Origin of the sequence: Actinoplanes sp. TBRC 11911, from assembly GCF_012933445.1 — a bacterium.
Taxonomy (GTDB): Bacteria; Actinomycetota; Actinomycetes; order Mycobacteriales; family Micromonosporaceae; genus Actinoplanes.
On record NZ_JABBNC010000056.1, the window covers coordinates 1 to 44,745 of the forward strand.

Genomic DNA, 44,745 nt, shown 5'->3' on the forward strand with positions numbered 1-44,745 from the left:
TCACAAAAATCCACGATGTGACCGCGGTGTCCAGGCCGCGAACGGATCACCACCGCGCCACCGCGCCGCACCGTGACCAGATCACTTACCGCCCACCACCACGGTTAGGACTTACCCGGCTAGGCGGCGTCGTGGAAGACCAGGCCCAGCGTGTGGCGGCGGCCCGAGCGGACGGTGCTCACGCCGTGCCGCATCGGGGCGTTCGACCAGCCGCGCTTCGACGCTACCGGCCGGTCCCGGGTGGTGAACACCAGGCCGTGGCCCTGCGGCAAGGTGGTCGCCGAACCGCGGGACTGCGCGCGGGGCCGCTGCTCGACCATCAGGAACTCGCCGCCGGTGAAGTCGGTGCCGGGGGCGTCCAGGCCGACGACGACCTGCAGCGGGAAGAGCATGTCGCCGAACACGTCGCGGTGCAGCGCGTTCCAGTCGCCGGGGCCGTAGCGCAGCAGGATCTGCGCGGACTTGGACTGGCCCGCTGCGTGGCACATCCGCAGCCACTCGGCGAGGCTGTCCGGCCACGGTGCCGGCGCCCCGAGCTTGGCGGCCCAGTCGCGCGCCACGGGCAGCAGACGAGGATAGAACGCCTCCCGCAGCTCCCGCACCACCTCCGGCAGGTCGTGCGTGAAGTACCGGTACTGGCCGGATCCGAACCGGTGCCGGGCCATGTCCACGGTGGTGCGGAACCGGGCGGCGTCGTCGTACCACCCGCTGATCTGCCGGCATTGCGCTGCGGTGAGGATCGGGCCGGTCAGAGCGTTCCCGTACGCGTCGAGGTCTCCCGTCACGGCAACCCAGTCCACGTCGGCGAGTTGTTCCAGGGTGTCGGTCATCGTGAGCCGCCCATCGGTGCGACGAGCGACGGCTGCAGCGCGCCCTCGTGGGTGAGCAACCACACCTTGCGCTCGACACCCCCGGCGTAGCCCCGCATCGAGCCGTCCGCGCCGATGACGCGGTGGCAGGGCCGCACCAGCAGCAACGGGTTCGCCCCGACCGCGGCACCGACGGCCTGGATCCGCTCCCGCGGCAGGCCGAGCTTCGCGGCGATCGCGCCGTACGTGGTGGTGCTCCCGAACGGGATCTCCTCCACCGCGCGCCACACGCGCCGCTGAAAGTCCGTGCCACCCTCAGTGAACGGGATGTCGAACCGGGTGAGCTCGCCGGCGAAGTACGCCTCCACCTGGCGGGCGATCTCGCTGAACGCGGCCGGGCGTACGGCCGGGGCCTTCCTCTGGCCGGGCATGGACAGCGACGTCAAGGTGATCCCGTCCGCCGTCTCCTCCCCCACCAGCAGCAGGTCTCCCACCGGGCTGGCGATTGTGGTCCAGGCGGTCATCGTTGCCTCCTCTTGGTCAGCCTCTGTACGCCTTCCACACTGCTGCCCGGGAGGCGCGATTGCTGGCGGGTTTCGGACATCGCGCTGGCGCCCCACCACCGTGGAGCGGCATCGGCGACAATGGATCTTCCAGGCGGGCCGGCGACGCCGGGATGACCATCCGCCCGGAATGACGCAGGGCGGGTCCGTCGGTGCGAGGCTGCCCTGGTGGCCGGGGGGTCGGGCGGGTGGAGACGCGGCGCGGGACTGCTCGCGTCGCTGCTGCTCGCCGGTTCGGTCGCGCTGTTCCCCGGGACGGGGGCGTCCGGGTTCGGGACGATCGCGACCGGCGGCCAGAACCGGGAGCACGAGCGGATCACCCGGGCCGCGGTCGCCTGCCCCGAAGGCGACGACGACACCTGCTTCCAGGCGCGATCGATCAGCCAGCTCGCGGGTGACGGGAAGCAGTTCGGCGCGGTCGGGTCGCCCGATCTCACCGAGTCGCTCAACCCGGCCGCGCACTGCGACGACGCCGACTTCCTCAACGACGGCGACGTGCAGACCGCCGCCGGCTACCCGCGGACCCGCGACCAGGCCACGACCCGCCTGCACGAATGCATCGACCACCTGCGCGACCGATTCCGCGAGGCGGTCACCGACGCCGACGGCCTTCTGGACGCCAACGGGGACATCGCCGGCGCGGAGGTCGACCTGGGCAACGACTGCGTGCCCGGCGCGGCCGCCGAGCGACGCGCCAAGTGCGCGACCCTCGAAGCGTTCGGCCGGGCCCTGCACGGCGCGCAGGACTTCTACTCGCACAGCAACTGGGCGGACGCCGCGGACCCTAGCCGCCCGGCCGGGCCGGAGAACCCGCCGGGTCTGAACCTGCCCGCGCCCAGCGCGCTGTTCGACCTGCGCGGCACCGGCACGCCGGCCATCCCGGACGGCCTCACCACCGGGTGCTTCGTGGTGCCCGACCAGCCGGCCGGCGTCGCGAAATGCCGGAACCGGGTGACCCACGCGGCGCTCAACAAGGACACCGGGCTGGTCGATCCGGCCACCGGCGCCACGTCGGATCCCACGACGCCCCGCGGGCAGGTGGGCGACAACTTCGCGAAGGCGGTGACCGGCGCGATCGTCGAGACCCGCCGGCAATGGGACGACCTCCGGGACGCCTTACGGACGACGTACGGGAGGAACGCGGGTGACAAAATGGCCTGCGCCCTCACCCACGACGACCCGGTGAACGACTGCCGGCGGCGCAACGCGACGATGCTCGCCGTCGTCGCCGCCGGCATCCTGCTGCTCGGCGGCGCCGCGGTGGCACGATGGCTCATTGTCCGTCGACGGCCTCGAGCTGACCGGACTTGATCGCCGACGCGAACCGCTCGTAGTCCTGCTCGTTCTGGTCCGCGTAACGGTCGGCGAAATCGGTGATCGACTTGTCGAACGTGTCGCTGCCGCCCAGGTACGCGGCGATCGCCACCGGGTCCCCGGACCGGGCGTGCGCCCGCGCCAGCGTCCAGCCGCAGATCCGCCCGTAGACGGGCAGTCCGACCGGCGTCATCAGCTCCACCTCGGCCGAGCCTTTCATGTCGCGAAGCTGCCGCCAGTAGAAGTGCCGGGTGACGTCACGGCCCTTGGTCCATCCCAGGTAGATGTCGCTGGCCGCCTGCATCATCCGCTGGCCCTGCACCACCCGCTCGCCCTGCAGGCGGTAGCGGCTGCGCGGCAGCGACGTCTCCAGAACCGAGTTCGTCGCCTCCTTGATCTGCAGGAAGAGCGGGTCGCCGGCGTCGCGGCCCTGCAGCAGCACGATGAAGGCCCGGGTGCCGACGCTGCCCACGCCCACGACCTTGCGGGCCATGTCGACGACCTCGAACCGTTCCAGCAGTTTGCGCCGGTCGTCCTGCAGTGTGGAGCGGTAGGCGCGGAACTGGTCGCGGACCAGCTGCTGGATCTCGTCGGGCGTCATGTCCTGGGTCATCGGCAGATCCCGGGCCGGGACGACGATCGGCGGCTGGCTGATGATCCGGTAGCGGCCGTCGACGTTCTCCGCGAGCTTGGACAGCGCCTGCAGGCTGTCTCGGGTGTGTGCCTTGCGACGGTTCTGTTCGGCGCGTTTGAGCGCCTTCTTGACGAGCTTCTGGTGCTGCTTGCCACCGTCGCGGTCCTCCGCGGTGGCCTCCCGGATCGCCTTGATCAGCTGATCCTCGTCGAGGTGCGCGTACCAGACGTCCATCGTGCGCATCCCGGCGAACATGGTCATCGCGTCGCGGTACGCGGTCACCGAGGCAAGCGTCGAGGCCCGCTGGTCGGCCTTGTCGAACCCGTTGTTGCGGGCCGCGATCATGAAGCTGGCCGCCATCCGTTTCACGTCGTACTCGAACGGCCCGGGCAGGGTCTCGTCGAAGTCGTTGAGGTCGAACAGCAGCTTGCGTTCCGGCGAGGCGAACGCGCCGAAGTTCGACAGGTGGGCGTCGCCGCAGAGCTGGACGTCGAGGCCGGCCACGGGAGTGTCCTTCAGGTCCATCGCCATCACCCGCGCCGCCCCGCGGTAGAAGGTGAACGGCGAGACCATCATCCGGCCGTGCCGCACCGGCACCAGGTCCGGCTCGCGGGTCACGTTCTGCTCGGTGAGCGTGGTCACCGGGTCGGGCCGGTCGCCGGCCGGGCGCCAGTTGGTGTGACTCGACCGTGGTGTGCGGTCCCGGGCGTCGCGGCCCTGGGCCTGGCGGTCCGCCATGCTCGGCCGGGTGATCTTCATAGTTGTCATGGCAAGGCTCTTCCCGTTCTCGTCGGACCCCGTCACCATCCGGCGTTTTCCCTGGACGAGCATCATGCGTACGGGGTGATCCCCGGTTGCCGGCCGGAACGTTGACTGGCCCGATGGGTGGGCTCACTGCGCTCGCGGCGCTCGTGGTGGCGTACACGATGATCGCCTCGAAGCTGGATCGCTGGTGGATCACCGCTCCGATGGTGTTCGTCGCCGCCGGCGCGATCCTGGGGCCGGGCGGCCTGGCCGTCCTGCCGTTCGCGCTGGGCGACGAGACCGTTCTCACGATCACCGAGCTGACCCTGGCGCTGCTGCTGTTCGCGGACGCCTCAACCGTCCGGCTCGACGACGTCGAGGGTGACTCGGGGCTGCCCCGGCGGCTGCTGTTCGCCGGGCTGCCGATGACGATCGCGATCGGCGCGCTGCTCGCCTACCTGGTGTTTCCGGGCGCCGGCTGGGCGGCCGCGGCGCTGATCGCGACGATCCTGGCGCCCACCGACGCGGCGCTCGGGCTGGCGGTCGTCACGAACAAGGCGGTGCCGGTGCGGATCCGGCGGGCGCTCAACGTCGAGAGCGGTCTCAACGACGGGATCGCGACGCCGTTCGTCACCCTCTTCGTCGCGGCGGTCGCGGCCGAGGAGGCTCTCGGCGGTACGGCGTGGGGGTGGGAAGCGGTCAAGCAGATCGGACTGGCGATCGTCGCCGCGATCGTGGTCGGCCATCTCGGCGGGCGGCTGTTGTCGGCCGCGGCCGCGCGGGGCTGGACCGCCCAGGTGTCCGAGCAGATCGCCATTCTCGCCCTGGCGTTACTCGCGTACGAGGGTTCGGTGGCGATCGGCGGTAACGGGTTCATCGCGGCTTTCCTCGGTGGCCTGCTGTTCGGCGCCGCCACCCGGGGCCGGTTGCGGGCGCCCGTGCAGTTCACCGAGACGCTCGGGCTGGCCACGTCGTTCCTGGTGTGGGCGCTGTTCGGCGCGCTCTTCGTGGGGACGCTGGCCTTCTCGGTGCGGCCGATCCTGTACGCGATCCTGAGCCTCACCGTGATCCGGCTGGTTCCGGTGGCGATCGCGCTGCTCGGCACCCGTCTGCGGCCGGCGACCGTGGCGTTCATGGGCTGGTTCGGCCCACGCGGGCTGGCCTCGGTCGTGTTCCTGCTGATCGCGCTGGAGGAGATCGAGCACGCCGAGAACGGCGGGCTGCTGGTCGCCGCGGTGACCTGGACCATCCTGCTGTCCGTGGTGGCGCACGGGGTGTCGGCGTCCGGGCTGGCCGCCGCGTACGGGAAATCGATCGCGCGGGCGGGTGACGTCGCCGAGAAGCTGCCGGCCGGGGAACCGCCGATCCGGGTACGTGACCTGGCCGGCCGCCTGCATCACTCGTCGAGCAGCCACTCCTCGGCGAGCAAGCCGTAGAGCAGGTCGTCGGTCCATTCGCCCTTGATGAACGTCTGCTGGCGCAGGTGGCCCTCGCGGGTGAAGCCGACGCGTTCCATCAGCGCCGCCGACGCTGTGTTGCGGGCGTCGCACTCCCCGGTCACCTTGTGCAGCCCCTGCACGCGGAACAGCCGGTCCAGCACGGCACGCACGGCCTCGGCCCCAAAACCTTGCTTCTGGTACGGCGTGGCCAGGGTGAATCCGATTTCCGCCTGCAGCAGGTTGTCATGCAGGTGCACGGCCACGTCACCGATCAGCGTGCGGTCGGCGACGCGCTCGACCGCGTACTGGAACCAGCCCGCCTTGTCCGGATCGGAGGCCATGAAGTTGGCGACCGCGGTCTGCGCGCGCAGCAGCGGGAACGGCGCGTCCCACGACTGGTAGCGCGCCACCGCGGGGTCCGACCGGTACTCGGCCAGCACCGGCGCGTCCGCCTTGCGAAAACGCCGCAGGATCAGCCGTTCGGTCGTGATGAGCATCCGCCGAGGATATGCACCGGCGCACACGGATTCGAGCGCAGCCGGCACAGTAGGATGAAAGTATGACCGTCAAGATGAGCATCAGCGTCCCGGACGACGTCGCCGATTATCTGCAGAGCCAGGCGAACGCCTCGGCGGCGGTCACCGAGGCGGTCCGGCGGGTGCTGCCCGAGGCGCGACGAGAGCGGCAGCGGACCGCCGCCCAGGCGTACGGGGATTTCTTGCGCGGACGCACCCCGGAGGAGATCGCCGAGCAGCGGGAGCTCATCGAGAGCAGCAACGACATCGCGCTGCGTGACACGCAGTGGTGAGACGCGGTCAGATCTGGACGTTACTGCGCGGCTCCGCCCAGCATCGCGTCCTGGTGATCAGCAACGACGAATACAACGCCGTCGACGAGCTGGCGATCTGGGCGCTCACCGTCGTCCGGGACACGCCGCACCCCAACCATCTCGCGGTGCCGCTGACCGATGAGGACCCGCTGGGCGGCGCATTCGTCCGCATCCATGGCGTCGTGCAGATCCTCGACCGCACCGGCCTGCGCGACAACCACGGCTTCGTCTCGCACCCGACGATGCGCCGGGTGGAGGACGAGATCCGCGAGTTTCTGGAGCTGCCCTGACTCTCAAGCCTCGGTGACGTCGGCGACGATGACCGTCACGTTGTCGGGGGCGCCGTTCTCCAACGTATGCCGGACCAGCTCGGCGGCCGCGGTCTTGCGGTCCGGGTTGATGCGCAGGGTCTCGGCGATCACGCTGTCTTCCACGTAGTCGGACAGGCCGTCGCTGCACAGCAGGAAGCGGTCGCCGGCCTGGACCGGGATCAGCCGGCCGGCCGGGCGGTACGGGCCGCCCTGCACCGCCTGGGTGACCAGGGCGCGCTGCGGGTGCCGGCGGGCGTCGTCGGGGGTCAGCACGCCCTGGTCGACCAGCGCCTGCACGTAGGTGTCGTCGCGGGTGAGCTGGGTGAGCTCGCCGTCGCGGACCCGGTAGCAGCGGGAGTCGCCCACGTTGAGCGCGGCCACCCGGTTGCCGGAGAGCAGGATCGCCGTCACGGTCGTGCCCATGCCGTCGCGCGCGTCGTCGTCGGCGATCGCGGCCTCGATCCGTTCGTTCGCCGTCGCCAGCGCCGCGATCAGATCCTGCAACGGCTCGCCGGTGTCCGGCATGTCGTCGACGACGCTCAGCGCCCGCACCAGGATGTCGCTGGCCAGCTCACCGGCGGGCAGCCCGCCCATGCCGTCGGCCACCACCAGCAGACGGTTTCCCACGAACACCGCATCTTCGTTGTTGGACCGCACCAGTCCTTGATCGGTGGCGGCGACCGCCCGGACCACAAGCGTCATGTCACAAGACTGCCAAACGCGTTCTCATAAGTCTCTAGTACCTCCTACATAGCGGGCGGAGGTGAGCGCGGGGGCCTGGCTGCCCACCGGGTGGGAAAAGCCGCGAAACGCGGACCGGGAAGTCCCCCGGAAGCGTTACCCGCAGGTCAGGGGCCACCCCGGAGTGATCATCGGAACCTGTCACGCGGGGTGGCGCGACAAGGGCGGACCGCCTCGGAGAGAATCGTCGGCGTGACGACAGCGATCCATCAGCGCATTGCCTCCGAACTCGGGGTTCGGGAGGCCCAAGTCACCGCGGCGGTCGATTTGCTCGACGGCGGTGCCACGGTGCCGTTCATCGCCCGCTACCGCAAGGAGGTGACCGGCACCCTCGACGACACCCAGCTGCGGACCCTCGAGGAGCGCCTGGGGTACTTGCGTGAGCTGGAGGAACGCCGCACGGCCGTGCTCGAGTCGATCCGCGCGCAGGGCAAGCTCGACGACGCCCTGGAGCAGGCCATCCTGGCCGCCGACTCGAAGGCCCGGCTCGAGGACATCTACTTGCCGTACAAGCCGAAGCGGCGCACCAAGGCACAGATCGCCCGTGAGGCCGGTCTGGAGCCCCTGGCCGAGCAGTTGCTGGGTGACCCCACCCTCGACCCGCGCGAGAGCGCCACAAGCTTCGTGGACGCCGAGAAAGGCGTGGCGGACGAGAGCGCCGCCCTGGACGGCGCGCGGGCGATCCTCATCGAGCGGTTCGCCGAGGACGCCGACCTGATCGGCGAGCTGCGCGAGCGGATGTGGACGCGGGGCCGGCTGATCGCCAAGGTGCGCGACGGCAAGGAGTCCGAGGGCGCGAAGTTCGCCGACTACTTCGACTTCGCCGAGCCGTACGCGAAATTGCCCTCGCACCGCATCCTGGCGATGTTCCGCGGCGAGAAAGAGGAAGTCCTCGATCTGACGATGGAACCGGAACCGGAGGACGAGTCGACCTTCGAGCCCCGGATCGCGGCCCGGTTCGGCGTCGTGGACCAGGGCCGGCCGGCGGACCGGTGGCTGACCGACACGGTGCGCTGGGCGTGGCGCACCCGGGTGCTCATCCATCTGGGTGCCGACCTGCGGGTCCGTCTCTGGCAGGCCGCCGAGGACGAGGCCGTACGCGTGTTCGCCGCCAACCTGCGCGACCTGTTGCTCGCCGCGCCGGCCGGCACGCGCACCACGATGGGACTGGACCCGGGTTTCCGCACCGGGGTCAAGGTGGCGATCGTGGATTCGACCGGCAAGGCGGTCGCGACCGACACGATCTACCCGCACGTGCCGCAGAACAAGTGGGACGAGTCGATCCACCGGCTCGCGGCGCTGGCCAGCAAGCACAATGTCGACCTGATCGCGATCGGCAACGGCACCGCGTCGCGGGAGACCGACAAGCTGGCCGCCGAGCTGATCAAGCGGCATCCCGAGGCGAAACTGACCAAGGTGATGGTGTCCGAGGCGGGCGCGTCGGTCTACTCGGCGTCCGCGTACGCCGCGTCGGAGCTGCCCGGCATGGACGTGTCGCTGCGCGGCGCCGTCTCGATCGCCCGCCGCCTGCAGGACCCGCTCGCCGAGCTCGTGAAGATCGACCCGCGGTCCATCGGGGTCGGCCAGTACCAGCACGACCTGTCCGAGGTGAAGCTGTCGAGGTCGCTGGACGCGGTGGTCGAGGACGCGGTGAACGCGGTCGGCGTGGACGTGAACACGGCGTCCGCGCCGCTGCTGACCCGGGTGTCCGGGATCGGCGCCGGCCTGGCCGAGAACATCGTGCTGCACCGCGACCAGAACGGCCCGTTCCGCACCCGTGACGACATCCGGAAGGTGGCCCGGCTCGGCCCGAAGGCGTTCGAGCAGTGCGCCGGCTTCCTGCGCATCCCGGACGGCGACGACCCGCTGGACAGCTCGGCGGTGCACCCGGAGTCGTACCCGGTGGTCCGGGCGATCCTGGCGTCGGCGAACGCGGACATCAAGACGCTGATCGGGAACAGCCCGTTGTTGCGGGCGTTGCGTCCGGAGCAGTTCGTGACGGACACGTTCGGGCTGCCCACCGTGACCGACATCCTGGGTGAGCTGGACAAACCGGGCCGGGACCCGCGCCCGGGGTTCACCACCGCCACGTTCGCCGAAGGCGTCGAGAAGATCGCCGACCTCAAGCCGGGGATGGTGCTGGAAGGGGTGGTCACGAATGTGGCGGCGTTCGGGGCGTTCGTCGACATCGGCGTGCACCAGGACGGCCTGGTCCACGTGTCGGCTTTGTCCAACAATTTCGTGAAAGATCCCCGAGAGGTGGTCAAGTCCGGGGATGTCGTCAAGGTCCGGGTGCTGGAGATCGACGAGGCCCGCAAGCGGATCTCGCTGACCATGCGCCTGAGCGACGAGCCGGCCCGCAAGCGGGAGCCGCGCGCCGACGACGGCCGGCCCGGTCAGGGGCAGGGGCAGGGTCCGGGCGGCGGCCAAGGCGGGCAGGGTGGGCAGCGCGGCGGTCAAGGCGGCCGGGGCGGCGAACGCGGCGGCCAGGGCGGCGATCGCGGCGGCCGGCAGGGTGGCGGCCAAGGTGGCCAGGGCGGCCAGGGCGGCCAGCGCGGCGATCGAGGCCGGCAAGGACAGGGCGGCGGACGCCAGGGACAGGGCGGCCGGCAGGGCCAGCAACGTCAGCCGCAGATCCAGAACTCCGCGATGGCGGACGCGCTGCGCCGGGCCGGCCTGACCAAGGACTGAGAGCCGGCGCGCCGGACCGACGCCCGTACGAGCAAGGTCTGGCAATGGCTCGGCACATCCGGTAGGCAGGGGTCATGGCATTCGAGTGGCCCCTGCCTTTCGTCGAACCGAGCCCGCGCCGGGTCCGGGTGCGGCTGGGCGGCGTCGTCGTGGCCGACACCGCCAACGCCCAACTGCTCATCCAGTACGGCCCGCGCGAGCTCCCCACCTACTTCGTCCCCATCGACGACGTCCGCCCGGGCGTCCTGGTCGACGAGACCGACCGCGGCTGGTCGGTGACCGCGGGCGGCCGGCACGTGCCGCGCGGCGCCTGGCACAACGACGAGTTCGCCGCGCTCAAGGACCACGTCACCTTCTCCTGGCGCACCCTGGAGTGGTACGAGGAGGACGAACGCGTCTACGAGCACGCGCGTGACCCGCACAAACGCGTCGACACGCTGCGCTCGTCCCGGCAGGTCGAGGTCTTCATCGACGGCGAGCGGGTGGCTCGTAGCGTACGGCCGGTGCTGTTGTTCGAGACGATGCTGCCGACCCGGTACTACCTGCCGTTCACCGACGTGCGGATGGACCTGATGTCGGAGAGCCAGGCCGTCTCGTTCTGCCCGTACAAGGGTGCCGCCCGCTACTGGTCGCATCCGGCGGCCGCGGACATCGCGTGGAGCTACCCCGACCCGATCCCGGAGAATCCGAAGATCCGCGACCTGCTCTGCTTCTACAACGAGCGCGTCGACATCTCGGTGGACGGCGTGCCGCAGGACCGCCCGGAGTCACCCTTCAGCTGACGGCCGCACGGCGATGTGGTCGAACGCGACCGAGAACGGCCCGTCCTGCGGCGCGGACCGGTCGGTGACCACGCCCAGCAACAGCCCGGTACCGGTGATGTCGCGGGCGGTGAGCGGTGCCGTGCCGACGGTCCGGCCGTCCCGGGTCACCTCGACCGAGGTAGCGGTGGTGCGCAGCCCGATCCGGGTCACCGCGCCGCCCACCGCGATCGGCTGGTCCAGCGGCAGCGTCCGGGTCACCTCGACCTTCTGGTTACGGTGCGTACCCACGTACACGCTGGTCGGGCACACCTCGACCAGGTAGCCGCGCACCTGGGTGAACCGCAGCCAGATCCCCGCGCACGTGTCCGGGGTGAGCAGCCGCACCCCGACCTCGGCGTCCAGGCCGGGCGGCAGGTCGTCCTGCGGCCCGGTGCACTTGTAGAGCCCGCGCTGCGCCACCTGGGCGACCAGGCCACCGTGGAACGTGCAGCCGGTGGTCCCGTCCGCCTCGGTGCTCACCTGCCAGAGCCGCGGCCCGCTCAGGTCGTCCGCCAGGATCGGGGCCGGACGGCTGGCGGCGGGCGCCGCGTTCGAACTCGTCACCGTCGGCGCGAACGCGAGCAGCGCGGCACCGAGGATCACGGCGAGCACGACCACGGCCACCGCGACCGGCAGGAACCATTTGCGCGGCCGGGCCGGTTCCGGGTCCGGTGGCACCGGCGCCGGCATCGGCAGCTCCGACACCGGAACGGTGGTGATCGCGTCCTCCCGGTAGCCGACCATCACCGACTGCGCCTCGGCCGCGGCCTCCCGCAGGTCCGGCTGGCCGTTCAGCGCCGCTGCGGTCGCCTTGCTCCGGCCCGAGATCAGCAGGTCCAGCAGCTCGCGCGCGGTCGGCCGGTCGGCCGGGTTCTTCGCCAGCGCCAGCGCCACGAGGTCACGCAACGGCCCGGTCAGGCCGTCCAGGTTGGGCTCCGCGGTGAGGATCCGGCCGGCGGTCACCGGCGGCGTCTCGCCGCGGAAGGGGGTGCGGCCGGTTCCCGCGTACGCCACCACCCCGCCCCACGCGAACACGTCGGAGGCCGGAGTGAGCGGCTCGTCGCCGAACCGTTCCGGCGCCATGTAGGCCACCGTGCCCACCATCGCGCCGTCGCCGGTGATGGTGTTGCTCTGCCCCTCGACCGCCCGCGCGATCCCGAAGTCGATCACCTTCGGGCTGCCCGGCGCGAGCAGCACGTTCCGCGGTTTGAGGTCGCGGTGGATGACGCCGGCGCCGTGGATCGCGGTCAGCGCGGTCGCCACCCCGATCGCCACACTGTGGAGATTCGCCGCGGTGAGCGGGCCGCGCTCCTCCACGACGTTCGCCAGCGTCGGCCCGTCCACGTACTCGACCACGAGGTACGGACGGTCGTGGTCGGGGTCGGCGTCGAGGACCTCGGCGGTGCAGAACGGCGGCACCTGGCGGACGCGCTCGACCTCGCTGCGGAACCGCAGCCGGAACTCGTCGTCGTGCGCCAGGTCGGCGCGGACCATCTTGACCGCGACCAGCACGCCGGACGGCGACCGGCCAAGGTAGACGGTGCCCATGCCGCCCTCGCCGAGCCGCTCGACGAGCTCGTAATCGCCCAGACGCCGCGGATCGTGCGGTCGCAGCGGCTCCTTAGGCATGCTCCCCCAACTCCCTGACTCGCCGGGACACTGTATCTGGCGTACCCCCGTCATGATTGACCGCATGGACGCTCGCCTTGATCGCGAACCCCTGGTGTCCCGCTTCGCGGACTCGGTACGCGAGGTCGCCCGGGTGAGCGGCTTCTACGCGGGCGGTTCGATCGGCTCCGGTGACTACCATCCGGGCATCAGCGACCTCGACCTGGTGGCGGTGCTGTCCGAGCCGCTGACGCGCACCCGCCGCACCGCTCTGAAGGCCGTGCACGCGGCGTTCGACGTGCCCAAGCTGCACTGCGCGTACGTGCCGGTCGCCGAGGCGGACGATCCGGACCGCACGCACGTGACGTGGGCACACGAGCAGATGTTCCGGCGCCCGCTGAGCCGCATCTCGCGGGCCGAGCTGCATCGGTTCGGGGTCACCGTCTACGGTCCGGCGCCGGCCTCGGTGTTCCCGCCGGTCAGCGACGCCGAACTCGCCGAGGGGGCGCGGGCCGAGCTGCGCGGCTACTGGACGGGTGCGCTGCGCCACCCGAGGCGCTGGCGCACCGACCTGCACGTCGACCTGGGTCTGACCACGGTGAGCCGGGCGGACGCCACCATCGCCGAGGGCCGGCTGATCACCAAGCGGGAGGCCATCGACCGGCTGCCGTCGCTGGGTGTGCCGGTCGAGCTGGCCGGCGAGATCCGCCGGCGACGCGCGGGCGAGACGGTTACGCTCACCGAGGACCAGGTACGCGACCGGGCCGTGCTCGTCCGCGCCATCATGCGCCGCGAGCTCGATCGCCTACTAAGGGTCGCGAAGTCGGGGGCTCCTCAGGGCCTTTCCCGATGGGAATCGCCGCCGTGATGGGCGACTCTTGATTGGTCAGCAAGTCAGCGCAAACGAAAGCGAGAGAACCCGATGAACTCCGTCCATGAATCGATGACCCGTCAGGGCCTGGTGCGCCCGCGGACCGGCCGGATCATCGGCGGGGTCTGCGCCGGTCTGGCGCGGCGCTTCGGGATCGACCCGTGGATCGCCCGCCTGATCTTCATCGCCACCCTGCTGATCATCCCGGGCAGCCAGATCCTCATCTACCCGATCCTCTGGATCCTGATGCCGAGCGAGCAGTACGCGCCCACCTACTGAGTCTGACGGCCTCGCTCCGCTCGGCGGAGCGAGGCCGGTTTACTTGATGGCTTCGGTGAGCCGCAGGGCCAGCGCCGGGCAGACGTTGACCGCCTTGCGGGCGCCGTTCTCCAGCCACGGCGGCAGCGGGGTCTGCGGGAACGCCGGGAAGCCGTTCGCGTCCAGCCGGATGATCTCGGGGGCGACCGCCGAGCACAGCCCGTGGCCGTCGCAGCGCGACCAGTCCACGGCCAGCTTCCGGGCACCCTGCTCGGCCGTGTACGGCAACGGCAGAATACCCCGGACCTGCTTGCCGCAGCCCTCGCCGCCGGCGTGCGCCTCGACGTCGGCGGCGAAGACCTCCAGCGCGGACAGCGCGAACCGCGCCGTACCGTCCGGGTGGCTGCAGGCGCCGCGGCCCTTGACCACACCGGCCGCCTGGCGCACGTTCTCCACCGCGTTGCCGCCCAGCGACACCAGGGTGACCGCCCGGGCCAGGTCGGGCAGGCCCAGCCGGCACGGGCCGCACTGCCCCGCCGACTCGCCCGCCAGATACTGCACGACCTGAGCTACTTCGCCGAGCGCACAAGTATTCGACCCGATCGGGATGAGCATGCCGGCGCCCAGCGTGCCCCCGACCTTCGCGAACCCCTTACGGGAGATCGTCACGGTCTTCGCGGCCTCCGCGGTGATCCACTTGCCGTGGTAGCCGCCGACCAGCAGACCCGGGCCGATGTCCGCGCCGCACATGGTCAGCACGTCCATCAACGGGGTGCCCGACGGCGCCTCGACCACCGCCGGGTTGGTCGCCGAGCCGCCGACGGTGAGCATGACCGTGCCGGGCTCCTCCGGGATGCCGACCGCGTTGTACTCCCACGGGCCGAGCCGGGCCGCGATCGCGAGCTGCGAGTACGTCTCCGCGTTCGACAGCAGCGTAGGCAGGCCCATGACGCCGTTGTCGCTGGAGCGCACCTTGCGCCCGGGCGGGATGTGCGCCTCGCCGTTGATGCCGCGGACCAGCGCGCCACCCTCACCGGAGATGAACCGGTGCGGCACCGTGACGATCCGGGTCGGGCAGGGCATCCGCCGTTCGGCCAGCGCCGCGGTGATCGAGCTCTGGCCGATGCCGTCGTCGGCGATGCCGATGACGATCTCCTCGGCGTCCAGGGCGGCGGCCGCCAGCGCGGCGCCGTCCAGGATCAGATGCGGCGCCCGGGTCAGGATCGCCTTGTCCTTCCAGGACGGCGGCTCACCCTCGGTGCCGTTCACCACGATCACCGGGGGCAGTTCCTGACGGCGGCACGAGTCGAGCACCGCGCGCACCTTGCGGGCGAACGGGAACCCGGCGCCGCCGCGCCCGCGCAGCTCGATACGGTCCGCGAGACCGATCAGCTCACCCGACGTGAGGGCCGCGAACCCGCCGTGCACCTCCTGGTGCGCCAGCAGGTCCAGCCGGCCGTACTCGTCGAAGCCCGCGGTGATCCGGGGGGTGCCGATCGCGGTGACCGGTGGAACCTGGGCCGTGCTCAATTCGCTTCTCCTCGCAACTGCGACCAGTAGTCGTCGTCAGTCACCTCGTCGTCCTTCCGGCCGCCGCGCGGGGCGCGTCCGGTGTCCTGCTTCTGTGCCTGCCGGCGGGCCCGGCGCGAGGCCATGTCGACCAGCGTCGGCGTCTCGTCCGGCTCGATGTAGTCGTCCTGCGCGGCCAGGTCCACGAACTGGCTGCGGCTGTGTCGTCCCGAGTCGGCGCCGTCGATGTCTGCGCCCCGGTCGCGCCGAGCCCGGGGCGCATCCTCCGCCTCTCCGCCGTAGCGGGAGTCGGTGCGTCCGCCCCTTCGTGGTGGTTCCTCGTCGGCGTAGCGCGGCGACCGGGCGCGCGGCCTCTCGTCGTAGTCGCCCGGGTCGGCGTGCCGGCTGCCGCGCGGAGCGTCGTCGTAGTAGTCGTCGGCGCGGCGGCGGCCGCCGGACGTCTCGTCCTCGGCGTACCGGCGCTGGCGGGGGGCCTCGTAGCCGCCGCTGCGGGAGTCGTCCATCTCGACCCGGCGCATCCGCGTGCTGGTGTCCTCGAAGTCGGGGCGCCGCATCCGCGTGCCGGTGTCGTCGGAGCGCATCCGCGTGCCGGTGTCGTCCGGACGCATCCGGGTGCCGGTGTCGTCCGGACGCATCCGGGTGCCGGTCTCGTCCGGACGCATCCGCGTTCCGGTGTCCTCCATGCGCATCCGGGTGCCGGTCTCCTCGCCGGCGTACCGGCGGCCGCGCGGCGCGGGCTCGTCGAACTCGATCTGGTCGTCGTTCGCGTACCGGCGGCCGCGGCCACGCTCGTCCTCGAGCGCCCGCGGCGACATCAGCCCGGTCGGCTCGTTGAAGGCGTCCTCGACCGCGCGACGCTGGCGCGGGGCGGCGGCCGGCTCCTCGAAGACCGGCGGGGCCATCACCGGCTCGAACGTGTCCACCACCGCGACCGGGGCGAGTTCCTGCTCGCGCTCGCGGCGGCGCTGCTTCTTCGGGGCCGCGTTCGAGGTGGGAACGATCTTGCCGACCGGCTTCACGGCGCCACCGGACGCGGCGGTCGAGGCGAAGTCCTTACGGCGGTTCAGGGACACGGACAGGCGTACGGCCAATCCGACCAGAACCGCGAGAATGCAGATGACATAGCTGACGATGACCCAGGATTTCGCGGGCCGTCCGGCCGCGAGGCCGTGCACCAGGGCGATCGGCCACATCAGGTACGAGATCGCGTGGATGCTGCGCCACATCCAGGGCTGGCCACGGCCGATGAACCGGGAGCGGGCCAGGCCGGTCCACATCACCAGGATCATGATGTAGCCGGAGATCACGCCGAGGCCGATGACGAACCGGTGGAACACCGACGTGAACGGCACCAGCGCGATGATCAGCGAGATGTGCCCCTCGACGACCTTGGTCCACACGTGGCCGATGAGCGAGAGCACCGCGATGATGCCGGTGGTGCGGTGTGCCGATTGCAGAAGCACGCGTTGCCGGATGGACAGCACCAGCCGGTCGGTGGCCACCAGGCCGACCATGATGGTGATCGACAGCGAGACCAGGCAGATCACGCCGAGGTAGAACTCCGCGTACAGGAAGAAGTACACGTAGCCGACCCGGCCGGGCGGGGTCATCATCGCGACCGCCCAGATCGCCGCGATCGCACAGATCACCAGTGCGATCACCGCGCTCTTGGGCACCGGATCCGTGCCGGTAGCTCCGACATCGACGGCCACACGATTGGCGGATCGCTGGTTGTTCTTCGTCCGGGCCATTGACTCCTCGTTCTCCGCAGCGGTCACGTCCCCTGGGCGGTGGGACGCCGGCATTCGTGGGGAATGCCCCCTGCACTTCTGTTCGGGCGCGCATCGGCGGGCAGCCGGTCCGCGTCCATCCCCCAACTACGTAGGTTGTGCGGGTTCGGATGAACGTCAGACGGTTCTTTTGTCGCCTACTTTGCTCTTCCCCCCGGCACAGCGCGTCTGACCTGCTCTTTCTCGGGGCAGAGGTGTGGACCTAAGCAAAAAATAAGGCGCCGACGTAGAGTGACCCGCCGCACCGGATGAACCTTTCGGCATGCTGCGACGAACCATCTGGTGTGCAGGCATACAAGGAGATGATCGTAGTGCGACACGTGGCGGCGGGCGTCACCGCGGCACTGACCCTGCTCACCGCATCCCTCGCCTGGGCCACACCGGCACGCGCCGACGTGGACGGCTTCGACGTGCAGTTCGGCCAGAAGCCGGCGTCGTTCACCACCGGTAAGGCCGCCCGTACGCTGACGGCGGTCGTGTCCACCGACCGCGAGTCCCGGCGCTGCGTCAAGGTTCGCTGGACGCTGATCATCCAGTCACAAGGGGTGAGCCTCGACCAGATCAAGGTGAACCGGGTCGAGAACGGCGGCACCTTCAAGACACAGGCGAAGCTCGGCGACGACGGCGCCCGCATCACCGACGTCAAGAACGATCCGGGCGAGCTGTGCACGGGCCGCAACGTGACCGGGCAGTGGGACATCTCCTTCACCGGCCCGGACAACGGCTCGGTCAGCTTCGAGGCGCGCGCGTCGCAGGGCGGCCGGGTGCTGGCGTCGGCGAGCACCACCAGCCGCGTGGTCTCGGCGGTGGCCGCGAAGCCGAGCACCAGCCCGTCCCCGGCCGACGAGCCCACCGAGGAGGCCGCCACCGTCCAGCCAACCCCGGCGGAGTCCTCGGCGGACGCGGCCGCGCTCAACCCCTCTTCCGGTACGCCTTCGGTCCTCGGCCCGGGCCTGATCGTCGGCGGGGTGCTGGTGTTCCTGGGGGTGGCCGTGCTGTTGCGCCTGCGCAGCCGCAACCGCAAGAACCCGGCGTGGCAGACCGAGACGCAGCAGCTCCCCACCGGCTTCTACGACATGCCCCCACGCCGCCGCCACTAGCCACCCGCGACAAACCCGCCCTCGCAAGCTCCGAACGGTGGCCCTCTCACGCGCCTCGCTCCAGGCTGCCGACATTTCCGACATTTCCGGCCAGCGGCCGGGCGGCTGCAGCGCGCTCGCAAGCCGCAAACGGTGGACCCCCTCCCGAGCCTCGCAACAGGTTGCCGACATGTCCGACATTTCCAGCCAGCGGCCGGGCGGTTGCAGCGCGCTCGCAAGCTGCAAACGGTGGACCCCCTCCCGCGCCCCGCTACAGGTTGCCGACATATCCGATACTTCCGGCCAGCGGCCGGGCGGCTGCCGCGTGCTCGCAAGCTACGAACGGTTGCCCTTCAGGTGCCTCGCCGCACGTTAACGGCATATCCGATATTTCCGGCGGAACCGGTGGCCGCAGCGCCGGCAGCCGCAGCGCCGGCAGCCGCAGCGCCGGCAGCCGCAGCGCCGGCAGCCGCAGCGCCGGCAGCCGCAGCGCCGGCAGCCGCAGCGCGGGAAGCCCCAGCGCCGGAAGCCCAGCGCGGGCAGCCGCAAAATGCGAGTCGCCCTTTGGTCGAGCGCCGTTATGTCGTTTTCGACCACGTTCGGGGGCTGCGATTCCGAGTCGCGCGGGCGGGTTTTCGAGACCTTGGAGAGTTCGGGCTCGAATGTGGGCGTAACTCTCCAAGGTCTCGAAATCAGCGAGAAAACCGTGGCCACAAAAGCTGTTTAACGGACGAACTAACCGTCCTTTTCGGACTGTCGTCCACGATGCGGTCAGCTCCGTTCGGATGGCGGGACAGCCGCCACGCGCGACCGGCACGCGCCGGCCGACCGTCGCGGCACATACCCGCGAAAGCTGCCCTATATAGGGCCAACCAGGCAGGAAGTGGCGGCACGGCTGGCACGACCGGCACGACCGGGCACAACGCGCACGGCCGGGCACGACGCGCAGGGTCGGGGCACGACGCGCACGGCCGGGCACGACGCGCAGGGTCGGGGCACCACGCACACGGCCGGGCACAACGCGCACGGCCGGGCACGACCAGCACGGTCCGGATGCCAACACTGAAGGGATCCCCGGTCCGCCCCTTCCGTCCATCATTAGGAATGTTTACCGTTACGGCATGCGTCGGTCATTGATTCTCGTCACTGTCTTGGCGGTTCTTGCCGCGGGATGCGCCGGGCCCGGGTCGGAGACCGGCTCCCGCTCCGCCGACGCGCTGCACAACGCCGCCGACGTCGCCTTCGTGCAGGCGCTGATTCCGCATCACCGGGCCGGCATCGCGCTGGCGGCCGACGTGGCCAAAGCGCGGCCTTCGGCACGGACGCTGGCCGAAGCGATCATCGTCACGCAGCAGGATGAGGTCGTCCGGATGACGTCCTGGCTGGACAGATGGGGCGTTTCACCACCACCGTCCGCCGCCGCCACCCCGCTTTCCGCATCGAAGGCCGATCCGGTGAAAGCCCTGGCGGCACAGCAAGCCGACGCGATCACGATCGCGCAGCGGGAACAGGGCGACGGCAGCAATCCGGCCGCTTTGGACTTCGCCCGCCAGATCATCGAATCGCGGACCGCCCAGATCGCCCAGCTCACCCCCGCCTGAACGTCAGACCGTTTCCTCCACCCGGACCACCACCACCGTGGCATTGTCGTTGCCGCCGGCTTCGAGGGTGTCGTCGAGCATGATGTGAGCGGCCGCCGCCGGGTCCATCGTCGTGCCCAGCACCTGCGTCAGCCGCTCGTAGCTCAGCTGATCGGACACCCCGTCGGTGCAGAGCAGATACACGTCGCCGGGGCGCAGTGTCACCGACAGCACGTCCGGCTCGGGCGCGTCCGGGTGACCCACGTACCGCGTCAGCCGATACCGGGCCGCCTTCGCCTCGGCCGAGTCCGCCGCGAACCAGCCGTGCAGGATGCCCAGCCAGGCGATGGTGTGGTCCACGGTGAGCAGTTCCAGAAGACCGTCACGCAGCCGGTACGCCCGTGAGTCGCCCATCTGGACGATCCATGCCGCGGCGCCGTCGGCCGTGAAGGCGGTCAGCGTGCAGCCGGTCAGGCGGTCCGGGTCGCGGCCCTCCCGGCGTACGGAGGCCTGGATCTGGGAGACGACGGCCCGCAGCGCGGCAGGTGAGTGGGCACCCGGGGCCTCGCGGGCGAAGACGGCGGCGGTCGTGCCCGAGGCCAGCCGGCTGCCCGGACCGTCGCCCATGCCGTCCACGACCGCGGCCACCGGCGCGGCCGGGTCGAGCACCAGCGCGTCGTAGTTGTCGTCGTAGCGCTTGCCGGTCACGCTGCCGGCCGCCGCGGTCAGCCGCCGGCCGCCAGACTGCCAGGCCACCTTGGAGATCTCCACAAGCATTTATACCGAAACCGGGCCCCGCTCCTCGTGGGTGAGAGCGGGGCCCGGCCGTTACGGGGGCGGAATCAGGTCAGGGGCGGGTAGGCGTTCGCCATCAGCTCGCGGAACTGCGCGGAGAACCACGCTCCGGAGATGGGGGCGTTGGGCAGGGCACCGGTGCGGCTGTTGCCGTTGCGCGCGTTGCCGGTGTAGTTCGGGTCGCACATCTGGTCGAAGCCCTTGCCCTCGTTGTTCGGGATGAGCGAGCTCGAGCCGTCCGACTCGCCGGGCGGCTTCACCCAGACGTACGCGTCGATGCCGCTCGCCGGCGCCGACCGGGGCCGTTCGCCGAGGCCCGCACCGGACTGGTTGCACCAGTTGCCGGCGTGGATGCGGCGGTCGATGCGCGACTCGTTCACGAACGTGTCCACGGTCGTCGACGTGCTCGCGCGGGCCGGGCGGGCCGAGCCACCCCAGCCGTTGCGGGACGTGTCGATCAGCATGCCGATGTTCGACGGGAACCCGATCGAGACCAGCCGGCTGCGGAACGCCTGAGCGAACGAGAGCTCATCCACATATTGATTCCAGTCAACCCACTTCGATTGCCGTACGCTTGTGCCCCCGACCGTGGTGCCGACGGTGAAGTAGGGTTCGGTCAGCGCGGAGTAGTTGGCCGTGTTCGTGATGAACCCGGCCACGTTGTTCAGGCTGCCCGACGCCTGCACCGTCGACTTCATCAGGTCGGCGACCGGGTTGAAGTTCGAGTCCCAGCCGATCCAGCCGTGGTGCGCGGCGTCCATGTAGTTGTACGTGTTGGGCAACGCGCCGAGCTTCTGCAGGGCGTACGCGATGCCGTTGACGTACCCGCCGTTGGCCTTCATCGTGTCGCACTGCGAGGTCGCGCCGGCCTGACCCGAGGTGTTGGTGACCAGGTTCGGCAGCGAGTCGATCTCGATGATGTTGATGATGCGCAGACTCGCGTACTTGGCGTCGGCCTGGATCGCGGCGATCGGATCGATGTACTCGCTCTTGTACCGGGGCAGGTCGGCCGGGCCGAGCTCACCGTTGGAGGCGAGTGCGGCGCAGTCCCGGCCGGGCAGGTTGTAGATCACGAACTGGATGTAGCCGGCGCCCTGCGCGAGCGCGGCGTCCAGGTGGGCGCGCATGCCCATCGAGCCGTTCGAGCTGCTGCCGGTGCTGCCCGCGATGGCGGCGATGCGGTCCATCCAGACGGCGGTCGGGTTGTTCGAGACCCGGGTGCCGCCGGGCTCGCCCTCGGCCTTGGCCTTCCACTCCGGGTTCACGTAGCCGCGGGCCCCGGCGTACGGGTTGTCGGCCTTGTTCCCCGCCGGAGGGGGATTGCTGGTCGGCGGTGTCGACGGCCCGCCAGTTGTGCTGCCCGTGCACGTGACGCCGTTGAGCGCGAAGCTCGCCGGTGCGGTGTTCGTGCCGGAGTAGTCGGCGTTGAAGCCGAAGTTGACGGATGCGCCGGTGCCGATCGTGGTCGACCAGGACGGGTTGGTCGCCGTGACGCGGGTGCCGGACTGGCTGATCGTGGCGCTCCAGCCCTGCGTGACGCGCTGGTTGCCCGCGAAGGTCCAGGCCACGTTCCAGCCGCCGGAGATGGGATCGCCGAGGTTGGTGACGTTCACCGTGCCGGTGAATCCGGTGTTCCACTGGTTGACGGAGTAGCTGACCTGACAGCCGGCCGCCGCGCTCGCACTGGTCGCGGCGGCGACGCCGAGGCCGGAGACGAGTGCGAAGGCGGCTGCGGCGGTCAGGCCGCGGGAGAGAACAGGTCTCATGTGGTGGCTCCTTGAGACATGCGGCGGCGCCAGGCGCCGGGGATCAACCGCAGGACATCGAGGGTCATCTCTGCGGCCGTGGGGACAGCATGACATGGGAGCGCTCCCAGAGCAATGGCCTCTGGATCGCCGCTCGCGCTATAACGGGGTCATGCACGTTTTCGAGCTCACCGAGGTGCTGTCCACGGTCCCCGATGTCGAGGTCAGCGTCCGGCGCGGAGCTCTCCACGTGCACGTGCCCGCCCTGGGCGACACCGCCGAACTCGACCCGGACGATGTGGACGCGGCCGCTTCCATTTTCGTGCCGACCCGCAAGGCCGCGGTCCAGCTCGACGTGCGCCGCGGCCGCGAGTTGCTTCCGCTGATCGTCACCGAGGGCGACCTGGTTTTCACTCCCCTGTACGCCCAGGACCTCGTCGAACGCGGCGCCCAGGTGACCGTGCCGGCGATGCCGGGCCTGATCGCCTATTCGGAGATGCACCGCGACGTGCGGGCCTTCGGCCGTACGGTGGACGCTCCCGGCGCGACCCTGGACCCGCCGATGGTCGCGGGGACGCTACTGGCGCACCGGTGTTTCGTGGGCGGGGCGGTGCGGATGGGGTTGTGGCCGATCCGGGTGGCGGCCTGGTGGGAGTACGCGTTCGCCCGGGTGGGCGGGTCGGCGCCGACGGCGGCGTTCCGGGCCGACCCGATCTGGGACGACTTGATGGCCGACGTGGCCGAGGCCCGGCGGCGGCAGGCGGCCGAGGTCAGCGAGTAGCCGGCGCCGCACGTCAGCGAACGCGGCCCGCCTCAGTAAACGCCGCCCGCCTCAGTGATCGAATCCGCGCAGATGCCGCACCACCGGCCCGTTCAGCGACGCCAGCACCTCGACCGACGCGGCCGCCACCGTGCCGTCCGGGCCGGGACGACCGCCGACCACCCGGACCAGGTCGCCGTGTCGCAGCGCGTCCGGGAAATGCCGTCCGGCCAGGACATACACGACGGTCGGCCCGGCCACCGGCCGAACCGGGAAGCGCAACGCGCCGCCTTCGTCGACCACCGGCCCGACGACCACACCGGCCTCGCGCGTGGGGCGGGCCACCTGCGGCGGCGGCAATTCGCGCGTGAACGCCATATCTCTCCCGTTAAAACGATCTTGCAGGAAGCTTACGCGAGGGCGTCGCCCGGGGTTCACGGCGAGCCCCGGCGCCGGCGGCAGCGGCGCAACCTAACTGCGACCTCGGATCCTCATCTCCCTCCTCAAGCGCCATCCCGGGGTGCCGACTTCTACTGCCGTGAGCGTGAGCAGCGGAATCCGGCCCCTGGGCGCGGTCCTCGGCGTCTCCGAGCCGGCCCCGGCGAGCGGAGACCCCCAGGACACGCTCCTGGCTGAGCTGGTCGCGTTCATGATCCGGGCCACCCCGTCGGCGCAGCACATGCTCACCGTGGCGGAGCAGCACCTTCGCGAGGCGTGCGGGCTGAGCGCCGCGACCGTCTTCGAGCTCGACTCCGAGACCGGTCTGCTCAACCCCATCGCGCGGGTCGGCGACGCCGGCGCCCGCGACCTGATGACCGCGGGCAAGGTGTTCCGCCAGGCGGCCGGCGCGGCCCCGCTGATCGACGGCACCCGGATGGCGATCCGCCTGCGTATCGGCGCGCAGACGGTGGGCGTCCTGCTGCTCACCGCGACCGATCTGAGCAACCTGCGGCCGGCGACGTTGGCCCCGCTGGCGCTGCATTTCGCCACCACGCTGCAGGCGCTGGCCGCGGAGAAGCAGCGGCAGTTCGTCACGCACGTCGCCACCACGATCCGGCGCCTGTTCGAGGACGGCATGGCCGCCACCACCGTCGAGGCGGCCGGGCGCGCCCTGGCCTCCGCGGCCGCGGCCGGCTTCCGCACCGAGGTCGGCGCGGTCTTCCTGGTTGACCCCCAGGGCTTGATCGGGTACGTGCACAGCGTCGGCCTGCCGGTCGACGACGAGGCGCTGGCCGCCCTCGCGGGTAAGCCGGCCGACTTGTCGCCGGTGTGGCGCGCGGCCGCCGGCGGCGGAAAGCCCGTGCTGGCCGCCGACGCGTCGCAGGCCCAGGTGATGAAGGGCGGCCTCGTCGAGCTCCTGGGGCTGCGCTCGTTCATCGCGATCCCGATGATGTCGGCGCAGGGCACTGTCGGCCTGATCCTGTGCGGCGACGCGTCGGCGACCCGCGAGTGGACCAGCCGCGACCGGCTCTTCGCCGAGCAGCTCTCCGTCGAGGGCGCCGTGATCGTCGACAGCGCCGGGATGCGGCAGGCCGCGCAGGCGCACGTGGCCGAGCTGAGCCACCAGGCGTACCACGATTCGCTGACCGGTCTGCCGAACCGTTCGTTCCTGCTGGACCGCGCGTCGAGCGCGGTCCGGGAGGCCGCCGGCGACGAGTCCCGGGTGGCGCTCATGCTGCTCGACCTGGACGGCTTCAAGCAGGTCAACGACACGGCCGGGCACCAGGCCGGGGACGCGCTGCTGCAGCAGGTGTCCAACCGTCTGCAGGGCGTGGTCCGCGGTCACGACGTGGTGGCCCGGCTGGGCGGCGACGAGTTCGCGATCCTGCTGACCCGCGACCCCGACGACCAGGTCGCGAACGGCGTGGCGACCCGCATCTGCGAGCGCCTGCGCGAGCCGTTCGTCATCGACGGCGACCTGGTCCACATCGGCGGCAGCGTCGGCTACGCGATGTTCCCCGAGGACGCGACGACGTACGAGGCCCTGATGCGCCAGGCGGACGAGGCCATGTACGAGGCGAAGCGCGACCTGAAGCACGCCGGAGGCGGCTCCCGCAGGGCACACAAGGCGGCCTGAGGAGGCGCATTAGGCGGCTTGAGGAGGCGCACCAGGCGGCCTGAGGAGGCGCACTACGCCGACGACACGATGCCGGCCACGGTGAAACCGACCAGCGCACCCCCGACCAGCAGCCCCACCCCGAACCGGCGCGTCTCCGGCCGCCACAACGTCACCCCGACGACCAGCAGAAACAGCGGCACCCACCCCCAGTAGGCCCCGTTCAGCCCGACCATCGCCGGGAACATCGTCAACGGACCGACCCCCGCGACGCACGGCCCGACGCACCCGATCGTCAGCCCGCTGAGCACCCCTGCGACCAGCCCCCGCTCGAGGAACTGCGACGCGACCGGCGGCGAGGCCACCGTCAGGATCGGGTCCTCCTCCCCCTGCCCGGTCACGGTGATCAGGTAACCGGCCGGGTCGTGCACGATCAGTACCCGCCCGTCCAGCCCGCTCACGTCGTCGACCGGGCACCCCGAGCTCTCCCAAAGCTCCCGGATCAGCCCGTACGCCTCCCCGGCCGCCTCACCCCCGAGATCGCGCAGATGTCCGCCCCGCAGCACGCGATGCCCGCCACCGCCGAAGAAGCTCGCAACCGCCGACGGCACTGTCAGCCCCGGCGTCTCGTCCGGCCGGCCCGCCCCCGCCCCCGGGTAGGCACCCGCCCGCACCTTGGGCCCGCTCGGCTCCGCGGCTTCCGGCTGCCGGAGAAACTGCGCCGGAATCGGATCGAGCCGCAGCCCCGGATAGGCCTGCAGCGTCGCCGCCAGCCGCTGCTCAACTCCGTGGACAGCCTCACGACGCCCCGGCGCCCCGCCTTCGGAAGCACGCGCTTTCACCCGGGCAGGATCGCGCACATTCCCGCGCGCGTCAGCGATATGCCCCAAATGCGCAAATGCCGCCGCGGGCGCGGTCCTACTGCGCGCCGTCGGCCAGCTCCGCCACCCTCTCCCGCACCGAGTCCGCACGCTCGGGCGTACCGCCGATCCGGTCGATGTCCTCGCGCAGCCCGTCCAGCCACACCCGCAGGTCGGCGATCACGTACAGGTCCTGCCCCAGATCGGTCGGCCACGTCACCGGCTCGGGCTCCGGGATCGGCCGGCGGGCCAGCTCCTCGTCACCCTGGAACAGCGCGACCGCCCGCCGGTCGTAGCGCGCCGCCACATCGGCCGCGACCACCGTCAACGGCCCCACACAGGGCAGCAGACCGCCGGCCGGGCAGGAGCGGATCAACGTCTCGGCCCCGCGCACGGCGTGATGCCCGGAGATCAGCGTGGCCTGCCAGTCGAGCAGGGCCATCGGGTGCTGCTCGCTCTGGAACAACGCGAACGACGCCTCGGCCAGCTGCCCGGCCCGGCGCGCCCGGGGCAGGGCCGTCCCCGGCGTCTTGCCCTGGGCCATCACCCCGATGGTCTCGCGGATGACCTCGCCGCTGGTCGCGATGAACGTGCCGGTGGCGCGGTAGAGCTCCCCGCCACCACCGCGCGGCCACGCGAACAACCCGATCAGCACCCCGATCGCGGCGCCGAGCAGCACGTCCAGCACGCGCACCTCGGCGATGCGCCAGTCCACCGGCGTCACCTGGGCGAACACCAGCGTGATGACCAGCGTGAACAGCGCCTGCCCCCAGCCCAGCCCGAACAGCGGCCCGGCCGCGAAGCCGATCAGCGTGACGATCGGCAGCGCGATGATGTAGACCAGCGGGTCAAGCGGGAACAGCAGCAGCACGGCCGCCGCGATCGAGCCGCCGACCGTCCCCACGAGAGCGGGGCGCAGCGTCGAGCGGGTCTCCGCCGCCGACGTACGCAGCACGGTGAGGATCGTCAGCAGCACCCAGAAGCCGTGCGACAGGTCGAGCTCGCCGGCCAGTAACCGGGCCACCGCCAGCGCCACCGCCAGCCGCAGCGCGCCCTGGAAGGCCACCGAGCGCGGCGTCAGATTCTCCTTCAGCCGGTGCCAGTAGAGGTCCGGGGTCTTGTGGTACGCGAACCAGAACGCCCCGGGCCGCGCCTCCACCGGCGTGGGGTCGGCGTGCTCGGGCGGCACCCCGGCGGAGATCCGGATGGCGAACACGAGCTGCTTGGCGAACTCTCCGGTGGACAGCGCCATCGAGCTCAGGTGCAGCTGCTCGGACGGCCGGCCGTTCGGGTCGGCGTTCATCCGGGCGACACGGAACTCGTTGAGCGCCGCGGTGATCTCCTCGGTGCCGGGCAGCGGGCCGGTGCCGCGCAGCCAGGCGCTCGCGGCCTCGGCGCAGGCGGCCGCCTCGCGCAGCAGACGGGTCGACGCGGGCAGGTTGATCGCGTCCTTCGCGTCGGCCGCGGACATGTCCAGCGTGCGCCCGAGCATCAACCGGGCGGTGCCGGCGGCCGAGCTCAGCGCGCGGTCGCGGCGCCCCGCGGACGCCGGGCGCATCACCGGTGGCATCCTGGACGGGCGCAACTGATCGGCCAGATCGGCCGCGGCGGGCACCAGGTCGGCGAGCCGGGTGCGGCCCTTCGGGTCGCCCGCCCAGTAGTCGGCCACCGCGTTGAGGCAGCCGGCCATGGAGGCCACCGCGTCACCGAGGCGCCGCGAATAGGTCGGTGGCGTCGGGTCGGGCCACAGGAACAGCTCGGCGATCGCGAGCATGACCAGGGCCAGCGTCAGGCCCTCCAGCCGGACCAGGAGCGAGCCCGGATCATACGGCGGGAAGCACGGCAGGATGTAGAGCAGCTGCATGCCGGCGGCCAGGCCGACCAGCCGGGGGCCGCCGACCCCGACGAAGCTGAGCACGAAGCCGAGCACGAACATGCCGAGCGTGGCGGACCACGTGGTGATCGAGAGCAGCGTGCCGAGGCTGACCAGCGCCCAACCCACCGGCAGCACCGCGATGATGGTCGCGGCCCGCTGTTTCGGGCTGCCCGGGATCTGGGAGAGCGCGCCGAGGGCGACCGCGCCGAACAACGCATAGGGCGCCATCTTGGCGTCGCCCAGCACATAACGGCAGAAGTAGAAGGCCAGGCACGCGACCAGCGCCACCCGGGCGGCGCGGCGCACCGCGCGGTATTGCGGGTCCTTGCGCCGTAGCCACTGCATGACGTTGCTCACGCGTCGGATATTGCCACCCGATCGATGGTGGCGGCCAGTGCGACCCCCGGTGTTGTGGATAACCTCAGACGCGCCGGTCAAGCCCTGTGGATGGCGACGCGACGCCCGGACCGCGTCCCCTAGACTTCGGACCCATGCTCACCATGCAGGAGGCGCTGGCCCGGTTGACCGCGTATTGGACGGAACAGGGCTGCCTGACCGTCCAGCCGATGAACACCGAGGTCGGTGCGGGAACGCTCAACCCCGCCACGTTCCTGCGCGTGCTCGGCCCCGAGCCGTGGCGCGTCGTCTACGTCGAGCCGTCGGTGCGCCCGGACGACTCACGCTACGGCGAGAACCCTAACCGCCTGCAGACGCACACGCAGCTCCAGGTGATCCTCAAGCCCGACCCGGGCAACCCGCAGGAGCTCTACCTGGGCAGCCTCGCCGCGCTCGGCATCGACGTCGCGGCCCACGACGTGCGCTTCGTGGAGGACAACTGGGCCTCGCCGGCACTCGGCGCGTGGGGCCTGGGCTGGGAGGTCTGGCTCGACGGCCTGGAGATCACCCAGTTCACGTATTTCCAGCAGGCCGGCAACATCAACCTCGACCCGGTGAGCGTCGAGATCACGTACGGCATCGAGCGCATCATCATGGCCCTGCAGGACAAACAGCACTTCAAGGACATCGAGTACGGTCCGGGAATCTCGTACGGCGAGGTGTTCGGCCAGGGTGAGTACGAGATGTCCCGTTACTACCTGGACGACGCCGACGTGGCCGCGAACCGGCAGCTGCTGGAGATCTACGCGGCCGAGGCGCAGCGGCTGATCGACGCCGGCCTGCCGGTGCCCGCCCACACGTACGTGCTGAAGTGCTCGCAGGCGTTCAACGTGCTGGACGCGCGCGGTGCCGTCTCGACCGCCGACCGGGCCGCCGAGTTCGCCCGGATGCGCCGTCTCGCGGGCGAGGTCGCCAAGCTGTGGGTGGCCCGCCGCGACGAGCTCGGCCATCCGCTCGGCCTGGTCGAGGCCCCGCGTCCGGCGACCGCGCCCGCGCTGCCCGCCGAGAAGGACGGCGCCCGCACGCTGGTCTTCGAGATCGGCACCGAGGAGCTGCCGCCGTCCGAGGCCCGCTCGGCCCGCGACTATGTCCAGCGCGAGCTGACCGAGGCCCTCGCCGGGACCAGGCTCACCCACGACGAGGTGCGGGTGTTCGCGACACCCCGGCGTGTGGTCGCGGTGGTCGGTGCGGTCGCCGCCCGCGAGGACGATTACGTACGCCAGGTGCGCGGCCCCAAGATCGCCGCGGCCTACGACGCGGACGGTAACCCGACCAAGGCACTCCAGGGGTTCGTCCGCGGCCAGGGTGTGGCCCTGGCGGACGTGCAGCGCGCCGAGTTCAACGGCGTACCGCACGCGATCGTGGAAAAGCAGGAGACCGGTGGCGCGGCACCCGCCGTGCTCGCCCCCGTGCTCGCGAAGCTCGTCTCGGGCCTGCGCGCCGCGAAGAACATGCGGTGGAGCGACCCCGCGCTGTCGTACAGCCGGCCGATCCGCTGGCTGACCGCCCTGTGGGGCGACGACGTGGTGCCGGTCGCGATCGGCGAGCTGGCCGCCGGGCGTACCACCAGGGTGTTGCGGACCGCCACGGAACCGCTGGTGGAGATGGCGTCCGCCGAGACGTTCATGGAAACGCTCGCGCTGTCCGGCATCGTCGCCGACCCCGAGGACCGCTACGAGCTGATCGTCACCGGCGCGCAGGACCTGGTCTACCCGGACGGCCGCATCGACGTCCGGGGCGAGGCCGCGCTGATCGACCAGATCACCTACCTGGTCGAGGCCCCGACGCCGCTGCTCGGCACCTTCGACGAGAACTACCTGGCGCTACCCGACTCGGTGCTGACCACGGTCATGCGCAAACACCAGCGCTACCTTCCCGTACGCGACGCCGCCGGCGCCCTGCTGCCCATGTTCGTGACCGTCGCGAACGGACCGGTCGACGTCGAGTTGGTCCGCGCCGGCAACGAGGCCGTGCTGCGCGCCCGCTACGAGGACGCGGCGTTCTTCTACCGCGCCGACCGCGAGACGCCCCTGCCGTCGCTGGTCGAGCGGCTCTCCCGGCTGACGTTCACCGACAAGCTGGGCTCGATGGCCGACCGCGCGACCCGCATCGCCGGGCTGTCCACCGCGCTGGCGGCCGAGCTGGGCCTGTCGTCGGCGACCCTGACCCGGGCCGCCGAGCTGGTCAAGTTCGACCAGGGTTCGCAGCTGGTCACCGAGATGACCAGCCTCGCCGGCGTGATGGCCCGCGACTACGCCCTGCACGCGGGCGAGCCGCCGGCCGTGGCGCAGGCCGTCTACGAGGCCGAGCTCCCCCGCAACACCGGCGACAGCCTGCCCGCGTCTGTCCCGGGTGCGCTGCTGTCGCTGGCCGACCGCCTCGACCTGGTCAGCGGCCTGGCGGCCACGGTCGGCCTGCCCACCGGAAGCAGCGACCCCTTCGCCGTACGCCGTGCCGTGCTCGGCCTGCTGGCGGTGCACCGCGCCCACCCGGCGCTGTCCGCGCTGTCCCTTTTCGACGGCCTGGCCCGTGCCGCCGACCGCCAGCCCGTGGCCGTCACCCCCGAGGTGCTGGCCGCCGCGAACGAGTTCCTGACCCGCCGCCTGGAGCAGGTCCTCGTCGAGGAGGGCCGGCCGGTCGACCGGGTGCGCGCCGCCCTGCCGCACGCGGCCCGCCCGTCCGTGGTCGACGTCCTGCTCACCCAGCTCGACCAGGTGATCGACAACCCGGACTTCGTCGCGGTGGCGGCGGCCATCCAGCGGGCCCGCCGCATCGTCCCGGCCGGCACCCCCGCCGGCTACGACCCGGCCGCGCTGAAGGAGCCCGCCGAACTCGCCCTGCACGAGGCCGTGACCGCCGTGACCGCCCCCGCCGAGCCCGACCTGCTGCGCTTCACCGCCGCGGTCGAGCCCTTGGTCGCCCCGGTCAACACGTTCTTCGACGAGGTCTTCGTGATGGCCGACGACCCGGCCCTGCGCGCGGCCCGCCTGGGCTTGCTGGCCACGGTCCGCGACCTGGGCGCCGGCCTCCTCGACTGGCCCGAGCTGAAGATCTGATTCGCTCGATCGTCCACGGCCGCCCCGGCAGAATCAACGCGTGCTGGACTCTCTGCGGGCGGCCGTGCGGCCGGGCCGGCGAGGCGGGTCGCGTGCGTGTCGAGCTCCGCATCCGGCACCGCGCGACCCGCAACCACCACCGCGCAACCCGCCACCGCAACCGGCACCGCGCGACCCGCAACCACCACCGCGCAACCCGCCACCACAACCGGCACCGCTCGACCCGCAACCGGCAATGGGTAGCCGCGTAGGCAGCGACGGGCGACCCGTAATCGGCGACCCGCAGCAGTCTGCGACCACAGCCCGCCACCAGCGTCGACCGCCGATGACCAACGGGCCGCACATTACTCCAGGTCGACGCACGCCTCGTCCGTTCATCCCACTATGCGGCGGCCGCAGCCACATTCTGGGATTTCTTGAGACCTTGGAGAGTTACGCCCACATGCGAGCCCGAACTCTCCAAGGTCTATGAAACGTCGGGGAAGGCGGCTGAACATAAGGCGCGAAAGCGGAGAAAAGACGCTCTACTGTGGACGCATATCTCACATTGCGGACCCGCTGCCACGATGTGGGCGCCGGTCCCATACAACGGACACAGATCCCAGATTATGGCCTCGTACGGCGGCGGGCGGTGGGCGCCTGCTAACGCGGGCCAGCGAATCCAACAACGGCGCGCCGGGACCTAACGGGCAAGATCTCTGACGCGAAAAGCGCGTGGCGCGGGACTTCCACGTAGATTTGGGCGTGACCACTCACGCACGTCGCCGTGGCGGGGTGAGCGCTCTGGACGCGCCAGCGGCCAGCTCGGCCCGCCGCGGCCCTCGGCGGGAGCGACGGTCCGTACCACCCACCCTGCTACGACATCATGGTCTTGATCGTGAAGGAGGGTGGCGCCCCACCGCGCCGCCCTCCATTGCACTCAGTGGCGCAGCGAGCGCGCCAGCACGCCGATGTCGCTCTGGTCGGTGAACAGGCCGTCGATGCCGGCGTTCAAATACGTGATCTGCTCGTCGATGGCCCGCCCGTACGCGTTCGGGTCCGTGCCGACCTGATAATCGGCCGGGAGGAACTGGTTCTCCGCGCGGAACGTGTACGGGATCACCTTCAGGTTCGCCGCGTGCGCGTCGTGCACCAGCGAGGTCGCCTTGCCGAGCGTGTTGTCGGCGTTGCGCGGGATGACCTGGCTCTTGTCGGGGCCGATGCCGTCCGCGTACTTCGACAGCTCCTTGAGGCCCGCCGGCGTCAGGTACTGCGCGTACGTCTTGCTGTCGTCGAACGGGCTCCCCGAGGCACTCGTCAGGAAGACCAGATTCACCTGTACGCGGTATTTGTCGTTGAGCACCCGCAGGTTCGCCGCCTCGAAGGACTGGATCCAGACGCGGGCGCCGCGCCGGTTCAGGCCGTTGCGGTCGAGCGTGTGCACCAGCGGCGTCTCGAGTTCGAGGCCGAGGTTGCGGAAGTAGGTCGGGTGCTTCGTCTCCGGGATGACGCCCAGGTCACGGCCCAGTTCCTTGGACAGCTTCGCCCGCAGGTCCAGCATCTCCTGGAAGGTCGGCACCGCGAACAGTCCGTTGTAGAGGGTGTTGCGCTGCCGGACGGCGGGCAGGCGCTCCACCGCGCGCAGCGTCTTGAGCTCGGCGAGCGTGAAGTCGTGGGTGAACCAGCCGGTGGTGGACACGCCGTCGAGCAGCACGGTCTTCTTGCGGTCCGCGAACTCGGGACGGCTCGCCACGTCGGTGGTGCCGCCGATCTCCGGCTCGTGCCGGCAGACCAGCACGTGATCCTTGGTCGAGACCAGGTCGGGCTCGAGGTAGTCGGCACCCATGCGGGCGGCCAGCTCATATGAGGCGAGGGTGTGCTCGGGGCGGTAGCCGGAGGCGCCGCGGTGCCCGAACACCTCCGTAGTGGTCCTGGTGCGGTCGTGCGCCACCGCGGGAGCGGCGACGGCGGCGGAGAGAGCGGGGGCAGCGGCGGCAACGGCGCCCATGCGAAGCACTTGACGTCGGTCGGCCACGAGTTCCTCCACGGGACTCGCACCCGGCGGCCCTCGCCGGGGGTCCCGCCCAGGAGTGGACGGGACGTAACCGACAAAGAGGCGACCCTGTCGTGTCGATCACTGAAACGTCGCCGAAAGTATCCGGTGTTCACCTGACTGCCATTGAAGCGCTACCCGCGGAGCACTACTTTTGGCCGTCGAGTCCTCACGGTGAGGAGTTACCCGCGATGCAACCAGGTGTCGTCCCCCGCAGCGATCTGACGCAACTGCTCGGCCAGCGCCTACTCGAAGGCCATGCCCTGGAGGTATGCCGGGAGTACCGTCTGGTAGCGCGCGCCGGCGCACTCTTCTACGAGAACCGCGACCTGGGCGTGGAGGTCGCCGTCGACCAGGAGAACCGGGTCGCGTACGTAACCCTGCACTTCCGCGGCGACCAGGGCTTCCGCCCGTACCAGGGCATGCTCCCCGGCCGCGGCGGCACGATCGCCAAGAAGATGAGCCTGTGGGGCGCGCTGGGCCGCCCGTGGCGCAGCGCCGGCGGCGTGGACGAGTGGGTGTTCCCGGGCTTCGTGATGCAGGCGCAGTACGAAAGGGACGACGACCACGTCCTGCGCATCAACATCGGCCGATAATGTCGTAGCGGGGTGGGTGGTGCGGACCGTCGCTCACGCCGAGGGCCGCGGCGGGCCGAGCTGGCCGCTGGCGCGTCCAGAGCGCTCACCCCGCCACGGCGACGTGCGTGAGTGGTCACGCCCAAAAGCCAACGGCGTCAGTGCTTGCTGACGATCGTCGGATAGACGTGGGTGAAGCTCAGCGCCTTGCCGAAGCCGGTCGCGACGATGAACGTGATGCCGAGCAGGATGCCGGCCACCACGACGGCGAACAGCAGGTAGCCGATCGCCCGGCCCAGCGGGCGCACCAGCCCGCCCGGCGCGGCGCCCGACCAGGCCAGCGAGCGGATGCCCAGGGCGAACAGGATCGGTAACCCGGCGCCCAGGGCGAGGCCGGCCAGCAGCACCCGCCACGCGCCGTCCAGGGCGAATCCGACGTTGTTCATGGCAGCCGTACCTTTTCGGAAGCGACGCTGGCGGGAACAGGATCGGGGGCGTCCGGCTCAGGCACGGCCGCTGCGGACCAGTCCTCGTTGACGTTGTGGTGACCGACCGGAAGCAAGCGGGACCGCCAATACATCGCGCCCGCCGCGGCCACCAGCAGCACGAACACCGCCAGCGCTCCGGACAGCCCGCCGCCGAGCAGGTCGCCGATCCACCACATCGCGGCCCCGACGAGGCCGGCGGCCGGCAGGGTGATCAGCCAGGCGGCGCCCATCCGGCCGGCGACCCGCCAGCGGACGTGCGCGCCGGGGCGGCCCACCCCGGAGCCGAGGATCGACCCGGTCGCGACATGGGTGGTGGAGAGCGCGAACCCGAGGTGCGAGGACGCCAGGATGACCGCCGCCGACGACGACTGCGCGGCCATCCCCTGCGGCGGCGCGATCTCCACCAGGCCCTTGCCGAGGGTGCGGATGATGCGCCAGCCGCCCAGGTACGTGCCGAGCGCGATCGCGACCGCACAAGCGATCTTCACCCACAGCGGGATGGACGTGACCGACGTCCAGTGCCCGGACGCGATCAGCGCCAGCGTGATCACGCCCATCGTCTTCTGCGCGTCGTTCGTGCCGTGCGCCAGCGACACCAGCGACGCGCTGCCGATCTGCCCCCACTTGAAGGAACGCTCGGTGAACAGCCCAGCCACGATCTTGAAGATGACCCAGGTGCCGACGGCCGCGACGAGCCCGGCGATCACCGGGGACAGGACGGCCGGGAGCAGCACCTTGCCGACGACGCCGTCCAGTTTGGAGCCGTTGCCGGTCCAGTTCACCCCGGCCCAGCCGAGGCCGGCGACGGTGGCGCCGATCAGACCGCCGAACAGCGCGTGCGACGAGCTGGACGGCAGGCCCAGCAGCCAGGTGAGCAGGTTCCAGACGATGCCGCCCACCAGCCCGGCCAGCACGATCAGCAGCAGCGCCGAACCACCGTCCGCGGTGAGCGCGGCCTGCGGCGTACCGTCCGGATTCTGGATCTTCACGACCGCGTTCGTCACGGTCAGCGCGACCTCGACCGACAGGAAGGCGCCGACCAGGTTCAGCAGCCCGGACAGGGCCACCGCGGTACGCGGCTTCAGCGCCTTGGTCGCGATGGTCGTGGCCATCGCGTTCGCGGTGTCGTGGAATCCGTTGGTGAAATCGAACGCCAGAGCGGTCACGACAACAAGCACCAAAATGACCGAGCTTTGTGTCACGCGGTGATCGTCGCTTGCGTTACAAAGCCAGATCCAGAGGGTGAACATCACTGTTTCGATGTTCCGCGCACGTTAACCTGAAGTTTCCCTAAGTTTGACTCGGCGTAGTCACTTGACGACTCAACGCTAAAGGCCGGGCACACGCGACCCGGCCGTTAGCGGGGAGTTCATCAATCGTTAGGGGGATCGACCAACGGCCAGCCGCCCGCGGCGAGACGCGCCGCGACCCGGACCGTGTCCTCCGGCGCCGCCTCCTGCAGCATCGACTGGCTGATCATCGCCTCGATGTCGCCGGAGCTGATCGCCTCGGTGGTCAGCAGCGACTGGTCGGCGAGATCCTGCGCGATCTTGCGGACCTCCTCCTCGGTCAGCTTGCGCCGCAGCAGTCCGAGCAGGGCGACATAATCCTGTTTCGGTACGCCCGTGGGATAGCCGGCACGCAGCCAGTCCACCGCGCGCATCAGGAAGTTGGAGCGGTTCTCGCTCACCGGCATGCCCTCACTTGTCCACGATCGTCGGGAAGATGTGCTCGAAGCTGAGCTCCTTGCCGAAGCCGCTGGCCACGATGAACGTGATCCCGAGCGCCACGCCCAGCAGCACGACGACGAAGAGTATCCAGGCGACCACGGTACCGACGGGGTGCGCCGGCCGCCCGGTGGCGGACGAGGCGTCGCCGCCCGCGCCGTAGGCGAGTGACCGGATCCCGAGCGCGAACAGCAACGGCAGGCCGGCGCCGAGGACCAGCCCGGCGAGCAGCACCTTCCAGGCCCCCTCGAGGGCGAATCCCAGGTTGTTCATGACGATGCCCCCGTCCCGGCGGGAACGCGCGGCGCGGCCGGCGTTTCTTCCCACTCGTCGTTCACGTTGTGGTGGCTGACCGGCGTGCGGCGCGAGCGCAGGTACATGAACGCGGCCAGCGCCAGCAGCACCACGAAGATCACGATGGCGCCGCCGAGGCCGCCGATCGCGTCGCCGAGATACCACATGACCGCGCCGACCACGGCCGCCGACGGCAGCGTGATCAGCCAGGCGGCGACCATCCGGCCGGCCACCCGCCAGCGCACCTGCGCGCCCGGCTTGCCGACGCCGGAGCCGAGGATCGAGCCGGTCGCGACGTGCGTGGTGGACAGCGCGAAACCCAGGTGCGACGAGGCCAGGATGACCGCCGCCGACGACGACTCGGCCGCCAGGCCCTGCGGCGGTGCGATCTCCACCAGGCCCTTGCCCAGCGTGCGGATGATCCGCCAGCCGCCCAGGTACGTGCCGAGCGCGATCGCCAGCGCACACGCGATCTTCACCCACAGCGGGATGTTCGTGGTGTCCGTCCACTTTCCGGTGGCGATCAGCGCGAGCGTGATGACGCCCATGGTCTTCTGCGCGTCGTTGGTGCCGTGCGCCAGCGAGACCAGCGAGGCGCTGCCGATCTGACCCCAGCGGAAGCCGTTGTCGGTGAAGCGTGCCGCGACCCCGACGGTGACCCGGTAGATCAGCCAGGTGCCCACCGCGGCCACCACCCCGGCGATCACCGGGGAGAGCACGGCGGGCAGGATCACCTTGCCGACGACACCGTCGAGCTTGGAGCCGTCGCCGTTCCAGTTCACGCCGGCCCAGCCGAGGCCCGCGATGGTGGCGCCGATCAGGCCGCCGAACAGCGCGTGCGACGAGCTGGACGGCAGGCCCAGCAGCCAGGTGAGCAGGTTCCAGACGATGCCGCCGACCAGCCCCGCGAGGATGATCAGCAGCAATGCCTCGCCGCCGTCGGCGGTCAGCGACTCCTTGGGAGCGCCGTTCGAGGTCTGGATCTTGACGACGGCGTTGGTGACGGTGAGCGCGACCTCGACCGACAGGAACGCGCCGATGAGGTTGAGCGTGCCGGAGAGTGCCACGGCCACCTTTGGCCGTAGCGCGTTCGTGGCGATGGACGTGGCCATCGCGTTCGCGGTGTCGTGGAACCCGTTGGTGAAGTCGAACCCGAGGGCGGTGATCACCACCAGGGCCAGAATGACCGTTGTCTCTGTCACACGGGTCAGCCTCGTGCGGCAAAGGTCAGACCTGAAGACTTCGATGGCGACGAATACAAGGTTTCGCTCGCTGTTGGACAGCGGCTCACCGAGCGTTCCGGAAAATGTCAGACCACCCGACGTTTACCCAACCCTAGCGGACGGGCGCGGCCGGGCCCCGCGCGGGGCCCGGCCGGCCGTGTCTCAGTTGGTGGGTGTCAGGACGACGGTCGCGGTCCCGGTCTGCGGCGGCGTCCCGGTGTCGGTATAGGACGCCACGAACACTCCGGTGAGGTCGTCGGATCCGGCGTGCCCCGGATCCAGGAACGTGACGATCGACCCGGTGCAGCCGCTCGCCGTGGACAGCGGGTGGCCGTGCTGGGCGTGCCCGAGGATGTACGTGACGGTGACCCGCGAGCAGTCGACCGGCGCGTCATCGACGACGTTGACCTGGAAGTTGACCGTGTCGCCGAAGGCGAACGGCTGGTCCTCGGTCGGCGTCACGAAGCTGACCCGCGGCGCGAGCGTCCCGACCGGCAGGATCACCTCGGCCGAGGCGGAACGTCCGGTGCGGTCGGTGACCTTCAGCACCGGGCGGTAGTTGCCGTTCTGCGTGAAGGTGTACGACGCGTTCGGCTGCCGCGAGTCGACCCGCCCGTCGGCGTTGAAGTCCCACTCGTACTTCAGCGCGTCGCCGTCCGGGTCGGTCGTCCCGGCGCTGGAGAACGCCACGGTCAGCGGCGCCTGGCCCGAGGTGGGCGTCGCGGCGGCGTGCGGGATCGGGGTGCGGTTGCCGCGTACGTAGTCGATCCGGGCCAGTTGCGCGTCCGGGTTCTCGGCGAAGAACCCGTCGCCGTACTCCAGCACGTAGAGCGCGCCGTCCGGCCCGAACTCCAGGTCCATCGGGTTGTCGAAGACGATCTCCGGGAGCACGTCGTCGATCCGCGTCACCTGGTTGCGGCGGTCCAGCGTGAACGCCTTGACGTAGTCGCGGGTCCACTCGGCGAACAGCGGCTTCCCGTCGAACTGCGCCGGCCACTTAAATTGTGATTTAAGGTTTTTGTCGTATTTGTACGACGGGCCACCCATCGGCCCGATCCCGCCGGTGCCCAGCTCCGGGAACTCGGCGGACGCGCCGTACGAGTAGATGACCTCGGCCTTCTCCACCGGCGGCAGGTTGCGCAGACCGGTGTTGTGCGGCGACTCGTTCACCGGCGCCTTGCAGTTGAACGGCGCGCCCGACACACCGGTGCCGAAGTCGTAGTCCACATAGGCCAGATCCGGCGACACGCAGTACGGCCAGCCGTAGTTCGCCGGCTTGTCGATGGCCATCCAGCGGCCCTGCCCGGCCGGGCCGCGCGCCGGGTTCGCGGCGTTGGCGTCCGGCGAATAGTCGGCCATCAGGACCACGTCGGTCCGCGGGTCGATGGTGAACCGGAACGGGTTGCGCAGACCCATGGCGTAGATCTCGGGACGGGTCTTGGGCGTACCCGGCTTGAAGAGGTTGCCCTTGGGAACGGTGTATCCGCCGTTCTTGCCGACCTTGATACGCAGCAGCTTGCCGCGCAGGTCGTTGGTGTTGGCGGCGGAGCGCTGCGCGTCGAAGACCGGGTTGCGGTTCGCGCGCTCGTCGATCGGCGCGTACCCGTCGGAGAAGAACGGGTTGGTGTCGTCGCCGGTGGACAGGTACAGGTTGCCCGCCCGGTCGAAGTCGATCTTGCCGCCGACGTGGCAGCACTGGCCGCGGTCGGTCGCCACCTGCATGATCTTCTGCTCGGTGCCGAGCTGCAGCGTGTTGCCGGCCAGCTTGTACCGGGACAGCTGCAGGTAGCCCTTGAACGGCGCGAAGTCGGCCGCGGTGCCCTCGCTGGGCGCGTCACCCTCGTTGAAGCTGGGCGTGGTCGGGTCGTCCGCGGGCGTGTTCAGCGGCGGCGAGTAGTAGACGTACACCCAGTGGTTGTGCGCGAAGTCCGGGTCGATCGCGATGCCCTGCACGCCCTCCTCGTCGTGCTGGTAGACGGGGATCTTCGCGGCCAGCACGTTGCGCCCGGTGGACGGCTCGTGGATGCGCACCTCGCCGGTGCGGGCGGTGTGCAGCACCCGGCGGTCGGGCAGCACCGCGAGCGCGATCGGCTCGCCCGGGAAGTCGTTGAGGGTGACCTTCTGGAAGTCGGACGACGGTGGCAGGTCCGGCGACGGCGGATGGGAGAATGCCGCGGTGGGCACCGCGAGGACGGCGGCGCCGACGAAAGCGACAAAACCGAGGCGACGCATCATCAGAATTTCAACCCCGCAAGATAGTCGTAGCCGCGCTCGGCGGTGACCAGCGCGTCCGCCGGGGTGCGCGGCGGCGTGCCGGCGTCGTCCCGCTCCACGATGTACTCGATCAGCCCGGCCTCGCGCGAGTGCTCGAAGATGCGGCCGAAGTCGATCAGGCCGTCGCCCGGGTCGGCGAAGCTGGCGTTGACGTCGAGGTCCTTGACGTGCACCTGCTTGATCCGCCCGCGGTGCCGGGAGATCAGGTCGACCGGGTCGTGCGCGCCGCGGAACGCCCAGAACAGGTCCACCTCGAGGTGCACGTTACGAGGGTCGGTCTCGCCGGTGATGATGTCGTAGCCGGTCTTCGACGTGCCGTTCTGACGCAGGAACTCGGCCTGGTGGTTGTGGTATCCGAAGCTCAGCCCGGCGCGGCGGGCCAGCTCGCCGGCCTTGTTGAGGTCGCGGGCGAAGGCCTTGTACACCGCCGCGTCCCGGATCGGGCCGTTCGCGCCCTGCCCGAAGAACGGGTGCACGATGAACTTGTTGCCGACGACGTTGGCGTCCTGCAGCGCACGCTGCCAGGTGGCGGTGTCGAACGGCTGCGGGATGCCGACGTGGCCGGAGGTGGCGCGGATGCCGGCGTTGTCGAGTGCGGTGCGGAACTGCTGGGCGGTGCGGCCGACGAAGCCGGCGTACTCGACCCGGGTGTAGCCGATCTCGGCGAGTTCGGCGAGCGATGCTTCCAGGTCGATGCCGAGCTGGTCGCGCAACGTGTAGAGCTGCACGCTGATCTGGTCGCGGGGGACCCGGTGCAGCGAGTGGCCCGACGAGGCGGACGCGGCGGCCGGTATCCCGACGGTGGTGGCGGCGCCGGCCGCGGCGGCCGCGCCGAGAAGTCTGCGGCGACTGAAGGACTGCGGCATTGCGTTCTCCTCAGATCGACGAACGAGACGAACGGGACGCTTAGATCGATGAATAGACATCTTTGAAGACACTACCGAGGTTTCGTCATCGACAAAGCTAAGTTTCTTCAGATCAAGCGAAAGTTCACGAGGCCACGGCAAAACGCCCGCGCAGATTACTCTCGGTAGCTAACGGAAAGTTCTGTAAATTTTTCGGGATCGCGTGCAACGCAGCGAACGGTTGATCGCGTCTACCTTTTCGGAGCACCGAGAGTCCGCCGAGGGGGAAGCGATAATGGAACTGACCGGATTCGAGCCGATTACGCCCGAGCAGCGCGAGGAATTCCAGCGTGAGGGCATTCTGCTCATCCGTGGCGCACTCACCGAAAGACAACGCGACCGGCTGGAGAAAGCGGTCGACCGCGTCTACTCGGAGGAGCGGGACGCGGGCCGCCTCAAGCCCGACGGCACCCTGCACATGCTCGGGTTCCTGCCGCACGACGACGCGTTCGGCGACCTGCTCACGCACGGCCGCACGTTCCCGTACATCTGGGGTCTGGCCGGCTGGAACATCTACTCGCACCACAACCATCTCGACGTGACGCCGCCGAACCCGTCCGACAAGCCGCCCGCGTGGGGCTGGCACCAGGACGGCTACCGGCAGAACTCGGATCCCGAGTCGCTCGCCGGCGACACCCGGCCGATGCTGTCGCTCAAGGTGGCGTACGTGCTGTCGGACCTGTCCCGGACCGGCCGCGGGGCCACCAAGGTCATCCCGGGCAGCCACCTGAGCAACACGCTGGAGCGCACCGACGGCAGCGACCCGCGCGGCACGGTGGAGATCACCGCGAACCCGGGCGACGCGTTCGTCTTCGACCGCCGGCTCTGGCACTCGCGGTCGGTCAACCACAGCACGGTGACCCGGAAAATGCTCTTCATCGGATACACGTATCGATGGATCCGCCCGCTCGACGACATGCCGATCGACCGGGACTCGCCGTGGTGGGCGAATCGGACAGAAGTGCAGAAACAATTGCTGGGTGAGTCGCCGCACACCGCCAATAACTGGGGTGTCGGCTGGGACGGTTATATCGACGAGAAAATTCCGCTGCGGCACGAATTGTCGTCGCGTGGACTGCTCGACCGATCCATTCCGTGGCTGCGCTGACGATTACGTAATGTAGTCACCCGCCGGTCCCGGCCTCCCCAAGTCGAGGACCGGCGGGCCACCACCGAACGCTCAGCCGACCCGCTGTGCCGCCTCCGCCCGGCGTAACGCCTCGGCCAGGATGTCCAGGCCCTCGCGCGCCTCGTCCTCGGTCAGGGTCAGCGGCGGGCCCATCCGGATCACGTTCTGGTACAGGCCGCCCTTGCCGACCAGCAGGCCACCGGCCTTGCATTCGTCGAAGACGCGCAGCGTGGCCGCCGGGTCGGGCTCGGTCGTCCCCGGCCGGACCAGCTCGATGGCGATCATCAGACCGCGGCCGCGCACCTCGCCGACGATCGGCAGGTCCAGCTTGCGCAGCCCGTCCAGGATGATCGAGCCGGTCCGGGCCGCGTTGCGCTGCAGGTCGCGGTCGAGCACGTAGTCGAGCACCGCGTTACCGGCCGCCGCGGACAGCGGGTTACCGCCGAACGTCGAGAAGCTGATCGCCGGCACCGCGTTCATCACCTCGGCCCGCCCGACCACGCCGCCGAGCGCGAACCCGTTGCCGATCCCCTTCGCGAAGGTGATCAGATCCGGCGTCACCCCGTGGGCCTGATAACCCCAGAAGTGCTCCCCGGTACGCCCCCACCCCGTCTGCACCTCGTCGGCGATCAGCAGGATCCCGTGTTCGGACAACACCTTCTGGTACGCCCCGAGCACCCCGTCCGGCGCCGCCACGAACCCGCCCACGCCCTGGATCGGCTCGGCGATCAGCGCGGCCACGTCCCCGGCGGTGACCGTGGCGAGGACCTCGCGCAGGTCGTCCACCGCGGCCTCGGCGATGTCCCCGTCGCTCATCCCGGCCATCCGGCCGCGCAGCTTGTCGGCGCTGGCCAGGAACGAGACCTGCAGCGGCGACAGCGCGCTGCCCGACCAGCTGCGGTGCCCGGTGATCGCCATGGTCGCGAACGTGCGCCCGTGGTACGAGTTCTTGATCGCCAGCACCTGCGACGACCGGCGCACGTTGGTCGCCACCATCAGCGCCGTCTCGTTGGCCTCGGTGCCCGAGTTGGTGAGGAACACCCGCGCGTCCGGGATGCCGGACAGCCGGGCGATCTTCTCGGCCAGCTCCACCTGCTGCCGGATCAGGTAGAGCGTGGACGTGTGCACCACGCCGGTCGCGAGCTGGCGCTGCACCGCCTCGTTGATCTCGGCGATGTCGTACCCGATCATGTTGGTCAGCACGCCGCCGAAGAAGTCCAGGTACGTCCGCCCGTCGGAGCACGTCACCCGCCTGCCCGACCCGGAGACGATCTCCAGCGCGTCGTCGCCGTAGTAGACCGGCATCCAGTTCGGCATGACCGCCCGGTGCCGGGCGAGAAGGTCGTTGTCACTCATGAGGCAAACCTTTCGGGAAGGAACTAGCGCCAGCCGCGCGGATGCGGTGCCGCCCGGGTGCCGCTGCCGCGGCTGGTCAGGAACGCGGCAGCGGCCAGTGCATCGGCCAGATCGTCATAGCCGCCGGCGACCAGGCCGGCGGTCACCCGGACGTGGTCACCGGCCAGCGGGGTGACGCAGAACGGCTCGCCCGGCGCCACCGCGATGCCGCGCGCGGCCAGGGCCACCATGGCGATCTGCTGGTCGTCGACCGCCATCCAGAGATTGATGCCGTCCGCCGCGCTGGCCCGCACCCCGCGGTGGTGCAGCGCGGCGAGCAGCCGCCGGCGCCTTTCCCCGTACGCCTGACGCGCCGCGGCCACCCGCGCGGCGGCGACCGGGTCGGTCAGTAGCCCGGCCAGCACCGCCTGCAGCAGCCGGCTCGACCAGCCCGGCCCGAGCAGCCGCCGATCGGCCACTGCGGCGACCACCTCGGCCGGTCCGCCGATCGCGGCCAGCCGCAGGTCCGGCCCGTGGCTCTTGGAGAAGCTCGCCACGTGCACGGTCCGCGACGGCAGATGCGCGCCCAGGCTGATCGGCGCCGCGGTGGCGATGTCCCCCGCGTGGTCGTCCTCGACCACCAGCACGTCCGGGAAGTCGTCCAGCACGGCGGCCAGGCCCAGCGCGCGCACCGAGGACAGGCTCGCCCCGGTCGGGTTGTGCGCGCGCGGCTGCAGGAACAACGCCACCGCCGGCACCTCGCCGAGCACCTCCCGCAGCGCGTCCGGCAGCGGGCCCTCGTCGTCGACCGGCACCCCCGTCACGGTCGCGCCGACCGCCTGCAGCAGGTCGAGCAGGGGCGGGAACGCCGGATTCTCCACCACCACGTGGTCGCCGAACCGGACCGTCACGCCGATGACCCGGTCCAGCGCGTCCAGCGCGCCGTCCACCACCGTGATCCGCGCGGGCGGGAACGGCCAGCGCGACCGCAGCACCTCCTCCAGGCGGGGCAGCACCGGCGCGTCGAGATAGCTGGTGGTCAGCCGCCCGTCGCCGACCCGGCGCAGCGCGTCGGTGAGGTCCGGCAGCAGATCATGATCCGGTACGCCGGTGGAGAGGTCCCGTTCGACGCCGGCGGCCGGCGAGCCCAGCTGGGAGTACCGCCATCCGGGACGGGCCGCCACCGCTTCGGTCACGAACGTGCCGGACCGGCCCCTGGTCCGGATCGCCCCGGCCCGGCTCAGGCTGCGCCACGCCTCGCTCACCGTGGTCGGGCTGACCCCGAGCTCGCGCGCGAAGTCGCGGACCGTGGGCAGCCGGGTGCCCGGCGCCAGCTCGCCGGTGCTGACCAGGCGGCCCACCGCCGCGGCGATCCCCCGCGCGCTGCGGTCCGCGATCGCGTCGCTGATCAGCTCGATCACGGCAACCCTTTCGAAACAATCCGTTACGTACGAGGAATTGTCCGCTTGAATGTGTGTCGTTAAGGTCCTACGGCATCGCAACGTCTTAAGCAAGGTCTAGCGCTGGGATGATGACCGGGGGTAGACACACGATCACAGGTGCTTGCGCGCACGGGGACGCATGCCGACGGGCAACAAAGTTCACAAACCGAGAGGGGCGCAACT

38 protein-coding genes are annotated in these 44,745 nt (G+C 70.6%); 15 read left to right on the top strand and 23 right to left on the bottom strand.

Annotated elements, in window-relative coordinates:
- Positions 1-119 precede the first annotated feature (119 nt).
- Together HH310_RS41550 and HH310_RS41555 are read right to left on the bottom strand one after the other, a co-directional pair.
- Positions 120-830, bottom strand: a complete 711-nt coding sequence (locus HH310_RS41550) for a 2OG-Fe(II) oxygenase (protein WP_169181277.1) — start codon at positions 828-830, stop codon at positions 120-122.
- On the bottom strand, positions 827-1,333 hold the full coding sequence (locus HH310_RS41555; protein ID WP_169181278.1) for a methylated-DNA--[protein]-cysteine S-methyltransferase: 507 nt from the start codon (positions 1,331-1,333) through the stop codon (positions 827-829). The genes HH310_RS41550 and HH310_RS41555 overlap by 4 nt, the downstream gene beginning before the upstream one ends.
- A 207-nt stretch (positions 1,334-1,540) precedes the next feature.
- On the opposite strand from HH310_RS41555, the gene HH310_RS41560 reads away from it, so the two are divergent.
- Entirely contained in the window at positions 1,541-2,683 is a 1,143-nt protein-coding gene (locus HH310_RS41560; protein ID WP_312034661.1) for a CinY protein, read from the top strand.
- On the opposite strand, the gene HH310_RS41565 is transcribed toward HH310_RS41560, so the two are convergent.
- On the bottom strand, positions 2,646-4,088 hold the full coding sequence (locus HH310_RS41565) for a DUF2252 domain-containing protein (protein ID WP_169181279.1): 1,443 nt from the start codon (positions 4,086-4,088) through the stop codon (positions 2,646-2,648). The genes HH310_RS41560 and HH310_RS41565 overlap by 38 nt on opposite strands.
- A gap of 113 nt (positions 4,089-4,201) precedes the next feature.
- Here HH310_RS41565 and HH310_RS41570 point away from each other — a divergent pair, with 113 nt between their 5' ends.
- The gene (locus HH310_RS41570) at positions 4,202-5,500 is read left to right on the top strand and encodes a cation:proton antiporter (protein ID WP_169181280.1); all 1,299 of its coding nucleotides are present in this window, start codon (positions 4,202-4,204) and stop codon (positions 5,498-5,500) included.
- Here the strand turns inward: HH310_RS41570 and HH310_RS41575 are convergent.
- Positions 5,461-6,000, bottom strand: a complete 540-nt coding sequence (locus HH310_RS41575) for a GNAT family N-acetyltransferase (RefSeq protein WP_169181281.1) — start codon at positions 5,998-6,000, stop codon at positions 5,461-5,463. The two genes, HH310_RS41570 and HH310_RS41575, sit on opposite strands and share 40 nt — an antisense overlap.
- Before the next feature lie 62 nt (positions 6,001-6,062).
- Here HH310_RS41575 and HH310_RS41580 point away from each other — a divergent pair, with 62 nt between their 5' ends.
- Both HH310_RS41580 and HH310_RS41585 read left to right on the top strand, forming a co-directional pair.
- Positions 6,063-6,311: a hypothetical protein gene (locus tag HH310_RS41580; RefSeq protein ID WP_169181282.1), complete on the top strand. Its 249-nt coding sequence runs from the start codon at positions 6,063-6,065 to the stop codon at positions 6,309-6,311.
- Complete coding sequence (locus HH310_RS41585; RefSeq protein ID WP_169181283.1) at positions 6,305-6,622, top strand: type II toxin-antitoxin system PemK/MazF family toxin; 318 nt, start codon at positions 6,305-6,307, stop codon at positions 6,620-6,622. The genes HH310_RS41580 and HH310_RS41585 overlap by 7 nt, the downstream gene beginning before the upstream one ends.
- A 3-nt stretch (positions 6,623-6,625) precedes the next feature.
- On the opposite strand, the gene HH310_RS41590 is transcribed toward HH310_RS41585, so the two are convergent.
- Positions 6,626-7,345 (bottom strand): PP2C family serine/threonine-protein phosphatase, encoded by a 720-nt coding sequence (locus HH310_RS41590; RefSeq protein ID WP_169181284.1) that lies wholly within the window; start codon positions 7,343-7,345, stop codon positions 6,626-6,628.
- 231 nt (positions 7,346-7,576) lie between these two features.
- Here HH310_RS41590 and HH310_RS41595 point away from each other — a divergent pair, with 231 nt between their 5' ends.
- The gene (locus tag HH310_RS41595; protein ID WP_169181285.1) at positions 7,577-10,075 is read left to right on the top strand and encodes a Tex family protein; all 2,499 of its coding nucleotides are present in this window, start codon (positions 7,577-7,579) and stop codon (positions 10,073-10,075) included.
- Positions 10,076-10,149: 74 nt separating this feature from the next.
- On the top strand, positions 10,150-10,857 hold the full coding sequence (locus HH310_RS41600) for a DUF427 domain-containing protein (protein ID WP_169181286.1): 708 nt from the start codon (positions 10,150-10,152) through the stop codon (positions 10,855-10,857).
- On the opposite strand, the gene HH310_RS41605 is transcribed toward HH310_RS41600, so the two are convergent.
- Positions 10,843-12,507, bottom strand: a complete 1,665-nt coding sequence (locus HH310_RS41605; RefSeq protein WP_169181287.1) for a serine/threonine-protein kinase — start codon at positions 12,505-12,507, stop codon at positions 10,843-10,845. The genes HH310_RS41600 and HH310_RS41605 overlap by 15 nt on opposite strands.
- A 64-nt stretch (positions 12,508-12,571) precedes the next feature.
- On the opposite strand from HH310_RS41605, the gene HH310_RS41610 reads away from it, so the two are divergent.
- Positions 12,572-13,354 carry a nucleotidyltransferase domain-containing protein gene (locus HH310_RS41610; RefSeq protein WP_169181288.1) on the top strand — a complete coding sequence of 261 codons (783 nt, stop codon included), beginning with the start codon at positions 12,572-12,574 and terminating at the stop codon, positions 13,352-13,354.
- Positions 13,355-13,408: 54 nt separating this feature from the next.
- Entirely contained in the window at positions 13,409-13,636 is a 228-nt protein-coding gene (locus HH310_RS41615) for a PspC domain-containing protein (protein ID WP_169181289.1), read from the top strand.
- A gap of 39 nt (positions 13,637-13,675) precedes the next feature.
- Here HH310_RS41615 and HH310_RS41620 read toward each other — a convergent pair whose 3' ends face one another.
- Together HH310_RS41620 and HH310_RS41625 are read right to left on the bottom strand one after the other, a co-directional pair.
- Positions 13,676-15,145, bottom strand: coding sequence for an NADH-quinone oxidoreductase subunit NuoF family protein (locus HH310_RS41620; RefSeq protein WP_169181290.1), 1,470 nt, complete (start codon positions 15,143-15,145; stop codon positions 13,676-13,678).
- Positions 15,142-16,896, bottom strand: a complete 1,755-nt coding sequence (locus tag HH310_RS41625) for a translation initiation factor III (RefSeq protein WP_169181291.1) — start codon at positions 16,894-16,896, stop codon at positions 15,142-15,144. The genes HH310_RS41620 and HH310_RS41625 overlap by 4 nt, the downstream gene beginning before the upstream one ends.
- Positions 16,897-17,237: 341 nt before the next feature.
- On the opposite strand from HH310_RS41625, the gene HH310_RS41630 reads away from it, so the two are divergent.
- Together HH310_RS41630 and HH310_RS41635 are read left to right on the top strand one after the other, a co-directional pair.
- Positions 17,238-18,035 carry a hypothetical protein gene (locus tag HH310_RS41630; protein ID WP_169181292.1) on the top strand — a complete coding sequence of 266 codons (798 nt, stop codon included), beginning with the start codon at positions 17,238-17,240 and terminating at the stop codon, positions 18,033-18,035.
- A gap of 1,100 nt (positions 18,036-19,135) precedes the next feature.
- Complete coding sequence (locus HH310_RS41635) at positions 19,136-19,615, top strand: DUF305 domain-containing protein (protein ID WP_169181293.1); 480 nt, start codon at positions 19,136-19,138, stop codon at positions 19,613-19,615.
- A gap of 3 nt (positions 19,616-19,618) precedes the next feature.
- On the opposite strand, the gene HH310_RS41640 is transcribed toward HH310_RS41635, so the two are convergent.
- Both HH310_RS41640 and HH310_RS41645 read right to left on the bottom strand, forming a co-directional pair.
- Positions 19,619-20,350, bottom strand: coding sequence for a serine/threonine-protein phosphatase (locus tag HH310_RS41640; protein WP_312034663.1), 732 nt, complete (start codon positions 20,348-20,350; stop codon positions 19,619-19,621).
- 86 nt (positions 20,351-20,436) lie between these two features.
- A complete protein-coding gene (locus tag HH310_RS41645; protein ID WP_169181295.1) occupies positions 20,437-22,155 on the bottom strand; it encodes a glycoside hydrolase family 6 protein in 1,719 nt (572 codons plus the stop codon).
- 151 nt (positions 22,156-22,306) lie between these two features.
- Between HH310_RS41645 and HH310_RS41650 the strand changes: the two genes are divergently transcribed.
- Positions 22,307-22,915 (top strand): hypothetical protein, encoded by a 609-nt coding sequence (locus tag HH310_RS41650; RefSeq protein WP_169181296.1) that lies wholly within the window; start codon positions 22,307-22,309, stop codon positions 22,913-22,915.
- Positions 22,916-22,966: 51 nt separating this feature from the next.
- On the opposite strand, the gene HH310_RS41655 is transcribed toward HH310_RS41650, so the two are convergent.
- Positions 22,967-23,272, bottom strand: a complete 306-nt coding sequence (locus tag HH310_RS41655) for a hypothetical protein (RefSeq protein WP_169181297.1) — start codon at positions 23,270-23,272, stop codon at positions 22,967-22,969.
- A gap of 166 nt (positions 23,273-23,438) precedes the next feature.
- On the opposite strand from HH310_RS41655, the gene HH310_RS41660 reads away from it, so the two are divergent.
- On the top strand, positions 23,439-24,971 hold the full coding sequence (locus HH310_RS41660) for a sensor domain-containing diguanylate cyclase (protein WP_312034664.1): 1,533 nt from the start codon (positions 23,439-23,441) through the stop codon (positions 24,969-24,971).
- Positions 24,972-25,024: 53 nt separating this feature from the next.
- On the opposite strand, the gene HH310_RS41665 is transcribed toward HH310_RS41660, so the two are convergent.
- Both HH310_RS41665 and HH310_RS45685 read right to left on the bottom strand, forming a co-directional pair.
- A complete protein-coding gene (locus HH310_RS41665) occupies positions 25,025-25,792 on the bottom strand; it encodes a hypothetical protein (protein WP_169181298.1) in 768 nt (255 codons plus the stop codon).
- Between the two features lie 76 nt (positions 25,793-25,868).
- Positions 25,869-28,043 carry an FUSC family protein gene (locus HH310_RS45685; protein WP_169181299.1) on the bottom strand — a complete coding sequence of 725 codons (2,175 nt, stop codon included), beginning with the start codon at positions 28,041-28,043 and terminating at the stop codon, positions 25,869-25,871.
- A gap of 134 nt (positions 28,044-28,177) precedes the next feature.
- Between HH310_RS45685 and HH310_RS41675 the strand changes: the two genes are divergently transcribed.
- Positions 28,178-31,138 carry a glycine--tRNA ligase gene (locus tag HH310_RS41675; protein ID WP_169181300.1) on the top strand — a complete coding sequence of 987 codons (2,961 nt, stop codon included), beginning with the start codon at positions 28,178-28,180 and terminating at the stop codon, positions 31,136-31,138.
- Between the two features lie 919 nt (positions 31,139-32,057).
- On the opposite strand, the gene HH310_RS41680 is transcribed toward HH310_RS41675, so the two are convergent.
- Positions 32,058-33,125 carry a glycerophosphodiester phosphodiesterase gene (locus tag HH310_RS41680; protein WP_169181301.1) on the bottom strand — a complete coding sequence of 356 codons (1,068 nt, stop codon included), beginning with the start codon at positions 33,123-33,125 and terminating at the stop codon, positions 32,058-32,060.
- 236 nt (positions 33,126-33,361) lie between these two features.
- On the opposite strand from HH310_RS41680, the gene HH310_RS41685 reads away from it, so the two are divergent.
- A complete protein-coding gene (locus HH310_RS41685; RefSeq protein WP_169181302.1) occupies positions 33,362-33,766 on the top strand; it encodes a hypothetical protein in 405 nt (134 codons plus the stop codon).
- Positions 33,767-33,903: 137 nt separating this feature from the next.
- Here the strand turns inward: HH310_RS41685 and HH310_RS41690 are convergent, their stop codons facing one another.
- From HH310_RS41690 to HH310_RS41720, 7 genes are all read right to left on the bottom strand, one after another.
- On the bottom strand, positions 33,904-34,191 hold the full coding sequence (locus tag HH310_RS41690; RefSeq protein ID WP_169181303.1) for a hypothetical protein: 288 nt from the start codon (positions 34,189-34,191) through the stop codon (positions 33,904-33,906).
- Positions 34,188-35,435, bottom strand: a complete 1,248-nt coding sequence (locus HH310_RS41695) for an inorganic phosphate transporter (RefSeq protein ID WP_169181304.1) — start codon at positions 35,433-35,435, stop codon at positions 34,188-34,190. Before HH310_RS41695 ends, HH310_RS41690 begins: the two co-directional genes overlap by 4 nt.
- Before the next feature lie 170 nt (positions 35,436-35,605).
- A complete protein-coding gene (locus tag HH310_RS41700; protein WP_169181305.1) occupies positions 35,606-35,923 on the bottom strand; it encodes a DUF3349 domain-containing protein in 318 nt (105 codons plus the stop codon).
- A gap of 10 nt (positions 35,924-35,933) precedes the next feature.
- Positions 35,934-36,233 (bottom strand): hypothetical protein, encoded by a 300-nt coding sequence (locus HH310_RS41705; RefSeq protein ID WP_169181306.1) that lies wholly within the window; start codon positions 36,231-36,233, stop codon positions 35,934-35,936.
- Positions 36,230-37,456: an inorganic phosphate transporter gene (locus HH310_RS41710; RefSeq protein WP_169181307.1), complete on the bottom strand. Its 1,227-nt coding sequence runs from the start codon at positions 37,454-37,456 to the stop codon at positions 36,230-36,232. Before HH310_RS41710 ends, HH310_RS41705 begins: the two co-directional genes overlap by 4 nt.
- 183 nt (positions 37,457-37,639) lie before the next feature.
- Positions 37,640-39,712, bottom strand: coding sequence for a PQQ-dependent sugar dehydrogenase (locus HH310_RS41715; protein ID WP_169181308.1), 2,073 nt, complete (start codon positions 39,710-39,712; stop codon positions 37,640-37,642).
- Positions 39,712-40,617 carry a sugar phosphate isomerase/epimerase gene (locus HH310_RS41720; protein ID WP_169181309.1) on the bottom strand — a complete coding sequence of 302 codons (906 nt, stop codon included), beginning with the start codon at positions 40,615-40,617 and terminating at the stop codon, positions 39,712-39,714. Before HH310_RS41720 ends, HH310_RS41715 begins: the two co-directional genes overlap by 1 nt.
- 274 nt (positions 40,618-40,891) lie before the next feature.
- Between HH310_RS41720 and HH310_RS41725 the strand changes: the two genes are divergently transcribed.
- Positions 40,892-41,764 carry a phytanoyl-CoA dioxygenase family protein gene (locus HH310_RS41725; RefSeq protein ID WP_169181310.1) on the top strand — a complete coding sequence of 291 codons (873 nt, stop codon included), beginning with the start codon at positions 40,892-40,894 and terminating at the stop codon, positions 41,762-41,764.
- A gap of 72 nt (positions 41,765-41,836) precedes the next feature.
- On the opposite strand, the gene HH310_RS41730 is transcribed toward HH310_RS41725, so the two are convergent.
- Together HH310_RS41730 and HH310_RS41735 are read right to left on the bottom strand one after the other, a co-directional pair.
- A complete protein-coding gene (locus tag HH310_RS41730) occupies positions 41,837-43,141 on the bottom strand; it encodes an aspartate aminotransferase family protein (RefSeq protein ID WP_169181311.1) in 1,305 nt (434 codons plus the stop codon).
- A 23-nt stretch (positions 43,142-43,164) separates the two neighbouring features.
- Positions 43,165-44,541, bottom strand: coding sequence for an aminotransferase class I/II-fold pyridoxal phosphate-dependent enzyme (locus HH310_RS41735; protein ID WP_169181312.1), 1,377 nt, complete (start codon positions 44,539-44,541; stop codon positions 43,165-43,167).
- Positions 44,542-44,745 lie beyond the last annotated feature (204 nt).

What these genes read in the sequence shown, in the direction of transcription:
- HH310_RS41680 (WP_169181301.1), bottom strand. Translation starts at nt 33,125, where the DNA reads ATGGGCGCCGTTGCCGCCGCTGCCCCCGCTCTCTCCGCCGCCGTCGCC.
- HH310_RS41570 (WP_169181280.1), top strand. Translation starts at nt 4,202, where the DNA reads ATGGGTGGGCTCACTGCGCTCGCGGCGCTCGTGGTGGCGTACACGATG.
- HH310_RS41565 (WP_169181279.1), bottom strand. Translation starts at nt 4,088, where the DNA reads ATGACAACTATGAAGATCACCCGGCCGAGCATGGCGGACCGCCAGGCC.
- HH310_RS41675 (WP_169181300.1), top strand. Translation starts at nt 28,178, where the DNA reads ATGCTCACCATGCAGGAGGCGCTGGCCCGGTTGACCGCGTATTGGACG.
- HH310_RS41605 (WP_169181287.1), bottom strand. Translation starts at nt 12,507, where the DNA reads ATGCCTAAGGAGCCGCTGCGACCGCACGATCCGCGGCGTCTGGGCGAT.
- HH310_RS41690 (WP_169181303.1), bottom strand. Translation starts at nt 34,191, where the DNA reads ATGAACAACGTCGGATTCGCCCTGGACGGCGCGTGGCGGGTGCTGCTG.
- HH310_RS41705 (WP_169181306.1), bottom strand. Translation starts at nt 36,233, where the DNA reads ATGAACAACCTGGGATTCGCCCTCGAGGGGGCCTGGAAGGTGCTGCTC.
- HH310_RS41715 (WP_169181308.1), bottom strand. Translation starts at nt 39,712, where the DNA reads ATGATGCGTCGCCTCGGTTTTGTCGCTTTCGTCGGCGCCGCCGTCCTC.
- HH310_RS41555 (WP_169181278.1), bottom strand. Translation starts at nt 1,333, where the DNA reads ATGACCGCCTGGACCACAATCGCCAGCCCGGTGGGAGACCTGCTGCTG.
- HH310_RS41580 (WP_169181282.1), top strand. Translation starts at nt 6,063, where the DNA reads ATGACCGTCAAGATGAGCATCAGCGTCCCGGACGACGTCGCCGATTAT.
- HH310_RS41630 (WP_169181292.1), top strand. Translation starts at nt 17,238, where the DNA reads ATGATCGTAGTGCGACACGTGGCGGCGGGCGTCACCGCGGCACTGACC.
- HH310_RS41685 (WP_169181302.1), top strand. Translation starts at nt 33,362, where the DNA reads ATGCAACCAGGTGTCGTCCCCCGCAGCGATCTGACGCAACTGCTCGGC.
- HH310_RS41625 (WP_169181291.1), bottom strand. Translation starts at nt 16,896, where the DNA reads ATGGCCCGGACGAAGAACAACCAGCGATCCGCCAATCGTGTGGCCGTC.
- HH310_RS41650 (WP_169181296.1), top strand. Translation starts at nt 22,307, where the DNA reads ATGCACGTTTTCGAGCTCACCGAGGTGCTGTCCACGGTCCCCGATGTC.
- HH310_RS41610 (WP_169181288.1), top strand. Translation starts at nt 12,572, where the DNA reads ATGGACGCTCGCCTTGATCGCGAACCCCTGGTGTCCCGCTTCGCGGAC.
- HH310_RS41645 (WP_169181295.1), bottom strand. Translation starts at nt 22,155, where the DNA reads ATGAGACCTGTTCTCTCCCGCGGCCTGACCGCCGCAGCCGCCTTCGCA.
- HH310_RS41615 (WP_169181289.1), top strand. Translation starts at nt 13,409, where the DNA reads ATGAACTCCGTCCATGAATCGATGACCCGTCAGGGCCTGGTGCGCCCG.
- HH310_RS41590 (WP_169181284.1), bottom strand. Translation starts at nt 7,345, where the DNA reads ATGACGCTTGTGGTCCGGGCGGTCGCCGCCACCGATCAAGGACTGGTG.
- HH310_RS41600 (WP_169181286.1), top strand. Translation starts at nt 10,150, where the DNA reads ATGGCATTCGAGTGGCCCCTGCCTTTCGTCGAACCGAGCCCGCGCCGG.
- HH310_RS41550 (WP_169181277.1), bottom strand. Translation starts at nt 830, where the DNA reads ATGACCGACACCCTGGAACAACTCGCCGACGTGGACTGGGTTGCCGTG.
- HH310_RS41730 (WP_169181311.1), bottom strand. Translation starts at nt 43,141, where the DNA reads ATGAGTGACAACGACCTTCTCGCCCGGCACCGGGCGGTCATGCCGAAC.
- HH310_RS41635 (WP_169181293.1), top strand. Translation starts at nt 19,136, where the DNA reads ATGCGTCGGTCATTGATTCTCGTCACTGTCTTGGCGGTTCTTGCCGCG.
- HH310_RS41720 (WP_169181309.1), bottom strand. Translation starts at nt 40,617, where the DNA reads ATGCCGCAGTCCTTCAGTCGCCGCAGACTTCTCGGCGCGGCCGCCGCG.
- HH310_RS41575 (WP_169181281.1), bottom strand. Translation starts at nt 6,000, where the DNA reads ATGCTCATCACGACCGAACGGCTGATCCTGCGGCGTTTTCGCAAGGCG.
- HH310_RS41725 (WP_169181310.1), top strand. Translation starts at nt 40,892, where the DNA reads ATGGAACTGACCGGATTCGAGCCGATTACGCCCGAGCAGCGCGAGGAA.
- HH310_RS41655 (WP_169181297.1), bottom strand. Translation starts at nt 23,272, where the DNA reads ATGGCGTTCACGCGCGAATTGCCGCCGCCGCAGGTGGCCCGCCCCACG.